Genomic DNA, 57,671 nt, shown 5'->3' with positions numbered 1-57,671 from the left:
AGGCTACGATCCGGGCTATTTGGTGAGCCGCCCCGGCACCCGGCTGCACGATTTCTTCACCCCGGAGAATGTCGAACCCGAGGTGCTCGCGCAGGACGAGGCGAACAAGGAAGTCTTCTCGCTCACGGAATATCCGGACGGGCTGACATCCACGCTGCCGGGCATGTCGAGCCTGATCACCGCTCCGGTGCTGGTGGTCGACGGCGGCCGCGACAGGTTGTCCTGCGGCGAGACGTACGCGGTATGTACCGACACCGCAACCCTTTACGCGGAGGAAGCGCCCTATTTCGCTCCTGCCGCGCGGTTGCGGACCTTCGTCCTGCCCGAGAGTGGACATTCGGTGAATCTCGCGCGGAATACCCGCGAGTACCAGATGGCGGTGCTGGATTGGATGCGCACGGTGGTCGCGCCCAAGCCGTAGCTCTGAATTCTTCAGTGCGCCAGTCGGATAGGACTGGGGTGGCGGCGTCGGGTTCGTCGCCCGATCCGGTGCGCTGTCTTCACCTCTGGGGAGAGACCGCCCGGTGTGCTGTGATGCCACGGAATTCGACGCCGCCCGCGCCGGATCCGTGATCCCCCGATGACCACGTAATTTCCCGATGGCACTGCTGAATTCGACGCGGTGCCCGGACTCGCCGCGTCGAGATCCGCGATGACGACTGGAGGCATTCAGGTGGAGCAGCCCGCAGCCCGCGGTGTGCGTCGCAGAACCGTGCTCGCTTCGGGCCTTGCCGCGGCATTCCTGGTCGGGGATACGAGCACCGACGGCCCGCGCCCGGATCCGTCCCGCCTCGCGGCGGGTGCGCCGCGCAATGCCGCGCATACGGATGTGCTCTTCATCGGTGCGCACCCGGATGACGAGACGATGAATCTGGCCACTTTCGGGCAGTGGCGCGAGGAGTTGGGGCTGAGCACCAGCATCATCACCATCACCCGCGGCGAGGGCGGTGGGAATGCGGTCGGCCCGGAGGAGGGGCCGCAACTCGGGCTGATCCGGGAGGCCGAGGAGCGCGAGGCCAATGCGGTCATGGGGATCGAGAACATCTACTACCTCGACAAACCGGATTTCTGGTACACGCTGTCCGCGCCGCTGACCGCCCGCATCTGGGATGCGCAGGACACGCTGGCCAGGGTGGTTCGACTGGTGCGCAGCGTCACCCCGGACACCATCGTGGTGATGGATCCTCGGCCGTTCAATCAGCATGGCGGCCACCAGTTCTCGGCGCGGTTGGGTATCGAGGCGTTCCGTCTGGCGGGCGATCCGCTGGCATTTCCGGACCAACTCGTCCTGGAGGGGTTGCAGCCGTGGCGGCCGCGCAGGCTGCTCGCGCAGAACTACGGATTCGACGCCGTGCTCGGACCCGCCGCCGCCGAGGCGCGGCGGATCGATCCCGGCAGCGGTCTGCCGGTGATCGGCGTGTGGTCCGGGGTGCGCTCCCGCGAACACGGCGCGACCTGGGCGCAGGTCGCCCGCGATGCCACCCGGCTCTATGTCACCCAGGGGTTCGCGGCGAAACCCGCTCGGGTGCCGACCGATTCGGGCCAGATCGGCTCGGAGTGGTTCACGGTGTTGGCCGAGGACGGGCGCTATCTGGAAGCGCCGGTGCGGCGGCAGCCGGGACTCAAACCGCTGTACGCGGAGTTCGCGGGCTGGGCCGATCGGCTCGGACTGCCGTGGTTGGCCAATGGGGCGCAGCCGGACTACCCGGCCAATCCGCGCACCGTCATCCCGGTGGTCGGCCGCGCGCCGGTGCTGGACGGCACGGAGCGGCCGGGCGAGTATCCGGGACCCGAACTGCCGCTGGCGGTCTGGCAGGGCGATGACAGGTGCACCGCGACCGCGAAGGTCTCCCGCCATGGCGACGACCTATATGTGCTGGTCAAGGTGAACGATAAACGCAAGGGCGCGGTGCTGGCCGCCGATGACGTCAAACGGCACTGGCGCACCGACTCGGTGGAGATCGCCATCGATCCGCGCGGCGATTCCGACAACACCTCCACCACGCTGAAAACCGGCATCCTGCCCTATACCGCCGCGGGCGGTCCCGCCGCCGAACGCGATGCCGACAATCGGCAGGGCGCCGCGAACGGAATCCAGGTGGCCTCGGTGGTGACCGAGCCGTATCGCGGGTACACGGTCGAGGCCAGGATCCCGCTCGGTGACCTGCCCGCGCCGGTCGATCCGGCGCGCTTCGCGATGAACATCATGGTCTACAACTCCGATACCGACGACAAGACCGGTCAGACCCGGCTGGCCTGGTCGCCGTACGGGAGCGCGCAGGCCGACCCCTATGTCTGGGGTACGGCGACGCTCGAGAATTACCACCCGTCCGGAACTCGGCAACCGACTGCTCCGGTGATACCGGGGACCGCCGCGCGCAGTGCGGATTCGCCCGCGTCGCTGGCCCAGGCGAAGCGATTGAATGTGCCGATCGCCGGCGGCCCGACGCGGCGGTGACAAGTCCCGGTGGTCGTCCGCGTCGGGTATGTGCCGTAGATCAGCGGCACGGTAGTTATGGTGCCGCGCCCTGAGCGCAACGTGCGAGGGGCGTCGACCGGCGCGGTGATACCGTTGCCCCCAATACGTATTCCGCCGATCGACAGCGAGCCACCTGCAGTGACGTCCGAAATCGAGGCGAGTGAGGGCGAATTGCGCCGCCTCGCCCCGCGCACCCGGCGCGGGGTGCGCACTCGCGACGCGCTGGTGGCGGCGGCGCGCGAGGTGTTCGAGCGGGACGGCTACCTCGGGGCGAAGATCGCCGATATCGCGAAGACCGCGGGCATGGCCTCGGGCTCGTTCTACACCTATTTCGATAGCAAAGAGGAGATCTTCGCGGCGCTCGTGGCGCAGGTGCAGGAGGAGATGCTGCATCCGCATGTTCGGGCGCGCACCGGTGTCACCGATCCGCGGGCGCTGATCGAGGCGGCCAATCGCGAATATCTGCTGTCCTACAAGCGCAATGCCCGGCTGATGGCGCTGTTCGAGCAGGTGGCCCAGATCGACGAGAAGTTCCGCGAACTGCGCGTCGAGCGCGGCAATGCTTTCACCAGGCGCAATGCCAAGATGATTCGTGCGCTTCAGGATTCGGGTCGGGCCAATGCCGAGTTGGATCCGATGATCACCGCGCACGCGCTGTCCTCGATGGTCAGCCGCATGGCGTATGTGGTGTTCGTACAGCAGCAGCGCATTCCATTCGAGAAGTTGGTGCACACGCTGACCCAGCTGTGGGCGAACGCCCTGCAACTGCCCGAGTGACTCCCCTTTTACTCGGTGCGGCAGCCTCGGTGGTGAGCCGGGGTTGCCGCACCCGATAGCGTGACGTTCAGGAACGCGCCTGTCGATAACGGCCCAATTCGGCGTGCGCGATGCTGCGCTTGTGCACCTCGTCCGGTCCGTCGGCCAGGCGCAGGGTGCGCAGATGCGCCCAGGAACTGGCCAGTGGGAAGTCATCGGTGACGCCTGCCCCGCCGTGTACCTGAATGGCCCGGTCCACGATCTTCAGCGCCATATTCGGCGCGGCGACCTTGATGGCGGCGATCTCCACCCTGGCGGCCTTGTTGCCGACGGTGTCCATCAGCCATGCCGCTTTGAGGGTCAGCAGTCGGGTCTGCTCGATCTCGATGCGAGCCTCGGCGATCCAGTCCTGGATATTGGCGCGCTCACTGAGCTTGGCCCCGAAGGTGGTTCGGGATTCGGCGCGGCGGCACATGAGTTCCAGCGCGCGCTCGGCCATGCCGATGGCACGCATGCAGTGGTGGATGCGGCCCGGTCCCAGGCGTGCCTGGCTGATGGCGAAACCCTCGCCCTCGCCCGCGAGTACATCGTTCGACGGCACGCGGACATTGTCGAAGGTGATCTCGGCGTGGCCCTCCCGGTCGGCGTAGCCGAATACGGGCAGGTTGCGCACCACGGTGACACCGGGCGCGTCGATCGGGACCACCATCATGGACTGCTGGCGGTGGCGCGGCGCGGTGGGATCGGTCTTGCCCATGACGATGAGCACCTTGCAGTTGCGGTGCAATGCGTTGGAGGCGAACCATTTCCGGCCGTTGAGAACATACTCCTCGCCATCGCGCACCATGCTCATCTCGATATTGGTGGCATCGGAGCTGGCGACGGCGGGTTCGGTCATCGCGAAGGCCGAGCGGATGGTGCCCGCGAGCAGCGGTTCGAGCCAGCGCTGCTGATGTTCGGGGGTGCCGTAGAGGGTGAGCACCTCCATATTGCCGGTGTCGGGCGCGTTGCAGTTGCACGCCTCGGGTGCGAGCAGCGGGCTGCGGCCCATGATCTCGGCCAGCGGCGCGTATTCGAGGTTGGTGAGTCCGGGACCCCACTGCCGGTGTGGGTGGAACAGATTCCACAGGCCGCGGGCGCGGGCCTCGGTCTTGAGATCCTCGAGAATCTGCGGATGGTGGTGCGGGTCGCCCGCGGCGCGCATCTGCTCGGCGTAGACGGATTCGGCCGGGTAGATGTGCTCGTCCATGAACGCCCGCAACTCGTCCTGGTATTTCCTGGCGCGGTCGGACGTCGTGAACAGATCCATCTGGTGCTCCAATCGGCGGGGGCTCGTGTGCTCCGAAGTCGAATCTAACGTCAAGTTCGAGTTTGGAAAACCCGCCCCCCGTAACCGAGTCCGTTGACGCGGAGCCTGGGGGTTGGGTATGCCTACCGTGCGGCAGGTTGGAAGCCAATTTCCATCCTGAACCAATCCCGTCGTCCGACCGCAGCGAACCGTCTGTGTATCGGATCTTTGCACGTGTGTTGCTGATTGCCCCGGATCGTCGCCCTGCCCAGAAGGTGTTCCCCCTCTCTGCGCCCGTGATTGGAGCAAGTGAAATGCCCGCGTTGCCCTCGTCGCCCGCCGATCGTCTCGCCGCGTCGCTGTCCGCCTTCCCGCTGTCGGCCGCGCAGACGGGTATCTGGAACGCACAGCACATCACGCCCGATGTGCCGCTGACGGTGGCCCACTACGTGGCAATCGACGGGCCGTTGGACGCCGCGGCGCTCGGCACCGCGATCCGATTGTGTGCTGCAGATTTGCAGAGCCTGCAATTGCTGCTGGTGGAGTCGGGCGGAACGCCGCAGCAGTCGGTGGCCGCCGATCGGCCGGTGTCGATGGTGGAGCTCGATCTGCGCGGCGAGGCGGATCCGCACGCCGCGGCGCAGCGCTGGATGCAGCGCGATGTCCTCGCACCGATGCCGCTGCTCGGCGCGCCGCTGTTCGAGACGGTGCTGCTGCGCGTGGCCGACGCCGAATACTTCTGGTACTCCAAGATGCATCACATCGCCATCGACGGCTACGGCGCGATGGTGCTGATGGCCAGGGCCGCCGAGCACTACAGCGCACTGGTAGCCGGCCGTGCGCCAGAACCCTGTGCCGCAACGGATCTGCGCCGCCTCTGCGCCGCCGACGCGGAGTATCGGTCCTCGCCCGACTACGCGGCCGATCGCGAATTCTGGCGTCCGCGCCTGTCCGCCATCGACGGCGCGTTCGGACTGAGCGAGCGGGGTGCGCCCGCGGGTGCGGATCGGCGCATCGAGTACGGGGTGCTCGCCGCGGACGCGGCGGCCGAACTCGATTCCGCCCGTACGAATCTGGGCGCGTCGCGGCCCGCGCTGTTCATCGCGGGTCTCGCGGGCTACCTGGCCGCGGTGACCGGCCGCGACGAGGTGGTGCTCAGCCTGCCCGTGACGGCGCGCACGACGGAGGAATCCCGGTCGGCCGCCGGATATGTCTCGAATGTGGTTCCGCTGCATATTCGCATCACCCCGGAGCAGACCCTTGCCGAGGTGGTCGCCGCGGTGGGCACGGAGTTGAAGCAGGCCCTGGCCCATCAGCGCTATCGGCACGAGGATATGCAGCGCGACCGGGGCGTGGAGGGCGGCGTGCGCGGCTTCTTCGGGCCGGTGGTCAATATCATGCTGTTCCACAACGAGATTCGGCTCGGCCAGTTGCGGGGGACCATACACCTGCTGTCCACCGGGCCGATCGAGGATCTGTCGATCAATATCCACAACGGCACCGGCGACGGTGCGGTGCACGTGGACTTCCTGGCCAATCCGGATCGCTACGGCGCCGACGAACTGCGCGCGCATCACCACCGCTTCCTGGAATATCTCGCCGGATTCCTTGCCGCGCGGCCGGATACCGCCATGGGGGCTTTGCCGCTGCTGCACGCCGAGGAGCGCGAGTTGGTGCTCGGCGCGTGGAGCACCAGCTCGCGCCCTGCGGCGCCCGTGCCGAATTCCACGCTCTCGGCGCGTTTCGAAGCGGTGGTGGCCCGATTTCCGCAGCGGATCGCGGTGCGCTGCCTCGGGGACGAGCTGACCTACCGGGAACTGGACGCGCGCGCGAATCGCCTGGCGCGCAGGCTGATCGGCCTGGGCGCCGGACCGGAGGCGGTGGTGGCGGTCGCCCTGCCGCGCGGTCTGGATCTGGTGGTGGCGCTGTTGGCGGTATTGAAAACGGGCGCGGCCTACCTGCCGGTGGATCCGACCTATCCGGCCGATCGCATCGAATACCTGCTGGCCGACGGACATCCGGTCTGCGCGGTGAGTTCCTCGGCCCGGCCGATCGCCATGCCGGATGGGCTGCCCGCCGTGGTCGTGGACAAACTCGAATCGGAGTCGTTCGCGGAGGAGACCGCGCCCATCGCCCCGGCCGAACTGCTGGGGCACTCGACACCCGACACCATCGCGTATGTCATCTACACCTCGGGTTCCACCGGCCAACCGAAGGGTGTGCAGATCCCGCACCGCAATGTGCTCGCGCTGTTCGCGAACGCACAGGGCGACTACGAATTCGACGAATCCGATATCTGGACGCTTTTCCACTCCTACGCTTTCGATTTCTCGGTGTGGGAGCTGTGGGGTCCGCTGCTGTACGGCGGCAAGCTCATCGTCGTCGACTACGAGACCACCCGCTCGCCCGCGCAGTTCCTGGATCTGCTGCGGCGGGAGCGAGTTACGGTGCTCAATCAGACGCCTTCGGCGTTCTATCAACTGGCGGAGGCGGAGCGGCTCGGCGCACCGGCGGGCGCGGGTCCGCGAACATCGCTGCGCTACATCACCTTCGGCGGTGAGGCGCTGGACCTGCACCGCCTCGGCGACTGGTACGCCAGGCACGCCGAGGACGCGCCGCGCCTGGTGAATATGTACGGCATCACCGAGACTACGGTGCACGTCAGCTATCGGGCGCTCGGCCGCACCGATGTCACGCGCGCCGAACCGGGCGCCCTCGGTCGCGCGCTGCCCGGTCTGCGCACCTATCTGCTGGATAGGCGCCTGCGGCCCGTGCCGATCGGCGTGCCCGGCGAAATCTATGTCGCGGGCGAGCAATTGGCCCGCGGCTATCTCGGTCGCCCCGGACTGTCGGCGGCGCGCTTCGTGGCCGATCCCTTCGGCCCGGCCGGATCCCGGCTCTACCGCGCAGGCGATCTGGCCCGGTGGACCCCCGAGGGTGCGCTCGAATATCAGGGCCGCGCCGACGATCAGGTGAAGCTGCGCGGCTTCCGCATCGAACTCGGCGAGGTGGAGTCCGCGCTGCTGGCGCAGGAGGGCGTCGGCCAGGCGGTGGCCGTGGTCCGCGAGGACGATCCCGGCAACCAACGGCTGGTCGGTTATTTGGTGGCCGAACCCGGCGTGGAACTCGACACCGAGGTGCTGCGCGCCGACCTGACGCTGCTGCTGCCCGACTACATGGTGCCCTCGGCGCTGATGGTCCTCGACGCGATTCCCTTGACCGCCAACGGAAAACTGGATCGCCGCGCCCTGCCGGTCCCGGTGGTGGCGACCAGGGCCTATCGCGCGCCGGTCACGCAGGTGCAGCGGCGGGTGGCCGAGGTGCTGGCCGAGGTGCTTCAGGTCGATCGAATCGGTTTGGACGATGGATTCTTCGCGCTGGGCGGCAATTCGCTCACCGCGACCCAGGCCGCGTCACGCCTGGGCGCCGCGCTGGACACCAAAGTGCCGGTGCGTCTGCTGCTCGAGCGGTCGACCGTCGAGGTCCTCGCCGAGGAGGTCGCCGAGTTGGTGTGCGGGACCGGAACCGCCGGACCCACCAAACGGGAACGGCCGGAACTCATTCCGCTCTCGCTGGCCCAGCAGCGACTGTGGTTCATCAACCGGTTCGACAACAGCGCGTGCACCTACAACATTCCGTTCGCGCTGTGGATCGGCGGCGATCTCGATATCGACGCGCTGCGCGGCGCGTGGTCGGATCTGGTCGAACGGCACGAGCCGCTGCGCACCATCTACCCGGACGGTCCGGACGGTCCGCACCAGGTCATCCTGCCCGCGGGCGGGGCGGAGCTGCGGGTGCGCGAACTGCCCGCCACGCGGGTGCGCAGACGGCTGCGCGAATTGGCCGGTGGCGGTTTCGATCTCACCACCGAGACGGCGCTGCGCGCGGAACTGCTGCACACCGGCCCGCACGAATACGTCCTCGCGGTGGTGATCCACCACATCGCCGCCGACGGTTGGTCGTTGGGGCCGCTGTTCACCGATCTCACGCGCGCCTATCGCGCTCGCCGCGCCGACACCGCCCCCGGCTGGCCGGAACTGACCGTCCAATACGCCGACTACAGTCTGTGGCAGCAGGATACGCCGATGGACGTGGACTTCTGGCGCACGGAGCTGTCCGGGCTGCCCGAGGAGTTGACGCTGCCCGGCGATCGTCCGCGCCCGGCGACCCAGACCCATCGCGGCGGCCGGGTACCGGTCAGCATCGATGCCGAGGTGCATCGCGCGCTGCTGGCGCTGGCGGATTCGGGCCACGCCACACTGTTCATGACGGTGCACGCGGCCTTCGCGGTGCTGCTGGCCCGGCTGGCGGGCGTCGACGATTTGGCGGTGGGCACCCCCGTGGCCGGGCGCGGCGCGCGCGAACTCGACGATCTCGTCGGCATGTTCGTGAGTACGGTCGTCTTCCGCTCGCGGGTGGTGTGGGGTGAGAGCTTCACCGAATTGCTCGCGCGGCAGCGGGAATCCGATCTGGCCGCCTTCGCGCACGCGGATGTGCCCTTCGAGCGGCTGGTGGAGGAGCTCAATCCGACCCGCTCCACGGCGCGGCACCCGCTGGTTCAGGTGGGCCTGTCCTTCCAGAACCTGGGCAGGCTGCGGGTGGAACTGCCCGGCCTCACCGTGCGGGTCGCCGAGATCGACACCGACGTGGCGCAATTCGATCTGCAACTGGTGCTCACCGACCACTACGACGCGGGCGTGCCCACCGGCATCACGGGACATCTCAACTACGCCACGGACCTGTTCGACGAGTCGACCGCCGCCGATTTCGCGGACCGCTTCGAGCGGGTGGTGGCCGCGGTGATCGCGGATCCGACGCTGCCGGTCGGCGATATCGCGCTCATCGACCCGGACGAGCGCGGTCGAATCCTCGATGGCTGGAACGCGACTCGGCATCCGGTCGTCCCGGCCACCCTGGCCTCGCTGTTCGCCGAGCAGGCGGCCGCGCTGCCCTCGGCCCTCGCGGTGGTCGATCCGGGCGTCGCCGAACTGACCTACGCGGAATTCGCCGATCGGGTCAATAGGCTGGCCCGACACCTGATCTCGCGCGGCGTCGGTCCGCAGACGCGGGTGGCGCTGGCCATGCGCCGCTCGGTGGATCTGCTGGTCGCCATGTACGCGGTGGCGGCGGCCGGTGGCGCATATGTCCCGCTGGATCCGGATCAGCCCGCCGAGCGCTTGAAATACATTCTCACCGAGGCCGATCCGGCCTGTGTGCTGACGGCGGACGAGGGCTTCACCACCGAGTGCGCTCCGGTCGTCGCGCTCGACGCGCTGGATCTGTCCCGCGTCTGCGGTGCGCCCATCGAGGACGGCGAGCGGCTGCGGCCGCTGCACCCGCAGCACATCGCGTATGTCATCTTCACTTCGGGTTCCACCGGACGCCCCAAGGGCGTCGCGGTGCCGCATCGCGCCGTGGTGAACCAATTGGCTTGGAAGCGATCAACTTTCGCGCTCGGGCCGGACGACGCGGTGCTGCTCAAGACTGCGGCAGGCTTCGACCTGTCGGTGTGGGAGTTCTGGTCGCCGCTCACCGCGGGCGCGCGACTGGTCATCGCCGCACCCGGCGGACATCGCGATCCGGCCTATCTCGTCGGCCTGATCGAGGAGTATCGGATCTCGGTGCTGCATGTGGTGCCGTCCATGCTCAGCGCCCTGGTCGGCGTCGGTGAGGGCGCGCTGCCCGCGCTGCGGTTGGTGCTGGCCATCGGCGAGGCACTGCCCGGTGCGGTGGCCCAGCGCTTCCGGCGTCGCAATCCGCGTGCGGCACTGTGGAATCTGTACGGACCCACCGAGGCGGCCGTCTCGGTGACGGCGCACCGGGTCGGCGCGGGCGACACCGAAGCGGTGTCGATCGGCAAACCGGAGTGGAACACCAGAACCTATGTGCTCGACGCCAGGTTGCGGCCGGTGCCGCCCGGTGTGGTCGGCGAGCTCTACCTCGCAGGCATCCAATTGGCCGACGGCTACTTCGGGCGGGCGGGCGGTACGGCCGAACGCTTCGTCGCCGACCCGTACGCGCGGGCGGCGGGCGAGCGGATGTATCGCACCGGCGATCTGGTGGCGTGGAATGAGCTGGGGGAGTTGGCCTATCACGGCCGCTGCGACTTCCAGGTCAAGATCCGCGGTTTCCGGATCGAGCTCGGCGAGATCGAGGCGGCGCTGCTGGCCCTGCCCGAGATCGCCGCAGCGGCCGTGCTGGCGCGCGGGGATGCCCGGCGCGGGGAGCAACTGGTCGGCTATATCGTGCCGGTATCCGGCGGCACGATCGATGACGAGTCGGTGCGCGCGCGGCTGAGTCAGGCACTGCCCGCGTACATGATCCCGGCGGCGCTGGTCGTGCTCGATCGCTTGCCGCTGACGGTCAATGGCAAGCTGAACCGGGCGGCGCTGCCCGAGCCGGTATTCGCCGCCGTCGAATTCCGTCCGCCGGTGACCAGGGCGCAGCGCGCGGTCGCGCGGATCTACGCCGAGGTGCTCGGTGTGGAGCGGGTCGGTCTGGACGACGATTTCTTCGCTCTCGGCGGGAATTCACTGGTCGCCACCAGGGTGTCGGCCCGGCTCGGGGCGGCGCTGCGCACCGAGGTGGGGGTGCGGGCGCTGTTCGAGGCGCCGACCGTGGCCGGATTGGCCGAACGGGTCGCCGAATTGATCGGGTCGGGTGGTCGTGCCCCGGTGACGGCAGGCCCGCGCCCGCACCGGCTGCCGCTCTCGGCGGCGCAGCAGCGGCTGTGGTTCCTCAACCGTTTCGACACCGACAGCGGCGCGTACAACATCCCCATCGCGCTGCGGCTCAATGGCACGCTGGATATCGAGGCGATGCGCTCGGCGGTCGCGGATGTGGTGGCGCGGCACGAGGTGCTGCGCACCGTCTACCCGGAGGACGCCGCAGGCCCGCACCAGCGGATCATCGATGCCCCCGAGGCCGTCGTCCCGTACACCAGGCTGGTGTCGAGTCCGAGTTCGATCGAATCCGATATCGCCGAATTCGCCGCGGCGGGTTTCGATTTGGCGACGCAGCTGCCGATTCGGGTGGCGCTCATGCGGGTGCGCGCCGAGGAGTACGTCCTGGCGGTGGTGCTGCATCACATCGCGGCGGACGGTTGGTCACTGGCCCCGCTCGCCGCCGGCCTCGCCGCCGCCTACACGGCGCGTCGCGATGGTCGCGCCCCCGACCTGCCGCCGCTGACGGTGCAATACGCCGATTTCGGGCTGTGGCAGCGCGAAACGCTCGGTTCCGAGGCGGATCCGGCGAGTCCGGCGGCCCGTCAGTTGGCGTACTGGCGCGACCGGCTCGATGGCGTACCGGAATGTGTCGAACTGCCCGCGGACCGGCCCCGTCCGGCCGTGGCCTCGCATCGGGGCGGGGTGGCCATCGCGGGGATCGACGCCGGGCTGCACGCCGATCTCGTCCAGGTGGCGCAGCGACACGGGGTCAGCCTGTTCATGGTGTTGCATGCGGCGCTCGCCGTCCTGGTCGGGCGGCTGGGCGGCGCCGAGGACGTGGTCATCGGCACGCCGGTCTCCGGGCGCGGCGATGCGGCGCTCGACGAGTTGATCGGCATGTTCGTCGGCACGCTCGCGCTGCGCACCAGGGTCGTCGGATCCGACTCCATCGCCGAACTGCTCGCGGCGGTGCGCGATACCGACCTCGCGGCCTTCGACAACGCCGACCTGCCGTTCGAGCGGCTGGTCGAGGTGCTCAACCCGGTCCGCTCCACCGCGCACCATCCGCTGTTCCAGGTCATGCTGTCGGTGCATCACGCGGGCGGGCGCACGCTGGAACTGCCGGGACTGACCGTGGCCGCGAGTGCCATCGAATCCGGCATCGCGCGTTGGGATCTCCAGTTCACCCTGCTCGAATCCGCCACGGCGCAGGGCGATCCGGACGGGATCGACGTGACCCTCGGCTATGCCACCGATCTGTTCGACGCGGATACCGCCGCCGGGCTGGTCGATCGCTATCTGCGACTGCTCAAAGCCATCACCGTCGAGACCGACTTGGCCGTCGGTGATCTGCCGCTGCTGGCCACGGCCGAATCGCGCGCGCTGGCACCGGTTTCCGGTCCCGCCGCACCGCGTCCGCGCACCCTGCCCGAACTGTTCGCCGCGGTGGCGGCGGCCGATCCGGGCGCGACGGCGATCCTGGCGGACGCGACCGAGGTGACCTACGGCGAACTGGATCGGCGCACCAACCGCCTGGCCCGGCTGCTCATCGAGGCCGGCGTCGGGCCGGATGACATCGTGGCCCTGTCGATTCCGCGCTCGGCGGTCGCGATCGAGGCATTGCTGGCGGTGACCAAATCCGGCGCCGCCTTCCTGCCGGTCGACCCGGCCTACCCGGATCAGCGCAAGCAGCACATGCTCGCGGACTCCGGCGCCCGCATCGGGCTGACCGCGGCAGGTTCGCGCGCCGCACTGCCCGAGGGTGTGCGTTGGCTGGTGCTCGACGATCCCACGCTGGTCGCGGCCATGGATACGCTGCCGGACGGACCGATTCGCGCGGGCGAGCGGCGACGCGCTTTGCGACTCGACGACCTCGCCTACCTGATCTACACCTCGGGTTCGACGGGTGTGCCCAAGGGCGTGGCCACCACCCATCGCGGTCTCGCGGGTTTCGCACTGACCCAGCGCGCCCGGTTCGGCATCGAATCTGGCTCGAGGACACTGCATTTCGCCTCGCCGAGCTTCGATGCCTCGGTACTGGAACTGCTGTTGGCGTGGTGTGCGGGCGCGACCATGGTGATCGCCGGTCCGGATGTCTTCGGCGGTGACGAGCTGGCCCGGCTGCTCGACGAGCGCCGGGTGACGCACGCGTTCATCACCCCGGCGGCGCTGGCCAGCGTCGACGGGGCGCGTTGGCCGCTGCCCGCGCTGCGGGCACTGGTCGTCGGCGGTGACGCGGTGGGACCGGAGCTGGTGCGCCAATGGGCGCGTGGTCGGGCCATGTTCAATGCCTACGGTCCGTCCGAGACCACCATCGCGGCAACGGTTTCCTCGGCATTGGATCCTTCGGGTCCGGTGGTGCTCGGGCGTCCGGTCGCGGGTACGGAGCTGGTGGTGCTAGACGCGCGACTGCGTCCGGTTCCGGTCGGGGTCACGGGTGAACTGTATGTCTGCGGTACGGGTTTGGCGCGCGGCTACCTGCGGCGACCCGGCCTGACCGCGCAGCGTTTCGTGGCCGGTCCGCACGGTGTGTCGGGTGCGCGCATGTACCGCACCGGCGACCTGGTCCGCTGGAATCGTTCGGGCGAACTGAGTTTCGTCGGCCGCGGCGACGATCAGGTCAAGGTGCGCGGGTTCCGCATCGAATTGGGCGAGATCACGGCGGTTGTCGCGGATTGCCCCGGTATCCGTTTCGCGCATACCGAGATTCGGCGCGATCGGGTCGATCGGGCCAGGATCGTGTCCTATGTCGTGGCAGCCGAGGCCGCCGCGCCGGATGCGCGCGAACTGCGTGCGCTGGCCGGCGAGCGGCTGCCCGCACATATGGTGCCTTCGGCGTTCGTCGTGCTGGACACGATTCCGCTGACCCCGGCGGGCAAACTGGATCGGCGCGCACTGCCGCATCCCCGCTGGGATCTGCTCGACGCGGGTCGCGACCCGCAGACGGCCACCGAGGCGCTGGTGGCCGCGCAGATCGCCGAGGTCCTCGGTCGGGATCGAGTGTGCGCCGACCACAACTTCTTCGATATCGGCGGCAATTCGCTGGCCGCCACCCAGCTGGTGGCGCGTTTGGCCGCGGTGAGCGGGCAGCAGTTGAGTGTGCGCGCCGTCTTCGATCATCCGACGGCGGAAGGTCTTGCCGCGCTGCTGGATCGAGCCGAGCCCGCGGCCGTCGTCCCCGCGCGGACGCCGCTGGTCCTGCGCCCGCGCCCCGTGCGGCTGCCGCTGTCCATGGCTCAGCAGCGATTGTGGTTCCTGAACCGCTTCGATCCGGCCTCGTCCGCCTATAATGTGCCGCTGGCGCTGCGCGCGATCGGGCAGCTCGACCACGCCGCGATGAGCGCCGCCATCGCGGATCTCGTGGCGCGCCACGAGATTCTGCGCACCGTGTACCCGGAGGATGCGGCGGGGCCGCGGCAGATCGTGCTGCCCGCCGCCGAGATCGATGTGCCACTGCCGAGAAGCGCGGTCGACCGCGCCGGGATCGAGGCCAGGATCGCGGCGACGGCGGCGCGCGGCTTCGATCTGACCACCGAATTGCCGTGGCGCGCCGAACTTCTCCGCGTCGGCGAGGCCGAGCACATCCTGGTGCTCGTGGTGCACCACATCGCCATCGACGGCTGGTCGCTGGCCCCGCTGGCGGCGGATCTGGTCGCGGCCTACGACGCGCGTCGCTGCGGTCGCGCGCCCAACCCGACGCCGCTGCCGGTTCAGTACGCGGATTACAGTCTCTGGCAGCGGGATTCGCTCGGCGCGGAATCCGATCCGGCCAGCCTCGCGGCCCAGCAGCTCGGCTACTGGACCGAGCGGTTGCGCGGCCTGCCGCAATGCCTGGCCCTGCCCACCGACCGACCCCGCCCCGCCGTGGCCACCCAGCGCGGCGATTCCGTCTTCGCCACGATCGACGCCGAACTGCACGTCCGGCTGGTGGAGGTCGCGCGCACGCATGATGTGACGGTCTTCATGGTGCTGCACGCCGCGTTGGCGATCCTGCTGGCGCGCATGGGCGGCGGCTCGGATATCGCCATCGGCACCGTGCTCGCGGGCCGGACCGACCACCGGCTCGACCGGTTGATCGGTGATTTCGTCGCCACGGTCGTGCTGCGCACCGAGGTCGCGGCCGATCGCGGCTTCGCCGATCTGCTGCGTTCGGTGCGCGATATCGATCTGGACGCCTTCGCCCACGCCGATATTCCCTTCGAGCGGTTGGTCGAGGCCCTGAATCCGGTGCGCTCCACCGCGTATCACCCGCTGATCCAGGTCAGCCTGTCGCTCAATAATTTCGCCGCCGCGGCGGCGCAGTTGCCCGAGCTGGCGATCGACCCGGTCCGCATCGCACCGCGCGCCGCGCAATTCGACCTGCAATTCGTTGCTACCGAATCACACACGGCCGCAGGTGAGCCCGACGGTATCGAGCTGTGCCTCACCTATGCCGCCGACCTGTTCGACCGGATCACCGCCGAACGGCTCGCCGAGCGTTTCGCGCAGGTCCTGCGCTGTGCCTTCGACGAACCGGACACCGCGATCGGCGAATTCGACCTCCGCACCGAGCTCGAGGCGCTGACGATGGCCCCGGCGTGGGGTGCGCGCCCCGGTCCGGTGCGCTCGCTGCCCGATCTGTTCGCCGCGGCCGCCGCCGATCCGGGCCGGCTCGCCCTGGTCTGCGACGGCGAGCGGATCGGCTACGGCGCGGTGGACGAATGGTCCAATCAGGTGGCACGCGCATTGATCTCGCGCGGACTCGGACCGGGCGATCTGGTGGCGCTGGCGATGACCCGCTCTATCGAATCGGTCGTCGGCACCCTGGCCATCGCGAAATCGGGCGCCGCCTTCCTCCCGATCGATGTGCGCCATCCGCACGAGCGGATTCGGCATATGGTGCGCGACTCGGGCGTGCGGGTCGGGGTGACCACCGGTGTCGACTTCGCCTGTCTGCCCGGCGATCTGGGAGTCGACTGGCTGCCGATCAGTGATCAGGACGCGATGTCGGCGGCGCCGATCGCCGACGCGGATCGGGTGCGGCCGCTGCTGGTCGACGACCTGGCCTATGTCATCTACACCTCCGGATCGACGGGTGTGCCCAAGGGCGTCGGGGTCGGTCATCGTGGGCTCGCGGGCTTCGCGCTCGAGCAGCGGGATCGGTTTGCTGTCGAATCCGACTCGCGCACTCTGCATTTCGCCTCACCGAGCTTCGACGCCTCGATACTGGAACTGTTGCTGGCGTGGTGTGCGGGGGCGACCATGGTGATCGCGTCGGCCGATATCTTCGGCGGCGACGAACTCGCGCGGGTGCTCGACGAGCAGCGGGTGACCCATGCCTTCCTCACCCCGGCGGCGCTGGCCAGCCTGGACCGGGCGCGCTGGCCGCTGCCCGCGCTGCGCTGCCTGGTGGTCGGCGGCGACGCGGTCGGTCCGGAATTGGTGCGGCCGTGGGCGCGCGGCCGGGTGATGTTCAATGCCTACGGTCCGTCCGAGGCGACCATCGCGCCCGCCCTGTCCGAACCGCTGGACCCGCAGCGCCCCGTGGTGCTCGGGCGGGCGATTCGCGGGGCCGGACTCGTGGTGCTCGACGAGCGGCTGCGGCCGGTCCCGACCGGTGTCGCGGGCGAATTGTATGTCTGCGGTGCGGGTCTGGCGCGCGGATACCTGCGCAGGGCCGGGCTGACCGCGGAGCGCTTCGTGGCCAATCCCTTCGGTGCGCCGGGGGCGCTGATGTATCGCACCGGTGATGTGGTGCGCTGGAACGCCCTGGGCGAGTTGGTCTTCGTCGGCCGATCCGACGACCAGATCAAGATTCGCGGCTTCCGGATCGAACTCGGTGAGATCAACGCGGTCCTCGCCGGATATCCCGGAGTCCGCTTCGCGCACACCGAGGTCCGCCCCGATCCCGTGGGCGGCGATCGGATCGTCTGCTACGTGGTCGCCGAACCGACGCCCGCCGATCCGGGGGCGTTGCGCGAATTCGCGGCCGACCGGCTGCCCGGCTATATGGTTCCGTCGGCCTTCGTGCCGCTGGAGCGCGTCCCGCTCGCGCCCAGCGGAAAGCTGGATCGGCGCGCACTGCCCGATCCGGTGTTCGCGGCGGCGGGGTACCGGGCGCCGGTCACCCGCACCCAGCGGGCGGTGGCCGAGATCTACGCCGAGGTGGTCGGCGCCACGCGGGTCGGTCTCGACGACGACTTCTTCGCACTGGGCGGGAATTCGCTCTCGGCGACCAAGGTGGTGGCGCGGGTGAATGTCGCGCTGGACACCACCCTCGGGGTGCGCACGCTGTTCGAGGCCCCGACCGTCGAGCAGTTGGCCGCGCGGATCGAACGTTCGGTCCGGGCCAGCGGGCGTCCCCGATTGGTGGCCGCCGCCCGCCCGCCGCGCGTGCCGCTCTCGCTGGCCCAGCAGCGGCTGTGGTTCCTCAATCGATTCGGCGGAGCGGCAGGCACTTACAACGTTCCGCTGGCCCTGCGACTGTCGGGCGATCTGGATGTGCGCGCGCTGCGGGAGGCCATCGCGGATGTCCTCGCGCGCCACGAGATCCTGCGCACCGTATTCCCGGAGGGGCCGGACGGGCCGTGCCAGCAGGTGCGCCCCGCCGAGCCCGTCGCGTGTGCCACCCTCGTGCGCACCGAGGAGCGATTGCAGGCCGAACTGCGCGCCTTCGCCGTGACGGAATTCGATCTCACCACCGAATTCCCCATCCGCTTCGCCCTTTTCCAGACCGCTCCGGCGGAATACACGCTCGCGGTCGTGCTGCACCACATTGCCGCCGACGGCGGCTCGCTCGCGCCGCTGGCGGGCGACCTGGCCCGCGCCTACGACGCCCGCCGCGCGGATGGGGAACCCGATTGGGCGCCGCTGCCGGTCCAGTACGCCGACTACAGCCTCTGGCAGCGCGCACTGCTCGGCGCCGACGACGACGCCGACAGTGTGCTGGCACGCCAATTGAACTACTGGACAACCGCTTTGGCCGATCTTCCGGATTGCGTCACCCTGCCGACGGATCGGCAGCGCCCGACCACGCCCTCCTACCGGGGTGGCGCGGTGTATACCCACTTCGACCGCCGTATGCATGCGGGCGTGGTGGCACTGGCCCGCAGCCACGGCACGAGCGTGTTCATGGTGCTGCACGCCGTGCTCGCGGTGCTGCTGGCCCGGCTGGGCGGCACCGAGGACGTGGTGGTCGGCACGCCCATCGACGGCCGTCTCGATCCGCAACTCGACGAGCTGATCGGCATGTTCGTCGGCACCCTGGTGCTGCGCACCGGGGTCACGCACGCCGACTCCTTCGCCGAGGTGCTCAACACCGTGCGCGAGACCGATCTGGAGGCGTTCGCGCACGCCGACATTCCCTTCGAGCGGCTGGTGGAGGTGCTCAATCCGGCCCGCTCCACCGCCCATCATCCGCTGTTCCAGGTGATGCTCTCGGTGCACAGCACCCGGCCCGCGCTGCCGGACTTCGCGGGCGTCGCGGTCGGGGCGCGCGATATCGCGGTCGATATCGCCAAATTCGACCTGCAATTCACCTTCACCGAATCCCACACGGCCACAGGTGATCCCGACGGCATCGAGCTGTGCGTCTCCTATGCCGCCGATCTGTACGACGCCGAGACCGCCGAACAGCTGTGCCAGCGTTTCAATCGGTTGCTCATCGCCATGCTCACCAATCCCGACACCGCCGCGGGCGATGCCGAATTGCTCAGCGGCTGGGAGCGTTCCGTGCTGGCACCCGCGCGCGGTATCGACTCCTCGGTCATGGCGACACTGCCCGAGTTGTACTCGGACGCGGCGGCCGACCCGGCTCGCATTGCGATCGAATTCGAGGACCGCACAGTCACTTACGGTGAACTGGAGGCCAGGTCGAACCGGGTGGCGCGGGCGCTGATCGCCCGCGGCCTGGGTCCCGGCGATATGGTGGCGCTCGGATTGGCCCGCTCGGTGGAATCGATCGTCGCGACGGTGGCGGTGGCCAAAACCGGTGCGGCCTTCGTCCCGGTGGACGCGCGCTATCCGGCCGACCGCATCGCCCACATGGTGGCCGACTCCGGAGCCAGGATCGGGCTGAGCACCGCCGCCGACGCGCGTCGGCTGCCGGAGAGCGCCGAGTGGCTGGTGCTCTCGGATCTGGAGGCGTCCGGCTCCGACGCCCTGGTCTCCGACGCGCACCGCATTCGGCCGCTGCTGCTCGACGATCTGGCCTACCTGATCTACACCTCCGGATCCACGGGCGTGCCGAAGGGTGTGGCCGTGACCCACCGGGGCCTGGCGGGTTACGCGACCGAGCAGCGGATTCGCTATGAGATCGGATCCCGTTCGCGCACACTGCATATCGCCTCACCGAGCTTCGACGCCTCGATCCACGAGCTGCTCATCGCGTGGTGCGCGGGCGCGACGATGGTGATCGCGCCGCCGGAGATCTACGGCGGCGACGAACTGGGCCGCCTGCTCCAGCAGCGGCGGGTGACCCATGCGTTCATCACCCCCGCCGCGCTGTCCACCGTTGATCCGACGCGCTGGCCGCTGCCCGCGCTGAAACGGTTTGCGGTGGGCGGTGAGGCCTACGGTATGGAGTTGGTGCGGGAGTGGGCGCCGGGTCGCGAGTTGCACAATGTCTACGGACCCACCGAGACGACGATCATCTGCCTGATCTCCGACCCGATTCCCGCGCGCGGCCCGATCGTGCTCGGCAGGCCCATTCGCGGGGTGACGGCGCAGGTGCTCGACGCGCGGCTGCGGCCGGTGCCGGTCGGCGTGGTCGGCGACCTGTACATCGGCGGTCCGGGACTGGCGCGCGGCTACCATCGCCGCCCCGGTCTCACGGCGGTGCGTTTCGTGGCCGACCCACTGGCTTCCGGATCCGGTGAGCGCATGTATCGCACCGGTGACCTGGTGCGCTGGAATGCGGCGGGCGACCTGGTGTACGTGGGTCGCTCCGATGACCAGGTCAAGGTGCGCGGTTTCCGGATCGAACTCGGCGAGATCACGGCGGTGATCGCGGGACGGGCCGGAGTTCGCTTCGCGCACACCGAAGTTCGCCGCGATCCCGGCGGACAGGATCGGATCGTCTGCTTCGTCGCACTGACCGACGATCCGCCGACCGAGGCCGCATTGCGCGACCACGCGGGGCAGCGTCTGCCCGCGCACATGGTGCCGTCGGTCTTCGTGCCGTTGGCCGCGATCCCGCTCTCACCCACCGGCAAACTGGACCGCAGGGCGCTGCCCGATCCGGAATTCGGCGCGCCCGCGGTGGGCCGCGAAGCACGCACCGCCACCGAACGGCTCATTGCCGAGGCCATGGCGGAGGTGATCGGCACCGAGGTGATCGGGGCCGAGCAGAGCTTCTTCGACCTCGGCGGCAATTCGCTCTCGGCAACCCGGCTCGTCGCCCGCCTCGCCGAGGCAGGCAAACACCGGTTGGGTGTGCGAGCGATCTTCGAACATCCCACCCCCGCACGACTGGCCGTTGTGCTCGACGATCTCGGTGCGGGCGAATCGAGCGGACCGGCGCTGATCGCGATGCCGCGCCCCGAGCGGGTGCCGCTGTCGGTGGCGCAGCGGCGAGTGTGGTTCCTCAACCGGTTCGACACCGCCTCGGGTGCGTACAACATTCCGGTGGCGCTGCGACTGCGCGGCGATCTGGATCCGAATGCGCTGCGCGCCGCGCTGCTCGATGTGGTGGCCAGGCACGAGGTGCTGCGCACGCTGTTCCCGGACAGCGGCGAGGGTCCACATCAGGTGGTGCTGCCCGCCGCCGACGTGTCGGCGCCGCTGGCCCGCATCGACTCCGATCCGAACCGGGCCGACGGCGCAATTCGCGACTTCGTCCGCGCCGGTTTCGATCTGGCGACCGAACCGCCGCTGCGGGCCGCGCTGGTCCGGCTCACCGACGCGGAGCACGTCCTGGTATTGGTGCTGCACCACATCGTGGCCGACGGCTGGTCGCTGGCGCCTTTGGCGGCGAATATGGTCACCGCCTACACGGCTCGCCGCGACGGGCGCGCCCCCGACTGGACGCCGCTGGCGGTCCAATACGCGGACTTCAGCCTTTGGCAGCGCGATGTCCTCGGCGACGAGCGCGATCCGGAGAGTCTGTCGGCCCGCCAATTGGCTTACTGGACGGCACAATTGGCGGATCTGCCGGATTGTCTGGACCTGCCCGCCGACCGACCCCGCCCCGCGGTGGCGGGTATGCGGGGCGCGACGGTCGCCACCCGGCTCGATCCCGCCTTGCACGCGCAACTGGTGGCTTTGGCGAAATCCGCCGATGTCAGCGTGTTCATGGTGCTGCACGCGGCGCTGGCGGTGCTGCTGGCCAGGTTGAGCGGCGGCAGCGATATCGCCATCGGCACGGCCGTGGCGGGTCGCGGCGCGGCGGCGCTGGACGAGCTGATCGGCATGTTCGTGGCCACACTGGTGCTGCGCACGCGGATCGACCCGCGCGCTTCGTTCGCGCGGACGCTTGCGGCCGTGCGCGAGACGGACCTGGATGCGTTCGCACACACCGACATACCTTTCGAGCGGCTGGTCGAGGTGCTCAATCCGACCCGGTCCACCGCGCATCACCCGCTGTACCAGGTAAGTCTGGCGCTGAACAATGTGACCGCGCCGGTGGTGCGAATGCCGGATCTCGAGGTGCGCGTCGAACAGGTCGATCCGGGTCTGGCCAAGTGCGACCTGCACTTCACCTTCACCGAAGCCGTTGGCCCGCAAGGTGATCCCGAGGGCATCGAGATGTCGGTGACCTACGCGACCGACCTGTTCGACGCCGCGACGGCCGAGGAGTTGGCCGGACGCTTCGAGCGGCTGCTGCGCGGGTTGCTCGCCGATCCGGCCGCACCGGTCGGCGATGCCGAAATCCTCTCCGCCGCGGAGCATGCCGCGGTGGTCCCCGCCACCGGCGGTCCGGCGGCGACACCGGCGACCCTGTCCGAACTGTTCGCTTGGGCGGCGCAAGACCCGGATCAGGTGGCGTTGCAATCGAGTTCGCGCTACCTGCGCTACGGCGAGTTGGACGCGGAATCCAATCGGCTGGCGCGGGCGCTGCTGGCCCGCGCGGTCGGTCCCGGCGCCGTGGTCGCGCTGGCACTGACCCGATCGGTGGAATCGGTGCTGGCCACCATTGCCGTCGCCAAGACCGGAGCGGCCTTCGTTCCGGTGGATGTGCGCCATCCGAGCGAGCGGATTCGGCAGATGCTGGTGGATTCCGGTGCGCGCATCGGCCTGACCACGACCGGCGATTCGTCAGCTCTCCCAGGAGATCTCGGCGTCGAATGGCTCGCCGTGGACGAGCCGATCGCGGCCAGTGGCGCCCCCATCGCCGAGGACGAGCGAACCCGGCCGATCCGCATCGATGACATCGCCTACGTCATCTACACCTCGGGATCGACCGGTGTGCCCAAGGGCGTTGCCGTCACGCACCGGGGTCTGCGCAACTGCGCCGTCGTGCAGCGCGATCGATTCGGCCTCGACACCGATTCGCGCACCTTGCTTCTCGCCTCGCCGAGCTTCGATGTCGCGGTGCTGGAACTGCTGCTCGCCTGGCCCATCGGCGCGACCATCGTCATCGCCCCCACCGACCTGTACGGCGGGGACGAGCTGGCGGAATTCCTGACGCGCCGGCGGATTACCCACGCGATCATCACTCCGGCGGCCCTGGCGACGATCGATACCGAGCGGTGGCCGCTGCCCGCGCTCGGCAACCTCGTCATCGGCGGCGAGGCCTACGACCGCGACCTGGTCGAGCCGTGGGCGCGGGGCCGCGCGGTCATCAACGGGTACGGCCCCGCCGAGGCGACCATCACCACGACCTTCTCCGCACCGCTGAGCGCGGATCGGCCGATCGCCCTCGGTGCGCCGATCGCGGGCGTCACCGCCGTGGTGCTCGACGATCGGCTCCGGCCGGTGCCGGTCGGCGTGGTCGGCGAACTGTACGTCGGCGGAATAGGTTTGGCGCGCGGCTACCATCGGCGCGCGGCGCTGACGACACAGCGTTTCCTGGCCAATCCGTTCGGTGCGCCCGGTGAGCGCATGTATCGCACCGGCGACCTGGTGCGCTGGCGGCGCGCCGGGGAGTTGGCCTTCGTCGGACGTGCCGACGATCAGGTCAAACTGCGCGGCTTCCGCATCGAACTCGGCGAGATCACCGCCGTTGTCGCGGGCTGTCCGGGAATCAGGTTCGCGCACACCGAGATTCGGCCCGATGACACGGGCGGTCCCCGGTTGGTGTGCTACGTCCTCGCCGAGGACGCGCCGGTGGATCCCCGGTTGCTGCACCAGATCGCGACGGATCGGTTGCCCGGCTACATGGTGCCGTCGGTCTTCGTGCCGTTGGATTCCATACCGCTGACACCCAACGGGAAACTGGATCGCCGCGTACTGCCCGAACCCGACTGGCAGGCGATGGCGGCGGGTCGGGCGCCGCGCACCGCCACCGAGACCATGGTGGCGGCGGTCATGGCCGAGGTGGTCGGGCGCGAGCGGGTGTGCGCCGATCACAGCTTCTTCGATCTCGGGGGCACCTCGCTCTCGGCGACCCGGTTGGTGGCGCGGATCGCCGCGGCTTCCGGGCAGCGGCTCAGTGTGCGAACGGTTTTCGAGGCGCCTACGCCCGAGGAACTGGCCGTGATATTGGACCAGGCCGCGGTGCTCGATATTTCGGAGGTTCCCGCATTGGAGGTGGGGACGCGGCCGGATCCGATCCCGCTGGCACCGGCGCAGCGGCGGTTGTGGCTGCTGAACCGATTCGACACGGGGTCGGGGGCCTACAACATTCCGATGGCATTGCGGTTGCGCGGGCCGCTCGACGTGGCGGCGCTGACCGGCGCCGTCGCGGATGTCGCGGCGCGACACGAGATTCTGCGGACCGTTTTCCCGGAGGGCGTGCAGGGGCCGCACCAGGTGGTGCTGTCCGCCGCCGAGGCAGTGCCCCGGGTATCGTTCGTCGACTGCGCGGCAGCGGAGGTCCAGGAGCGGCTGTCGGCCTTCGGCACGGCCGGATTCGATGTGCGCACCGAGACTCCGCTGCGTGCCATGGTGCTTCGGCTCGACGCCGAGGAGCACATCCTCGCCGTGGTCGCGCACCATATCGCCGCCGACGGCGGTTCCATCGCGCCGCTGGCCGCCGATCTCGCCGCGGCCTACGCGATCCGCCGCAGCGGCGCCGCGCCCGGACTCGCCGCGCTGCCCGTGCAGTACGCCGACTTCGCCCTGTGGCAGTCGCGTGTGCTCGGCGCGGCCGAGGCGGCGGACAGCCCGATCGCGCGCCAACTGGCCTACTGGACGCGCCAACTCGACGGGCTGCCCGACTGCCTCGAGCTCCCCACCGATCGGCCGCGTCCGAATGTGCCGACGTTGCGCGGCGCGACAGTGACCGCACCGATCGACGCCGACCTGCAGGCACAGGTGGGCGAGTTCGCGCGCAGGCACGGGGCGAGCGTGTTCATGGTGCTGCACGCCGCGCTCGCGGCGCTGCTGGCTCGACTGGGCAATACCGAGGACGTGGCCATCGGCACACCCGTCGACGGCCGCCCCGATGCCCGACTCGAGGCGCTGATCGGCATGTTCGTCGGCACGCTGGTGCTGCGCACCCGACTCACCGGCGACACCTCTTTCACCGACCTGCTCGATGCGGTGCGCGAGCAGGACCTCAATGCCTTCGCGCACGCCGACATCCCCTTCGAACAACTGGTGGAAACGCTCAACCCGACCCGCTCGACCGCACACCACCCGCTGTTCCAGGTGATGCTCTCGGTGCACGACGCGATGCCGACGCTGCCCCGCCTCGGCGACCTGGAGGTGACGGCAGCCGAGATCCCGTTCGAGGTCGCGAAATTCGACCTGCAATTCACCCTCACCTCGGCGCACACCGCCCACGGCGCACCCGACGGCATCGCCCTGTCGCTCACCTACGCGACGGACCTGTTCGACGCCGAATCCGCCGATCGACTGTGCCACAGGTACATTCGGCTGCTCGCCGCACTGCTCGCCGACCCGGCGGCGGCCATCGGAGCCGCCGAACTCCTCGCCCCCGAGGAGCGGGCGGCACTCGCCCCGGCCCGCGCGACCGATCCGGGCCGGACGCTGACCTTCCCCGAATTGTTCGGCACAGCGGTCGAACTCGCACCGGATCGGCCCGCGCTGTGTGTCGGGACCGCCGCCGGATCGAATGGAACGCGCGCGTCTCGCGGACTCACCTACCGCGAACTCGACCGCAGCACCAACCGGCTCGCGCGGGCACTCATCGCGCGCGGCCTCGGCCCGGAAAGCCGTGTCGCCCTGACGATTCCACGCTCCATCGAGTCGATCCAAGCGGTCCTGGCCGTTCTGAAAACCGGTGCCGCCTTCGTCCCCATCGACCCGGCCTACCCGACCCATCGCAAGGCACACATGCTGGCTGACTCCGGCGCCGATCTGGTCTTGACCGTGCTGAGCGTGCTCGAGGCGGACAGCCCCGAAAGCATGGCCGGGCTCGGCCGCGCAGCCGAGTCGGAGTCCGGGACGCAGGCCGATTCGCGGTCGCGGCCCGAACTCGATTCGCGCGTGGAGTCCAGTGCTGGGCGGGAGCGTGGCTTCGGGGCGGAGTCCGGCATCGCGCGGCTGGTCCTTGATTCGGCGGAGCTGCGCTCGGAACTCGAATCCCAGTCGGACGCACCGATTTCCGATGCGGAGCGGCGAAGCGCGCTCTCGGCGCGGCACCCGGCCTACCTGGTCTACACCTCGGGCTCGACCGGTGTCCCCAAGGGTGTGTGCGTGACGCACGCGGGCCTTGCCAACCTCGCCGACGAGCTCGCTTCGCGGGGCGGGGTCACGCCGGGGGCGCGGGTTCTGCAGTTCGCGTCACCGAGTTTCGATGCGTCGATTCTGGATCTGCTGCTCGCGCTGGGCGGGGCGGCGACGGCGGTGATCGCGGCGCCGTCGGTGTACGGCGGCGCGGAGTTGGCGGCGCTGCTGCGCGGCGAGCGGATCACCCACGCGTTCGTCACGCCTGCCGCGCTGGCGACGGTGGATCCGGTCGGTCTGCCGGATCTGCGGATGGTCATGGTCGGCGGTGATCGGTGCGGGCCGGAATTGGTGCGGCGCTGGGTCGGTGAGTCGAATGCCTCGGCGCGCACCATGTTCAATGCCTACGGGCCGTCGGAGGCCACCGTAGCGGCGACCATCGGCACGCTGCGGGCCGACGTGCCGATCACCATCGGCGCGCCGCTGGCCGGGTTCGCCGCCGTGGTGCTCGACACCCGATTGCGGGCGGTGCCGCGCGGTGTCGCGGGCGAGTTGCATCTGGCCGGGGCCGGGTTGGCGCGCGGCTATCATGGCAAGCCGGGGCTGACCGCCGAGCGGTTCGTCGCGAATCCGTTCGGCGCACCGGGTGAACGCATGTACCGCACCGGCGACCTGGTGCGGTGGACGGCGGCGGGGGAACTCGACTACCTCGGCCGCACCGACGACCAGGTGAAGATCCGCGGCTTCCGGATCGAGGTCGGGGAGGTGGACGCGGTGTTGACCGGGCTGCCCGGCATCGCCCAGTCCGCCACCATCGGCTATGAGATGCCCAATGGCAGCACGGTATTGGCGTCCTATGTGACCGCGGCGCCCGGTGTGCGACCCGATGCGGCCGACCTGCGCAGGCAGTTGGGGCACCGGCTGCCCGCGTATCTCGTGCCGCAGTCGATCGTGCCGCTGACGATGTTGCCGTTGCTGCCGTCGGGCAAGCTCGACCGGGCCGCACTGCCCGAACCGGAGTTGACCTCGGCGGCGGTGTATCGCGCGCCGGGGTCGCCGATCGAGGAGATGCTGTGCGCGGTCTTCGCCGAGGTGCTGACGTGCGAGACCGTCGGCGCCGACGACAACTTCTTCGAGCTCGGCGGCAATTCGCTGCTGGCGACCAGGGTGGTCGCGGCCATCAGGGCGCGGTGTGGCATCGAGGTGCCGATGCAGGCGATCTTCCTCGATCCGACCCCGGCGGGTATCGCCGAGCGGGTCGGATCCGAGGGCGCGACACCGCGTGTGGATGTCGCGGCCGCCCTCGAGCCGGTGCTGCCGTTGCGTGCGGGCGGTGCGGACGCGCCGCTGTTCTGCGTGCACTCGGCCAGCGGTGTGTCCTGGAGTTACGCGGGTCTGCTGCCGCACCTCGGCTCGGACCGCCCGGTTTACGGTCTGCAATTGCCGCACCTCAGCGGCGCGGGCGCGGGACTGGATTCGGTGGCCGAGTTGGCGGAGCGCTATATCGCCGAGATGCGGCAGATCCAGCCGACGGGGCCGTATCACCTGCTCGGCTGGTCGCTGGGCGGCTCGATCGCGCAGGAGATGGCGGTGCGGCTGACCGAAGCGGGTGAGCGGGTGGCCCTGTTGGCGCTGCTGGACACCCGCATCCTGGCCGATGAGCCCGATTCGGCGGAACCCGGTCCGGGTGAACTGCTTTCGGCTCTGCTCGACGATCCGAACCTGGCGGATGCGGATATCGACGCGGCGCGCGCCGCGCAGTTGCTCGCCGAGCGCCCCGGTCCGTTCGGGGTGCTCACGGCCGAACAGGTGGAGCGGCTGTACTTCGGATATCTGGCGGGCACCCGGATGGGTGCACGCTTTCGACCGCGCCGCTATTCAGGTGAGCTGCTGTATTTCACGGCGGCGGCCGATGACCCGCGCGCCGCGCAACGTCCGCTCCCGCCCGGCGGCGCCGCGGCATGGCGACCCCACATCGGTGGCGAGATCCACGAGTATCCGATCGACTGCACCCACGCCGATATGGGCCTGCCCGCCGCCTACGAGCAGCTCGGCCCGATCCTGCGCAGGCACCTCGACGCCGCAGGCCCGGTGGCGTGCGCGTCCGGCGCCGCGAAACAAGCTCTGGCATAGGCGAACACCCCGGCCGATCCCCGACAAAGTTGAAATAGGAGGCAATTCGCATGAACAACCCGTTCGACAAGCCCGACGGCCGGTTCAAGGTGCTCATCAATTCCGAAGGGCAGCATTCGCTGTGGCCGGACTTCGCCGAGGTGCCCGACGGCTGGCAGATCGTCCATGCGGGCGATCAACAGCAGTGCCTGGACTATGTCGAACGGTCGTGGACCGATATGCGGCCCGCGTCACTTGTCGAGGCGGTGGCGGCCCAGCAGCGCCGCAACGACTCCGACCACTGAATCACGGCCGGTCCCCGGAGATTCCGGGGACCGGTTCGGCGGACCCGTTCCTACGAGACGCGTCGGGAGGCGAGATGGTGAGAATACGCGATGTCCACAGTCTGGCAGCGGCGTTCGTCCTGAACGCTCTACCCGAGGACGAATGCGCCGAATTCGAGGCGCATCTCGCCCACTGCCCGCTGTGCGGCGACGAGGTCGACGGCATGTGGGCGGCCGTGGCCCACCTGATCCAGGCCCTCGCCCGCGACCCCGACCCCGCGATCAGAGCCCGCCTGGTGTCGCGGCTGGCCGATAGGGCCTGAAACCTACTGTCGGGCAACCCCTTCAGCGGGGTTGGCTAGGGAAGTGCGCCCCGCGCGCTCCGGATCGAGTTTGGCCGCCAGCCCATCCAGAATGCAGCTCAACCCGAAGTCGAAAGCCATCGCGCGTGCCGCGTGCGGATCCATCTCGACCGCGGCCTGGTGGTCGGCGATGAGGTCGGGGTAGTCGGCGGCGAGCCGGGTGATCGTCGCGGTCGCGCTCTGCTGGTCGTACTCCTTGCCGTCGAGCGCCTTTCGGAAGGCGATCTCCGGAATGACCTGCCCGAGTACGAAACCGAGGATGGTCGAACTGGCGAAGTACATATCCTGCCCGGTGAATCCGGCGCCCGCGAAGGTGTCGCGCAACCGACTGGTGAGCCGCCAGGCATTGGGTCCGACGCTGGGGAGCGTGCCGATGAGCGCGGCGGCCCACGGATGTGCGTGCAGGGTTTGGCGCAGGCTGTAGGCGAAGGCGGTGGCGATCTGCTGCCAACCTGCCGCGTCCGATTCGGGAAGGTCGAGTTCGGACCAGAATTCGTCGAGGGCCAACTCGAGCAGTTCGTCCTTGTTGGGTACGTACCAGTAGATGCTGGTCGCGCCCGCACCGAGGGCCGCGCCGAGTTTGCGCATGCTGAGCGCCTCTAGTCCGTCGCGGTCCAGCAGGGTGACGGCGGCGGCGACGATCTGGTCGCGGTCGAGTCCGGTTGCTCTCGGGCGGCGGGGCTCGCGGCTCCAGACCGAGGTGAACACCTCGGTCCGCGAATTATTCTCTCGCACGTTCACCGAGTCTATCGTACGCTGTGCGAATGAAATCGAACACTGTACGAGAACAGTCGAACGCTGTACGAGATCCGCGCCGCTGGTGGATTCTCGTGGTGCTCTGCCTGGCGCTACTGGTGCTGATGATCGACGGCACCGTGCTCAACCTCGCCATACCGTCGCTCATTCGGGAATTGGGTGCCACGCCCTCGGATATTCAATGGATCCTCGATGCGTATGTGCTGGTCTTCGCCGGTTTGGTGCTCACGGCGGGCAGCCTGTCGGACCGCTTCGGACGCAGACGCACCCTCGTCATCGGATTGGCGGTCTTCGGCGTCGCCTCCCTCGGCGCGGTCCTGGCCACCGAGTCGTGGCAGGTGATCGGGGCGCGCGCGGCCATGGGCATCGGCGGCTCGCTGATCATGCCCTCGACGCTGTCCATCCTGATGACCACCTTCGCCGAGGACGAACGGCGCAAGGCGATGGCGGCCTGGTCGAGTTCGATGATGGTCGGCGTCGTCCTCGGACCGACGCTGGGCGGCTTTCTGCTGCAGAACTTTTGGTGGGGATCGGTATTCCTGATGAATATCCCGGTGGCCGCGCTGGCCATCGCCGCCGCAGTGCTGCTCATGGGCGAGAGCGTCGGCGAACAGCGGCCGCTCGACCCGATCGGTGTGACGCTGTCCATCCTCACACTGGCCTCGACGGTGTACGTGATCATCGAGCGGGAGTGGAATCCGATCATGATCGCGCTCGCGGTAGCCGCGGCCGTGGCCTTCGTGGTGTGGGAACTGCGCACCCAGCATCCGATGCTCCCGCTGGCCATCTTCGGCAAGCGGGATTTCACCGGCACCTGTGTCACGCTGCTGATCATGGTGTTCGGCATGGGCGCGGTCATGCTCATGCTCACCCAGTACCTGCAATTCGTGCTGGGCTACGGACCGATGAAAGCCGGTCTGGCACTGCTGCCTTGGGCGCTGGCCGCCACCCTGTGCAACGGCCTCGGCGCGGCGCTGGGCAAGCGGGTCAGCAACAAGGCGCTCATCGTCTCCGGACTGCTCATCACCGCGGGCGCCTTCGCGATCCTGGCCTTGGGCAGCGGATACGGCGCGGTGCTCGCGACCATGGTCGTCATGGGTATCGGCGGCGGATTGGCAGGGCCTGCGGCCTATGCCTCGATCATGAGCGCCATCCCGCTCGAACACGCGGGCGTCGGCTCGGCCATGAACGACACCATCCAGCAGGTGGGCACGGCACTGAGCATCGCGGTCCTCGGCAGCGTGCTCGCCGGAGTGTTCACCACGAACATGCCCGACGACGCACCCGCCGCCGCGCGCGAATCCATCGGCGCGGCCTTCCAATTCGGTCTCGTCGAGCAGGCGAAGACGGCCTTCTCCTCGGCGCTCTCCGCCGGGGCGTGGATCGGAGCCGGTATGACACTGCTGGCCGCGCTGGTCGGATCGGTGTTGCTGCGCACCCGAACTACCGCGCCGCAGGCCGAGCCGGAGGACACCGAGGTTCGGGTATAGCAGTCGGCCTGCGCGGGTCTGCGACAGACCGGTTGTAGCGGCGGTCAACGCCCGCCGAGGCCCGACATCGCGATCCCGCGCAGGAATGCCTTCTGCGCCAGGGCATAGGTGAGGATGAGCGGCAGCAGGATGAGGATCGATGCCGCCATGAGAACCGGCCAGCGACCGACGTACTGGCCCTGCATCCAGACCAGCCCGAGGGTGACGGTGGAGATGTCCCTGCGCTGAATCATGATGAGCGGCCACAGGAAATCGTTCCAGACATTCACCCAGGTGAGCACCGCGAGCACCATGGCGGCCGGGCGCACGTGCGGCAACAGGACGCGCCAATAGATCTGCCACGGCGAGCAGCCGTCGAGGATGGCGGCCTCCTCCAATTCCACCGGGAGGGTGCGGAAGAACTGCCGCATGAGGTAGGTGCCGAAGGCGCTGCCGAACAGTCCGGGCACGATCATGGCCCACGGGGTGTCGGTCCAGCCGAAGGTGCGCATCAGGATGAACTGCGGTATGACGGTGACGGTCAGCGGCACCATGAGCGTGGCCAGGTAGGCCACGAACAGCGCCTCGCGCCCGGCGAAGCGCAGCCGGGCGAAGGCATAGCCCGCCAGCGAGCAGAAGAAGACCTGCCCGATGGTCACACATCCGGCGTACACCACGGTATTGAGGAACATCCGCCCGAAGGGCATGAGGTGGAAGACATTTCCGTAGTTGGCCCAGCGCGGCCGCGCGGGCAGCAGCGTCGGCGTGCTCATCTCGGTATCGCGTTTGAGCGAACCCGAAAGCGCCCACAGGATCGGGAACAGTGTGCACCAGGCCATGGCGATGAGCACGGCATACAGTGCCACGCCGCGCACGACGGCGCGCCTGCCGAGTCGTTGGCCGCGAGCCGACATCAGTCCTCCACCGCGTTCCGACGGGCGAACCAGAGCTGAATCATGGTGAGCGCCAGGAGAATCAAGAAGACGACCCAGGCGATGGCCGAGGCGTATCCGGCATCGCCGTAGGCGAAGGCATTCTGGAAGATCATGATGCCGAAGACGTAGGTTCCCGTCTCCGGCCCGCCATAGCCGGTGAGCACGAAGACCTGATCGAATGCCTGGGCCGCGTTGATGACCGAGACGACCGCCACGAAGGACAGCGCGCCGCGGATCAGCGGCAAGGTGATCGAGCGGAATCGCTGGAATTCACCGGCGCCGTCGATCTTCGCCGCCTCGTACAGATTCTCCGGGACGCCCTGCATGGCGGCCAGCAGGACGACCGTGGCGAACGGCACGCTCTTCCAAGTGCTCACCAGGCACAGCGATACCATCGCCCAGTTCGGGTCGACCAGCCACGGCACCGGTCCGAGTCCGAGCCGGCCGAGCATGATGTTCAACAAACCGTTGTTGGTATCGAAGACCAGATGCCACACCACGGCCATCACCACGCCGGAGACGGCGAGCGGCAGGAACATAATGGTGCGGAAAATGCCGATGCCCTTCAATTTTCGACTCAGCGCGGCGGCGGCAGCGAGACTGAGCAGCACCGTCGGAATCACCGTGCCGAGGGCGAAGACGACGGTATTGCGCAGCGCGATGGTGAACAGCGGATCGGCGGTGAACAGTCTGCGGAAGTTCGCCAATCCGATGTATTGGGCGGGTCCGAACATATCCCAGCGCTGGAAGCTCAGATAGAGCGAGAAACCCAGCGGGAACACCATGAACACCACGACCGCCAGCAGATTCGGCGCGATGAACCAGCGGCCCGCGCGGGCCTGTCGGATTGCCAGCCCGGAGCGGTTTCGCGCTGCGGGGTGATCCGCCTGCGGCGCAGTTTTCCTGGTGAGCAGCATCATTGGTTGCGCAGCACCTCATCGGCATCGGGGGCGAGCCTATCGCGCAGCGTCGTGGCGGCGGCGCTACCGCGCAGCACCGGACCGAAACTGCGACCCATGAGCGCGTCGACGCGCGCCCACGCGCCGGTGACCGGCAGCGGATTGGCATGCGCGGCACCCGAGGTGAGGATGTCGAGGTTGCGCACCCTGGTGTGTGCCTCGGTGAATCCCGCCGAGCGCACGGCCGAATGGAGCACCGGGACGAACAAGCCGGATTCGGCGATGACCGCCTGCCCCTCGGGGCCCGCCGCGAACTTCAGGAATTCCCAAGCCTGATCGCGGCGCGGGCTGTCGGCGGCGATGGCCAGACCGGTGGTGCCGATATTCGAGCGTCCGCCTTGGCCTTTCGGTCCGCCGGGCAGCGCGGTGACATCGAAGTCGAGATCCTCGGCGCCGGAGAAGGAACTCCAGCGCCAGTGCCCACCCATGGCGAGGGCCGCCTTGCCCTGCGCGAACAGGTCCATGGTGGAGAAGGATTGCAGTTCGGCCGGGGTGGGGGCGACCCCGTGCCTGTTGGACAGGTCCGCGTAGAACTGCACGCCCTCGATGAAGGCGTCGTCGGCGAAATTGGCGCGGGTCGGATTATTGTGCGGCACCGCCCATTCGACCCCGTTGTTGAGGCCGAACAAGCCCGCCGAGTAGTGCGGCACCCAGGTGTCGACGAAACCCCACTGGCGCACCCGGCCGGAACGGTCGCGGGTGGTCAGGGCGCGGGCGGTATCGAGGAATTCGGCGAAGCCCCAACCGGATTTCCAGTTGGCGGGTGGTGTGCGACCGGCCGCCGCGAGGATCTTCCGGTTGTAGAACAGGAAATTTCCCGACCACTGCTCGGGCAGCGCGTACTGACCGCCCTTGAAGGCGAAGGTGTCGTACAGCGCCGGAATGCTGTCCGCGTGCAACCGCTTCGCGAATTCCGGGTCGCGGTCGAGCATTCCGTTCAGGTCGAGCAGTACGCCGCGCTCGGCCAGTGCGGCGTAGGTCAACTCCCAGGCCATCAGCACGTCGGGACATTTGCCGCCCGCGCAGAAGGTGAACATCTGCTGCATGGGGTCCGGACCGGAAAGTACGGTGCGCACCTTGATCTCCGGATGTCGCCGCGCGAATTCCGCGATGACCCGCATTCTCCCCTCGGCCTCCTCCGGATTGGCCTGGAAGAAAAAGGTCAGCGCGTCGTCGTCGGCGCCGCACCCGCCGAGCGCGGGAGCGAGCAGCGACGCACCCACCACACCTGCTGTGCGCAAAAACGCACGTCGCTCGAGTTTCATTGTGTGCTGAATCCTAGGGTGCGACATGATCGTTGGCGGGGGAACGCGCTACGCGATTCGGGTATTCACCAGCCCTCGTGGTGCGCGATACCGGGCATCGGTGGTAGCGCACCGATCTCGGCCAACCACAGGGCAAAGCGATAGAGCAGATCCATCGACGACTCCGGCGCGATCCGCGGGCGCTGCGGCCCGGTTCATGTGACGCCATGCAATGTACCGTCAAACAACGGCTCAATCAATAGGTCACTGACTGCGGTCCGGTAGTGTTTCCCCAGGTCGATCTGCCCCTGGAAGTTGCACTTTCTGAAAAATTGCAGTTTGTGTTAAATTTCGGGCATGGCTGAGGTGAAGCAGGGACTGCGCGAGCAGAAGAAGATGCAGACCCGAATCGCGCTGTCGATGGCCGCCCGACGGCTCGCCGCCGAACGCGGACTCGACGCGACGCACACCGACGACATCGCGAAGGCGGTGGGGGTCTCCCCGCGCACCTTCTTCAACTACTACGACACCAAGCTGGACGCGGTGGTCGGTGCCACCGGCGACATCGGAACCCCCTCGATCCGTGCGGAATTCGTCGCGGGCGGCCCGACCGGCGATCTGGTCGAGGATCTGATCCAGCTCTATACCTTCGGCCTCGAGCCCGATGCCGAAGTGCGCGAGTCCGTCCTGCTCGTGGCTCGCCTGATCCAATCCGAACCGAGGGTGCTGGCCGCATTCTTCGCCGAGGGCATGCGCCGCGAGGCCTCGCTCGGCGAACTGCTCACCGCCCGCATGGGCGCCGCGGCTACGCCGCAACTGATCGGGGTCGCCTCGGGCATCATGACCGCGCTCACCACGCGCGCGTCCTATGCGCTCGCCGCCGATCCCGACGCCTCGCTCACCGCCACCGTTCGCGATCACTGCCGGACGGCCGCGCAGCTGTTCGGACGGTCCGCCGTAAGAAAAGGAGAGACCCCATGACCCCGACGGCCACCTCGCCGCCGACCCCGATAGTCCTTACCCAGAAACGCATTCGGCTGATCTTCACCGCGCTCATCGCGGGCATGTTCCTGGCCAGCCTCGACCAGATGATCGTCGGCACCGCCATGCCGACCATCGTCGGCGAACTCGGCGGCGTGGAGAATATGGCTTGGACCACCACCGCCTACCTGCTGGCCACCACCATCGTCATGCCGATCTACGGCAAATTCGGCGACCTGTTCGGCCGCAGGTGGCTATTCCTTTTCGCCATCGGCATTTTCACCCTGGCCTCCGTGGGTGCGGCGGCCTCGTCGAGCTTCTGGGAATTCGTGGTGTTCCGCGGCCTGCAGGGTGTGGGCGGCGGCGGCCTGATGATCATGGCGCAGGCCATCATCGCCGATGTCGTGCCCGCCAAGGATCGCGGCAAGTACATGGGCCCGATGGGCGCGATCTTCGGTATCACCTCGGTGGCCGGCCCGCTGCTCGGCGGTTTCTTCGCCGACCATCTCTCGTGGCGCTGGTGCTTCTGGATCAATGTCCCCATCGGTCTGGCCGCATTGCTGATCGCCTTCCGGCAGTTGAGCATTCCCAGCCATCGGCCCAAGACCAGGCCCGACTATCTCGGTGTCGTCCTGATGTCGGCGGCGACCTCGCTGATCATCCTGATCACCGACTGGGGCGGCAAGCGCTACGAATGGGGTTCGCCGACAATACTTTCGATGATCGCGGCACTGGTCGTGGCGGTCGGCGCGTTCATCGCGGTGGAGGCGAGGGCCGAGGAGCCGATGCTGCCGCTGTGGCTGTTCCGCAACCAGACCTTCGTGCTGACCTCGGCCATCGGCATGGTGGTCGGCCTGGTGATGTTCGCCTCGCTCGCCTTCATCCCGACCTACCTGCAGATGGCGACCGGTGCATCGGCCTCGGTCTCGGGTCTGCTGCTGATCCCGATGATGGTCGGCATGATGGCCACCCTCATGGGCTCGATGACGGCCATCACGAAATCCGGCAAATATCGGATCTATCCACCGATCGGCGCGGTGATCATCACCCTGGGCATGCTGTGGCTGACCCGCATCGACACCCACACCACCATGTGGGAGGTCTCGGCGATGCTGTTCGTCATGGGCGCCGGAATCGGTCTGATCATGCAGATCATCGTGCTCGTGGTGCAGAACGCGGTCACACCCGATCAGATCGGCACCGCGACCAGCGCCAACAACTACTTCCGCGAGATGGGCGGGGTGATCGGTGTGGCGATCTTCGGATCCATCTTCACCAACCGGCTCACCGAAGGTCTCACCGATGCGTTCCGCACCCATATCGGCGAGGTCATGCAGGCCGGGTTGCGACCGGATGGGCTGGTCCCCTCGGTCGTCAAACATCTGCCCACCGATCTGCACGATGCCATTGTCGGTGCGTATGTGAACGCGCTGGTGCCGGGATTCTGGTACCTGCTGCCCGGTGCGGTGGTGATATTCCTGCTGGCGCTGTTCATTCCGCAGTTGACGCTCTCCGACCAGGCCGGGATGGTCGCTCGCGGCGAGGCGGTGCTGGAGGAGTCGGTGACCCCGGACCAGCCCGATGTCACCGATGATCTGGATCCGAACCCGGACCTGATCAAACAGGGTTGATACCGATGCTGGGCTCGAAAGTTGTTCGAGCCCAGCATTTTCGGCTTCCGAACAGTGGTTGTCGAGTAATTCGATTGCGCCCGATGCCACGTGCCGTCGAGTATCGGCACGTGGACATGGTGTACGCGTGGCGGGGCGAACTCGCCGATACCGAACTGGTCGAGCTGACTCGCGCGCACGGGGGCGCGTCGGAACCGGGCCGGTGGGATCGGATCCGCGGGCACAGCCTCGGCTGGGTCACCGCGCGCCCGCCGGACGGCGCGCTGATCGGGTTCGCGAATGTGGCCTGGGACGGCGGCGACCACGCCTTCCTCCTCGATCCCAAGGTGCGGCCCGATCAGCAGCGGCACGGTCTGGGCACCGAACTGGTGCGCCGTGCGGCCGATGGGGCGCGCGCGGCCGGATGCACCTGGCTGCATGTTGATTTCGAGCCGCACCTGCGGGGCTTCTATCTGGAGTCCTGCGGATTCCGTGCCACCGATGCCGGACTGATCGCGCTCGGGTAGGTCAGGAGCACATCGCGGCGTCGAAGACCTTGTGGCCGAGTTCGGCCTGCTCCGCCGAATCCTCGAGTTTATTGAAGGTGACGGTGACGGCGCGACCGTCGGTCGTGATGGCGCTCTGGGTCCAGAAGCCGGGGATTCCGCCGCCGTGGCCCCACGCGGTCTTCCCGCACGGGAAGGAGAAGCGGCCGATACCGAGACCGTAAGTGATATCCGACATTTTGTTCAGCGATCGCGGATCGCGTCGCATCTCGTCGAGTTGGGCGGGAGCGACCACCTTCCCGGCCAACAGGGCGGTGAAGAATCGGTTGAGGTCGGCGCCCGAGGCGACCATGGCGCCCGCCGCGCCACCGACGGACGGGTCCAGGTCGGTCACGTCCACGAGCTTGCCGTCGATGGTCTGGTAGCCGCGTGGATGCGGGCCGCGGATCTCGATCTCACCCGCGAGCGGGAAGTACGTGGCCGACAGACCCAGCGGCGCGAGGATGCGCCGGTCGATCTCGGTCGCCACCGAATCGCCGGTGACGCGCTCGATCACCATGCCCGCGAGCAGGAAGTTGGTATTGGAGTACTCGGCGCCGGTATTCGGCGCGAAGTGCGGGGGTTTGGTCATCATGGTGCGGCGCACCATCTCCTCGGCCTGCTGCGGGCGGCGCGCCAGGGCGTTGGCGTCCAGGTCGTACTCGGGGAATTCGAGATAGTCGGCCAGACCGCTGGTGTGTCCGAGCAGGCTCCGCACCATGATCCTGTTGCCGTCATTGCCGTTGCCTTCGACCACGCCGGGCAGATAGCGCGCCACCGGCGCGTCGAGTTCGACCTTGCCCTCGCCGACCAGTTGCAGGAGGACCGATGTCACATAGGTTTTGGTGTTGCTGCCGATGCGCACTCTCGCGTCATCGGGGAAGGGCGCGCCGGTGCCGACATCGCCCGCGCCCCCGGTGGCGGTCCAGTCGTGTCCGCCCTCGGTGATCACCACCTGGACGCCGGGCATACCTCCGCGCACTGCGGCCTCCATCGCCGCGCGCAGGGCGCTGCGGTCCTTTTCGGCCGCGGGTTCGGGTGTCTCGGGTTTCGTGCCACAAGCGGCGACGAAGCCGAATACCACAGCCAGCGCGGCGGTTCGGCGCAGTATGGGGCGAAAGCGGTTCTTGCGCAAGGTGGCCATCTCCAAGTTTGGGAACAGTCGTCGATATTCACAATACGGACATATTTAGCGGGGGGTTCGCGGCCGGCTCGGCCTGTCGGCCGGCCGCGGTAGCGGCGTACGTCTACCGGGCCGTGGTCGGTGTGCTGCGGGAGTTGCCGCTCGCCGCCGTCATCGCCGCTTCGCTGTTGACCGCTCGGGCCATCGGATACCGTGCGCGGCAGGGTGGCATGAATTCGCGCAGCAGAATGGCGCCCCGCAGAAGAATGAAACACTGCCGTGCCCCAATTGGTTCGATCGTTCTCTGGATTGGTTGCGGGTGCGCGGATTTCTGGATTGGTAGGCAACACGGGCTTTTGGGACGAAACAGGCCGAATTCATTGGGGACCGGTCGGTTCCGGCTCGACACGCAATTCTTTCGAAAAAATAGCGGGCCGGATTCCCTTCGGCGCGGTGATAATTCGTTGGTATGACTATCTCCATCATCATGTCGCCGCCCGCCGGTGCGTTCACCGCGAACGAGGGGGCGCTCACCGCGCGGGTTTCGGCGGGGTCGACGGTGTGCGCGGTATCCACCCGCCTGGGCGATCCCCGGCTGCTCGCGGGCGCGCTGGCCGACGCGGGGGCGGACCGGATCGTGCTGGGAGCGGAGCAGATCGATGTCGCCTGGTCGGATCGAACCGCCCACCTGCGTCGCGACGCGGACGGCGTCTGGTCGGCCGACTTCGCCGGTATTACCGACGAAAAGTGCTGTGTGGACACGGTTCTGGCCATCGACCGGGCCTACGGACTGCGGGTCCAGCAGGAGGTGTTGCGCCGCCTGCGCGGTCGCGTCCCCGCCGCCGGGATGACACTCGTGTCCGAGACCACCAATACCGACGCGTCGGTGACGATGGTGCTCGAGGTGCGCCATGGATGAGCCCGCGCGCATCACGGTGGTCGTCGGCGCGGACGGACAAATCCACGCGGAGACGCACAACCTGGTCGGCCCGCAATGCCTGAACTACCTGTCCATTCTGGAGGATTTGCTCGACGGTGCGACCTCGGAGCCCGCCGTGCCGTGAGGGTGTTGGACAAATATCGAAACCGGAGAGGTGTACTCCGGATCGGGGGTAGGCTCGCTGATGTCGACAGGCCAGGGGGGTACCCAACATTTCGACGCGAGGCGGATTCGATGAGTGAAGACAGCTCGGTAACGCAGTTCGATCCGACGGATATGGATTTCGAGTCGGCATATCAGGGCAAAGCCGAGGTCAATGGCGTGGCGCTGCCCACCGTGCCGTGGGATATCGGCAAACCGCAGCCGGAGTTGGTGCAGTTCGTCGAGCAGGGCGGCGTCTCGGGTGCGGTGCTCGATATCGGTTGCGGCCCTGGTGATACCGCGATCTACCTGGCCGGGCTCGGCTACCGGGTGGTGGGGCTGGACGCCGCGCCAACGGCCATCGAGCAGGCGCGGGAGCGGGCGGCGCGGCAGGGGGTGAATGTGGAGTTCGTGGTCGCCGATGCCACCGATCTCGCCGAGTACACCGGCCGATTCGACACCGTGGTCAGCAGTGCGCTCTACCACTGCTTGAATGCCGAAGCCAGGCGCGGGTACGCGGCCGCGATCGGCCGGGCCACCAAATCCGGCGGCAGACTGTTCCAGACCTGCTTCCAGAAGAACGAGCACAGCGATATCTACGCGCCGTTCGCCATCGAGGAGGCCGAATTGCGGGAGGTCTTCGACGCGGACTGGTCGATCGAGGTGCTGCGGCCGGGTCTGGTCTCGGCGCGCCCGCTGCCGCTGGAGGCGGCCGGGGCCTTCGGCGACCGGGGCATGGTGCTGCAGGAAGGTTTGGACGGATTGATGCGGCTGCCGGTCTGGACGCTGTGGGCCGTTCGCAAGTAATGCGATGACACGGTCGGCGGTGCGCTCGGTGCTGGTGCGCCGCCGGCCAACGGTACCTACCGCGATGAATTCTCCGGCGGCGCGCCGTCACAACAGGTGATACATCAAGGGCACCACCAAGGAGTCACCCCATGCGCAAGCTAACCTCGGGTCTGTTCATCTCGCTCGACGGCGTTACCGAGAACCCGCAGGACTGGCACTTCCCGTACTTCAGCGACGAGATGGGCGCGGCCGTGGACGCCCAGCTGGGCGCCGCCGACACCCTGCTGCTCGGCCACACCACCTAGGACAGCCTCGCGGGCGCGTGGCCAGAGCGCGAGCTCGCGGGCGAGGCCGACGCCGCCATGGCGAAGAAGATCGGCGACGCACGCAAATACGTGGTCTCGCATCAGAACCTCGAATTCACCTGGCGCAATTCCGAACTGCTGCGCGGTGAGCTGATCGAGGCGGTCGCGGAGCTGAAGAGTCGGACCGGCGGCGATATCGCCGTCAGCGGATCGGTCTCGGTGGTGCGGCAATTGCTCGCGGCCGGACTCATCGACGAACTGCACCTGCTGGTGCATCCGGTCGTACTCAACAAGGGCGATCGGTTGTTCGGCGCCGGGGAGCGGATCCCGCTGCGGTTGCTCTCGGCGACCGCCTTCGAATCCGGTGTGGTGCACCTGGTTTACGGACCCGACGCGACTCCGCCCTCGGGTGGCTACGCGCAGGCCCGCGAGCACCTGCCGCAGTAGTCAGGCGAGCGCGGCGGCCACGATGCCACCGGTGACGCGCTGCGCTGAATAGTGTGCGGCACTGTGCAGTTTCGCGCCATTGTCGACAGGTTGCTCTGTGCGCGAGGCGATTTCGGAGCCGGGTCGGCGCGCGCGACCAGTACGCGGCTTTCTTGCCCGCACCTGCGTCGGGTCTTCGGGCATCGCCATCCGGAGGTGCTCAATATTCGCGACCAATACGACGGCCGGGCAGGGGATCCGGAACTCGCCCGCCGATTGCTGAAGCCTCTCGCACCGCAGTGCCGTGCGATTCTCGGGCGCGAGCACAATACGACCATGTGGGCCTTGGCCGATTCTGCGGATGGGACCGCGCGCTGCGGCGCTGCCGCGACGGTCACCGAGCCGTATCGCCGCGCTGCTCGAACTGCGTACGGAGGTCTCCGGCGCGGAGCAGCCGGCCACCATCACGGGCCGGTTGGCGTCGGCCCGGCTGTATGCCGAGGTGGGCGGTATTCGGAAGCGGTCGCGGTGGGTACGGTGCTGTCGGGGACCTGGGCGCGCGTCTATGGGCCGCATGATCCGGCGACCATTGCCGCGACGGCCGAACCTGCCCGGTGGTCGGCGAATTCGACCGATTGATCGGCGGGTCGCGACCCACCGGATCGCATTCGGTGGTATTCCGTATTTGCCCCGCGATTGCCAATTGCGGGCATTGTCGCGGCAGCGAGGCCGTGCCCATCGTGGGCATTGCCGCCGTGCCCAACGGGAAAGGCGATCCGTGAGACTCAGATGGACGGAGAGTGCGGCCGCGACGGCGCACCGATCCGGGCGGCTATTGCATACCTTCCGTGCCCATACATTGCGTGCGACCCTCACCCTACCGATCGTCCTATCCCCCGCCGTCGCGGGCTGCGCCGCGAACGCCGCCCATCCGGCCGCGAATTCGCCTGCCGCGACCAGCAATTCGACTACATCCACCGATCCCGAACTCGGCACCCGGATACCGCTGGGCGATACCGGCAGGGTGGTGATTCCCGCCGACGCCGTCATGGATATCAAAGCGCCCGCCGCACTGGCGGGCGCGGGCCTGCGCTGCACCGTGGTGGACGCGGCGGGTCGGAATCAGGATCTGCGCTCCGCGAAGCGCTCGGAGACGATTCGCGGCGAGGAGTGGGTCACACTGTGGACCTTCTCCGCCGCCCCGAATACCGAACTCACCGTCGGATGCAAGGATCCGACCGCACACGCACCCGCCGACGCCGCGATCCGCGTCCTGCCCAGGGGAACCGCACCGCGCTGAGCCAAGGCAATGGGCCGAATCAGGCGGCCCGAGAGGATGATTGGCGAAACAGCGCCGCCGCGATCGGCTCGGTGGTGAGCAGTTTGGCGAGACGATTGCGCAACCGAATATGCGAGCGTGCCGCCGGAACCAGCAGCGCGCCCGAAACTCGGGTGGCGCGTTGGCGTTTGGTGACAATCGGCCGCATGGCCGCCTCGTAGCGCGCGAAGGCGACGCGATGGTCGGCGGTGGCCGCGAGTTCGATGGCCAGTCGGTGCGCGCCTTCCAGAGCGAGGGTCGCGCCCGCGCCCGAGAGCAGGGTCGCGCAGTAGCCCGCATCGCCGACCAGCGCCACTCGCCCGCTGGTCCAGTGCGGGATACGGATCTGGCTGACCGCGTCGAGATAGAATCCCGCGCTCGCCGCGGCCGCGTCGACCAGTTCGCGAACGTGCCAGCCATCGCTGTCGAGATAGCGGCGCAGCAGCGCTATCTGGGCCTCCCGATCGTGATGGTCGAAGTCGAGTGCCAGGGGTTCGCGGAAGAAGAATATGGCGGTCGCGTCCTGATGTGCCGCCGATCGATACACGCCCGCCGCCCGGCCCGGCTCGTTGTAGAGGGTGACCGCGCCCGGTGCGGTGAAATCCGGCTCGACCTCGCCGACGGCGAAGTAGTAGCCGAGGTGGTGGGTGGCCTCGGCCTCCGGGATGACCGCGAGATTCCTGACCCGCGAATGCAATCCGTCCGCGCCGACCACCAGGTCGTACATCTCTTCGCGGCCGCTGCCGAAGGTGACCGCCACGCCGTCGGGCTGCTGGGTGAGTGAATTGACGGTGTCGTCGTAGCGGTATTCGACATCGCCGGTGGCGGCGTGCAGGGCCTCGGACAGGTCGCCGCGCCGGATCTCCAGATCGCCGGGAGCATTAAAGGAACTGGTCGGTATGGTGGCCGCGATGTCGCCCGCCGCGTCGACGAAAACCAGGTCACGAATATCGGTGGCTCGGGCGCGCAGGGTGGGCAGAATCCCCATTCGTTCGGCGATGCCGATCGATGCGCCGCGCAGATCTACGCCATTGCCGCCGGGGCGGGGTGCGGGGGCGCGCTCGACCACGGTGGGCCGCAGACCATTGCGTTGCAGCCAGTAGGCGAGGGCGGGTCCGGCGATACTGGCGCCGGAGATGAGAACGTTGCGGGAGTTGGGCACATCAGGCTCCTGGTAATCAGCCGGCCGGTTCCTGACCGATGGTCAGTATCCACGGTAGGTTGCTTACCGTCGGTCAGTCAACGACTAGAATTCGGGACGTGACGGAGGCGGGCACCCGCGAGCGAATACTGACCGTGGCACTGCACCTGTTCGGCGCCCACGGCTACCACCGCACCTCGGTGCGGGCCATCGCCGAACAACTCGGCATTACCAAAGCCGGTGTGCTGTACCACTATCCGAGCAAATACGACATCCTCGCCGGACTCGCCGAACCGCTGCTGGTCGCCATGGAGGCCACCGTCGCCGCGGCCGCCGCCGCACCGCCCGCCGTGGCGCGCCGCACCGTGATCGAAGGTCTCCTCGACACCTACCTGACCCACCGCTACCTGCTGCGTCTCGTGCTGAACGACCTGTCCATGGCGGGTCCCGGCGCGATTTTCGAGCGTTTCCGCGATGCCATGCTCGCGGCCAACCACCTTGTCGCCGGACCGGACCCGACCTTCGCCGAGCAGGTGCGCGCGGCGCAGATCATCGGGGCCATGGGCGATCCGATCGTCCTGTACCCGGACGCGCCCACGGCGGAGCTGCGCGAACAGGTGCTCTCGGGTATCGAATCGCTCTGTGGCGCAGCGTCATCCGAGCGAACCGTGCGGCGCGGTCGACCGCCCGCCATGTCGCCGGAGTTGGTGGCGGCGGCACGGCGCATGAGCGAACGGGATGGGAGCGGCGTCGCGGAGATCGCGCGCGAACTCGGGGTGTCCCGCGCCACCCTGTATCGCTATCTCAAAGAGAAAAGATTATGAGACGTCTTTTTTGAGACGCTTACTCCGCGTACGCGGTGCGGGCCGCCTCGACCTCGTCCATATGCTCCTCGGCCCAGCCCTTGATGGCCTGCATGACCGGCAGCAGTGACTGCCCGAGCGGCGTGAGTTCGTAGTCGACGCGCTGCGGCACCGTGGGCCACACCGTCCGGGTGATCAATCCGTCGCGTTCCAGATTGCGCAGCGTCTGGGTGAGCATCTTCTGGCTGACGCCTGCCAGTCGATGTTGCAGGTCGCGATAGCGCTGCGGTCCATCGGCGAGCGCGTTGACCGTCAGGCTCACCCACTTATCGGAGATCCGGTCCAGCAGTTTGCGCGTCGGGCATTCGGCGATATAGGCGTCGTAGACCATCGCGCGTTCGGCTCGCAGTTGCGCGGCGGTTCGGGTGGCCATTGTTACCTCCGGGTCTGGTGGGCACTCTGAAGTGCCTACTTCCTTAAAGAGAGTAGCGCCCCGAAAGTTATTCGCATGAGCAAGCGAGAGACAATGCGAGCAGTAGTGGTGCGAGGCTATGGCGAACCGGAGGTGCTGCGGGTCGTCGAGGTGGAGATCCCGGAGCCGGGTTGGGGACAGGTCCGGATCCAGGTGGCGGCGGCGACCGTCAACCCGGTCGATCTGGTGACCCGTTCCGGTGTCTTGGTCGAGGCCGGGTTGATGGCCCCGCGTGAGAGCACCGGTATCGGATGGGATGTCGCGGGTGCGATCGAGAAGCTCGGCCCCGGAGTCGACGGATTCACCGTGGGGCAGCAGGTGATCGGCCTGCGCGACCTGTTGGATTCCGCGCTGGGAACCTACGCCGAGTACGTGGTGCTCGACGCCACCTCCGTGGCCGCGGCCCCGACCGGCGTATCGGCTGTCGAGGCGGCCACCCTGCCGCTGAACGGTCTCACCGCCGCCCAGGCACTCGACCTGCTCGAGCTGTCCGAGGGCGACACCCTCCTGGTGACCGGCGCGACCGGCGCGGTCGGCGGCTTCGCCGTCGAAATCGCGGCGCAGCGCGGCATTCGAGTGCTCGCCCAGGGGTCCGACGCGGAGTTCCTGCGTTCCGTCGGCGCGGAATGGGTGCTCGAGCGCGACGCGGATCTTTCGGCGGAGGCGCGTCGACGGGTTCCCGGTGGCGTGGATGCCGCACTGGATACAGCGGGTCTGAGCAACCGCGCACTCGCTGCGATCCGGAACCGAGGTCGCTTCGTCACCGTGGTCGGCGGTGCGGTCCCGGTCCCGCTGCGCGGTATCACCGTGCACCAAGAGTGGATCCACGCCGACGGGAGGGCCCTGGCCCGCCTCGCGGAGCAGAAGCTCACCTTCCGCGTCGCCGAGACATTGCCGCTGGAAGCCGCCGCCGAAGCACATACCCGACTCGCCGCAGGCGGTCTTTCGGGTCGGCTCGTTCTGACTCTGTGAACTGTGGCGGCTCGCCGAGACAATCGGACGACTCGGCGGGCCGCACGCAGGTGATCAATCGCCGTCGATCAGGTGCTTCGGTGCGGCCTGCCGCCAGGAGTCCCGGACAATATCGGTCAACTCGCCGCGGTCCTCCAGGGCCGCCAGGCGAACCCGCACCCAAGCCTGGGTCGCCTCGTGGGGTGCGACCCAGAACTTCTCGGGTTCGGCGCGGACCAGTTCGTCGCGTTCGAGCACGGGGCAGCGCACGGCTATGGAGGTCTCCTCCTCGGGCAGGGTGAGGAAGAGTTTGCGGGCGACGCGGAAGATAGGCATGCCCCAGGCGAATTCCTCGGTGGTCTCCGGCAGGGACATGGCTACTTCGCGAACATCGTCGCCGGTCGTGCTCATGGCACGAAATTGTTCCAGCCGTGACCGACAGTGTCGGTGCCGGTGGGTAGCCTGCGGGATATGACAGGGCCGGGCGGATATCGCGAGCGGCCGTCGCGATACGACCGCGCGGTGGTGTGGACCCGCGCGGTCGGTCGCGGCCAATCGCGGCCGGTGCTGCCGGACGGTTGTCTGGATCTGATCTGGTGCTCGGGTCGCCTGTTCGTCGCGGGGCCGGACACCACCGCGCACCGGCCCATGATCGCACCGGGCACCGAGCTCGCGGGGATCCGCTTCTATCCGGGCACCGCACCCGCTCTGCTCGGCCTCCCGGCCCACGAATTACGGGACCGCAGAGTGGAATTGGCCGATATCTGGCCTGCTGTCCTCGCCCGTCGGCTCACCGGGCAGGTCGACGACGCGGCCGATCACGCTGCGGCACTGGAGGATCTCGTCCTGTCCCGCGCCGTGGATCTCGCACCGCCCGATCCGCGCCTGGCCCACATCGTCACCGCCCTGGCCGCCGGGTGGACCATCGCCGCGACGGCCGCGTCGGTCGAGCTGAATCCGCGTCTGCTGCACCGCCGTTCCCTCGCAGCGTTCGGCTACGGCCCCAAGACGCTGGCGCGCGTGCTGCGGCTGCAACGCGCGGTCGCCGCCGCCCGATCCGGTGTCCCCCTTGCCGACACGGCCGCGCGGACCGGCTACGCGGACCAGGCCCACATGTCTCGCGAGGTGCGCGAGCTGACGGGAATGCCGTTGAGGGAGCTACTGATACGCGGATAGCCGCCGGATGCGCGGTTTCCCGTGACCCTGTCTCGAAGTCCCGTGGAGGTGCCGGATGAGACTTCGCGACCGGGCCTAGGGATTCAGCGCCGCGAACAGATCGATCCCATTGCCGTCCGGGTCGCGCACCGTCGCATAGCGCTGCCCCCAGAACGCATCCCACGGCGCGAGTTCCCCCGCATAGCCCGCTTCGGTGAGTTCGGCGTACACCTTGTCCACCTCGGCGGGGTCGCCGCAGCGAAATGCCAAGCCGATGCGCCCGGCCGAGGTGGGCCGCTGCCAACCCGGGTGGAAGGCGCGAATCGTCTCCTCGCTGTCGAACGCGAGCCGCAGACCGCCGCGCAACTCGGCCTCCACATGCGGCTCGCTCTCGGCGCCCGCCGGGAAACTCAGTCCGAGCCGACGGTAGAAGGCGAGGCTGGCGGCCATATCGGAGACAACTAGTTCGACGACATCGAGTTCTGGGGTCATATCCCCACGGTAAGCGGTGCGCGAGCGCCCGGTCTTGAACGAATCGGACCGAATCAGCGTGTGGGCGTCGGCACCAGTTCGGCGATGAGGTTCTCCACCAGGATGCGCAGCCGATCCCGAATCGGCCGTATCCCTTCGAGCCCGTATCCGGCCGGATCGGGCAGATCCCAATGCCGATAGCTGATGCCGGGAAAGTACGGGCACCCATCGCCGGGTCCCATGGTGACCACCACATCCGAGACGCCCACCGCCTCATCGGTGAGCGCTTTGGGCCGATGCGCGCAGATATCGATCCCGAGTTCGGCCATGGCCGCCACGGCGCTCGGGTTGATGGTCGCCGCGGGCGCGCTACCCGCTGTACGAACCTCGATGCGGGTGCCCGCCAGCGCGGTCAATAGTCCGGCGGCCATGGGGGATCGGCTCGCGTCGTGCACGCAGACGAACAGCACGCTCGGTGTGTGGGCCATGCAACGCCTTTCGCCGAAGAACCTGCCGGGCCGTATCCCGGTCGCGCCCAAACGCTGTCGTAGCGTAAGGGATACGGATTCGGGCGGCGTGAGCGACGGGACCGGAGGAGGTAGCGCAGCGTGACCACGGAGGGACCCGCGAGCGCCGCGAATTGGACACGGCGGCGTGAGCGACGGGACCGGAGGAGGTAGCGCAGCGTGACCACGGAGGGACCCGCGAGCGCCGCGAATCAAACACCGCGGCGTGAGCGATGGGACCGGAGGACCGATCTGCGCGGGCGGACTGTTTACAGCGCGCCCAGGACCCGATCGACGTAGGCGTTGCTGAAGCGGCCCTTGGGATCCAGGCGGCGGCGCACCTCGGTGAACCGATCCCAGTGCGGGTAGCGCTCCCGCAGTGTCTCGGCGGTCTGGAAGTGGCGCTTCCCCCAGTGCGGTCGGCCCTGGTGCTTGTCGAAAATCGCTTCGCAGGCGCGGAAGTACGGTTCGTAGTTCATGCCCTGGTACTGGTGCACCGCGATGTAGCAGGTGTCGCGTTCGCCCGCCGGGGAAAGGAACGCGTCGTCGGGGGCCACCCACCGCACCTCGATGGGCATCGGGGTCGCGAATCGTGCGGCCAGGTCCTTGATTTCGCGGATCGCCTGCGCGGAATGCGCTCGGGGGATGGCGTATTCCATCTCGGTGAAGCGAATCAGTCTGGGCGAGGCGAAGACTCGATACGAGCGGTCCACCTGTCTGCGATAGCTGCCCGCGTAGGCCGCGCCGCGATGGATGAGCGGCACCAGGCTCGGCGCGCGACGGCCGAGTCGACACATGGCGTCGAAAGCGTAGTTGGACATGAGGATATCGGCGAACCAGTCCACCGCCTTGGCCCTCGGCTGCTCGGGAAGCTCGACGCGGTTGTTGCGCTTGGTCATGGCCAGCGGGCTGTGCGCGAACATGTAGAACTCGAAGTGTTCATTGCCGTCGACATAGGAGTCCAGGTCGGCGAGAATCTCCGCCACCGGGATCGGACGTTCGATACCTTCGAGTACGAACGACGGTGTCAGTTGCAACGTCACCTCGGTGATGATGCCCAGTGCGCCGATGCCGACCCTGGCCGCGCGCCACCCGTCGGGGTCGGTGCGGGCATTCAATTCCACCTTCTTGCCGTCGGCGCGCATCAGTTCGATGGAATGCAGTGCGGCGGAGAGGTTTTGCAGGCCCGCGCCGGTGCCGTGGGTGCCGGTCGCGGTGGCTCCGGCGATGGTCTGCACATCGATGTCGCCGAGGTTGGGGAAGGCGAGTCCGTGCGGGTGCATGGCATTGCTGAGGGCATTGAGGGTGCTGCCCGCCTGCACCCGGACCAAACCGGTGGCGCGGTCGATATCGAGCACGCGGTTCATGGCCGACAGGTCGAGCAGGACGCCGTCGGTGAGGACGGCGTCGGTGAACGAATGTCCGGCCCCGGCCACCCGGACCGTTTGGTCGGCGCTCGCGGCCTGGTCGAGGATCTCGGCGATCTCCTCGGCGGTGCGCGGAGCGGCCACGGTCGCGGGCGCGCAGTGTTGATCGCCTGCCCAGTTCACCCAGTTGGTCATGTGTCCAACTCTAGGGCGACGCTGTGACCTGCGCTACCAATCGCGCGCAAGAATCTGAAATTGGGAAGTTTTGCTTGGTTGTGGGCCTACTGGGTCGCGGGTTGTGGCTGCCCGTCCTGAATCGGCCAGCGCCTGCGCGCCTCGCAGGTCGAAGTCTTGGCCTGGTCCACCTCGGCGGGGGTGAGCGGGGCGACCGTGAGCGGCCTGCGCGGCGTGCTGTCGCTGCGCACGCCATTGAGGGCGATGGCCACATAGCGCTCCCACGCATCGGGCCGCACGCCGGAGGCGAAATCGGCGAAGCTCGCGATCATGTGGATCAGCGAGAAGAAATCCCCGCCCTCGATGCCGGGGGCCAGCACGCCCGCCTCCCTGGCGCGAGCGACGATGGCCAGGGTGGTCGGCTTGATCCTGTTGTCGAGGACCTGCTTGAACCGGTCCATCTCCTGCTTGAGTTCGAGCATGACCGAGCCGAAGCCGCGATTGGGGGCCAGATGGCGGCAGGCGTACTCGAAGAACTCCACCACGCCCAACCAGGGGTCGGGATTGTGCAGGGCCGCCTCCGACGCCTCGGCGAAATCGAGCAGATTCTGCTCGAAGACCTCGGCCACCAGCGCCTTCTTATTGGCGAAGCGGCGGTAGACCGTTCCCACGCCGACACCGGCCTTCTCGGCCACGTCATCGAGGGTGATCTCGAGTCCGCGTTCGGCGAAGAGTTGGCGCGCCGCGGCGATGATGCGCTGCTGGTTTCGTGCGGCGTCGGCGCGCAGGCGGCGGGGTGGGGGAACGGTCGTGGCGGGATTCACACGGCCATGTTAACAACTATCGGGATTAAGTGGAGGCAGAACCTCCGTTATCGTGATAGCTTCTTCCGGTAAGCGGAGAAGGTAACTCCGGATCAAAGCTCGAGACATAGGGGACATATGACTACCACGATAGACCGTGGGGCAAAAGCCCCCGAGCTCTCCGCGGGCCGCCGCGGATCGCACGCAATGCGCTGGTGGGTGCTCGCCGTTCTCGGCGTGGCACAACTCATGGTCGTCCTGGACGCGACCGTCGTGAATATCGCACTCCCCGCAGCGCAGCGGGATCTCGGGTTCAGCGATGCCTCCCGGCAGTGGGTGGTCACCGGATACGCCCTCGCCTTCGGCAGCCTGCTGCTGCTCGGCGGCCGCCTCAGCGACCTGTTCGGCCGCCGCACCACCTTCATCGTGGGTCTGATCGGCTTCGCCGCCACCTCCGCCATCGGCGGCGCGGCCACCAGCTTCGAGATGCTGGTCGCGGCCCGTGTCGGCCAGGGCATCTTCGGCGCGCTGCTGGCCCCCGCCGCACTGTCGCTGCTCACCGTCACCTTCACCGAACCCGGTGAACGCGCCAAAGCCTTCGGCATCTTCGGTGCGGTCGCAGGCGCGGGCGGCGCGATCGGTCTGCTGCTCGGCGGCGCGCTCACCGAATGGGCCAACTGGCGCTGGGTGATGTTCGTCAACCTGGTCTTCGCGGCCGTCGCGCTGGTCGGCGCGATCCTGCTGCTGGCCAAGCACACCGCCGACCAGCGGCCCAAGCTGGACCTGCCCGGCACCGTGGTGGTCACCGCCGCGCTGTTCGGCATCGTCTACGGCTTCTCCCGTGCCGACTCGCACGGCTGGACCGATGCGCTCACCCTGACCTTCCTGATCGGCGGCGCGGTCCTGCTCGCGGCGTTCGTGGCGATCGAGGCGAAGGTCGCCCATCCGCTGCTGCCGCTGCGGATCGTGCTCGACCGGATGCGCGGCGCGTCCTACCTGACCGTGTTCGTCATGGGCATCGGGATGTTCGCGATCTTCCTGTTCCTCACCTACTACATGCAGTTGACCATGGGGTACTCGCCGATCCGCACCGGCGTGGCCTTCCTGCCCATGGTGGCGGCGATGGTGCTGTCCTCGACCACCGTCCCCTCGCTGCTGCTGCCGAAGCTTGGGCCGAAGATCGTGGTCAGCGGCGGCTTCCTGATCGCGGCGGCCGGTATGGCCTGGCTGACCCGCATCGGCCTGACCACCGGATACGCCACCCACATCCTGCCCGCCCTGATCCTGCTCGGCCTCGGACTCGGTGGTGCGATGTCCACCGCCTTCCAGGGTGCGACCTCGGGCGTGCAGCACGAGGACGCGGGTGTCGCCTCGGCGACGATCAACACCAGCCAGCAGGTGGGTGGTTCGATCGGCACGGCGCTGCTGAGCACCATCGCCTCCTCGGCGGCGGCCAACTACCTGTCCGGTCGCGTGCCGGATCGGATGACCGTGGCCCAGTCCATGATCGAGAGCTACACCACCAGCTTCTGGTGGGCCACCGGGATTTTCGTGGTGGGCGCGGTGATCATGGCGGTGCTGATGCCGAATTCGGTGCCGGTGCCTTCCGAGGGCGAGCCGGTGCTCGCGCACTGACGCACGGGTGAACAAGGCTGCGCCCGAGACGGATTTTCCGTCTCGGGCGCAGTGCTGTTCGCGACGGTCGCGGGCACCGGCACACCGGCGCACCGCGATCCGGGCGAGTCGACGGTCGATGATCCCCTCGCGTGCCGTCCCGGCCGGAACGGACCGAGCGGTGTGCCGATACGATGACCGATGGCCCGCGTCGCGCCGACTCCGGATGCGCACGGTGCGGGCATACGATTGGCAACGATCGTCGGCGCGGCAGATCCGGCGGCGGGCAGGAGGTTGGGGGATATGGTCCGCAAGTCCGCGACACCTGCCGAACCAGCGGTCCTGTTGGTGATTTCGCTCGGCGGTGGACTCGGCGCCCTGCTGCGCTACGCCATCGGTGTGTGGTGGCCCGCGCAACCTCGCAGCATCCCGTGGTCCACCCTCGTGATAAATGTGTTGGGATGCTTCGCGATCGGAATACTGATGGTTCTGATCACGGAGGTATGGGTAGCCCACCGGTTCCTCCGCCCCTTCCTCGGTGTCGGGGTGCTCGGCGGCTTTACGACGTTTTCCACCTACGCCCTGGAGGTTCGTAGACTCTTCGAATCGGGTGCCGCGCTCGAGGCGCTCGGCTATCTCGGGGGTTCGGTGGTGACGGGGTTGGCGGCCGTCGTGCTCGGAATGAGCATGGCGCGGTGGGCGACCGGTACGGCACGGCGGAAATGACGGCGCGACGGAAGGGGGTCAGGCGATGGGTGCGACACCGGTCGGCGAATGGCAGTCGGCGGCCCGACTGACCGTACTGCTGGACGAGGACGACAAGTGGCAGCACAGGCCGCTCTACCACGAAATCGTGACCAGGGCCAGGGATTACGGCCTGGCCGGGGCCAGTGTGTGGCGCGGCGTGGAGGGCTACGGTTCCTCCTCGCGCATCCACACCAGCCGCATCCTCGACCTGGCCGACCATCTCCCGGTCATGGTGATGGTCGTCGACGAGACCGCCAGGCTGCGCGCCTTCGTCACCGACAATGCCGACCTGTTCGCGGCGGTGAATGTCGCACTCTCCCCGGTCGAGGTATGGCTCGGGGCGGTCAGATGACGGTGGCGCTGGTGCTCGTCGGCGGCATGCTCGGCGCGCCGATCCGATACCTGCTCGATCGTGCCGTGCTCGCGCGCACCCGATCGATGCTGCCGCTGGGGACGTTGACCGTTAACATTGTCGGTTCGGCGTTGCTCGGCGGATTGATCGGCGCACACGCGGACAGCAGACTGCTCGCACTCCTGGGCACCGGCTTCTGCGGTGCGCTGACCACGTTCAGCACCTTCGGCTACGAGACCGTTCGGCTGATCGCCGAGCAGGCGTACCGATACGCCGTCGGCAATGTGGTTGTCAGCGTTGCCGCCAGCCTGGCCGCGGTGTACGCCGCCGCGTCCGTGACCGAATGGTTGGGGACATGATCCTGATGACGAGCAGGGCGCAACCGATAAGGCAGGGAGACGCGAGCATGGCCCACGATCGAGCCGGGCGTCCCGCGCGACCCACCGACCTCGAGGATGTCGCGCACCTGGTGACGGCATACTACAGCCGGGTGCCCGACCCGACCGATCCGGCGCAGGCCGTGGCCTTCGGCACCTCGGGTCATCGCGGATCCAGCCTGGACTGCGCGTTCAACGAGGCGCACATCCTGGCCATCACCCAGGCCATCGTGGAATACCGCGCCACCAGAGGCATCGACGGCCCGGTCTACCTGGCGCGCGATACGCACGCGCTCTCGGAGCCCGCGTGGACCACGGCCCTGGAGGTGTTGGCCGCCAACGACATCACCGCCGTCATCGACGCGCGCGGCCGCTACACGCCCACGCCCGCGCTGAGTCACGCCGTGCTGCGCCACAATCGGGGCGGCACCCGCCATCAGGCCGACGGAATCGTCGTCACCCCGTCGCACAATCCGCCGCGCGACGGCGGCTTCAAATACAATCCGCCGCACGGCGGCCCGGCCGACACCGTGGCCACCGATGTGATCGCCGCCCGCGCCAACGAACTGCTGCGCAACGGTCTCGATGGCGTCAAACGCACCACACTGCACGAGGCGATGACCCATCACGTGCAGCGCTACGACTACCTCGACCACTACATCGCCGACCTGCCGAATGTCTTGAACCTGGACGCGATTCGCGGTGCGGGCATCCGGCTCGGCGCGGACCCGATGGGCGGCGCGAGCGTCGACTACTGGGAGGAGATCGGCCAGCGCCACGACCTCGAACTCGAGGTGGTCAACCCGTTCGTGGACCCCACCTGGCGGTTCATGACCCTCGACGGCGACGGCAAGATCCGGATGGACCCGTCCTCGCGCTACGCCATGGCCTCGCTGGTGGCCATCAAGGACGACTACGACATCTCCACCGGCAACGACGCGGACGCGGACCGGCACGGCATCGTCACCCCGGATGGCGGGCTGATGAATCCGAACCATTTCCTGGCTGTCGCCATCGAATACCTGGTGGCCAACCGGATGGGCTGGGACGCGCTGACCAAGATCGGCAAGACGGTGGTCACCTCCGCCATGATCGACCGGGTGGTCGGGGTCCTCGGACGCGATGTGCACGAGGTGCCGGTCGGTTTCAAGTGGTTCGTGCCCGGATTGTTCAGCGGCAGTCTGGCATTCGGTGGCGAGGAGAGCGCGGGCGCCTCCTTCCTGCGCATGGACGGCACCGTGTGGACCACCGACAAGGACGGCATCCTGCTGGCGCTGCTCGCCGCCGAGATCGCGGCCGTCACCGGGCAGAGTCCCTCGGCGCGCTATGTGGAACTCGAACGCCGCTACGGCAGTCCCGCCTACGCGCGCATCGACGCCCCGGCGACGGCGGAACAGAAAGACCTGCTGGCGCGGTTGACACCGGACATGATCGGTACCCCCGAAATCGCCGGTGAACCGGTGACGGCCGTGCTCACTCGGGCGCGCGGCAACGGTGCGCCGCTGGGCGGACTGAAGGTCACCACCGAGAACGCGTGGTTCGCGGCCCGGCCCTCCGGCACCGAGGACAAATACAAGATCTATGCCGAATCGTTCCACGGCGCCGACCATCTGGCCAAGGTGCAGGCGGCCGCGGCGGAAATGGTGGGGCAGGCGCTGACCGGTGCGCGCCAGTAGAACCTCGGCCCTGCCCGGCGAGATCTGGGTGCTGGTCGGGGCCGCCTTCATCGTCGCCATCGGATTCGGGCTCGTCTCACCGGTGCTGCCGCAATACGCGCGCAGTTTCGGGGTGGGGGTCGCCGCCGCATCGGCCATCGTCTCGGCGTTCGCGCTGATGCGGTTGGTGTTCGCTCCCGTGAGCGGGCGGCTGGTGCAGCGGTTGGGGGAGCGGTGGGTCTACCTCGGTGGGCTGCTCATCGTGGCACTGTCCACCGGGGCCAGCGCATTGGCGCAAAGTTATTGGCAGCTACTGGTTTTACGGTCGGCGGGCGGCATCGGGTCGACCATGTTCACCGTATCCTCACTGGCACTGGTGATTCGGCTCTCACCGCAGCAGCAAAGGGGGCGGGTCTCCGGGCTGTGGTCGTCGAGCTTCCTGATCGGGTCGATCAGCGGGCCGCTCGTCGGTGGGGCGCTGGCCGGGCTCGGGTTGCGCGCGCCGTTCGCCATCTACGCGGTGGCGCTGCTCATCGCGGCCGCCGTTGTCTATGTGAGCCTGCGGAATTCGACGCTCGCCGCACCCGAATCGGGCGCCGAGATGCGACTGATCAGCTTCACCGATGGCTTGGCGCTCCCCGAGTACCGGGCCGTGCTGCTGTCCAACTTCGCCAACGGGGTCGCCATCTTCGGGGTGCGCATGGCGCTGGTGCCGCTACTCGTGGTGGAGGTGCTCGGGCAGTCGCCCGGTATGGCGGGGATCGCCCTGACCGTCTTCGCGGCCGGGAATGTGGCGGTGTTGTTCACGGCGGGGCGCCTCTCGGATCGCTACGGGCGCAAACCATTCCTCATCATCGGATCGCTGATCTGCGCGGCGGGCACCGCCGGTATGGGGTTCGCAACCGAACTGTGGCTGCTGCTGGCCACCTCCTTCGTCTCGGGTGTCGGCGCGGGCATGTTCACCCCCACCCAGCAGGCCGCGGTCGCCGACATCATCGGGCCGCGCGCCCGAGGTGGACCGCTGCTCGCGGGTTTTCAGATGTCGGCCGACTTCGGGACCGTCCTCGGACCCGTCCTGATCGGATTCGTCGCGCAGAAGTCCTCGTACGGACTGGCTTTGGGCCTGACCGGCGGTTTGCTGGCCCTCGCCGCGCTGGTGTGGATCGCGGCGCCCGAACCGCTGCGTCGGCGGGCGGCAAGCGATGAGGTGGTGGACCGCTAGGGCTTCGGTCCGATCGCGATCGGCTGACTTCAGGTCCGGCGACCGGTAATCTCTGCGCCGTAGGGCTGTCCGCGCCGGCCTTCGAACCATTGCGCAGCAGTCGGGTGCATCTCGCTGCTGCTGTCGAAACCCTTGTGGTTCAGCCATGTTCGGAGAGGCAACCAAGCGATGAGAACATTCGGGCCGCGACGGCCGTCGGCGGCGAACACGGCGTCGGACCGGATCGGCCGCTGGCATCTTTCGGCTCTGCGGGTGCCGCCGGAGCCCGGAGCCGACACGGAGATCCTCGCCGAGATCCGACAGTGGCGCGCGCGCGTCATCTTCGATCACGGCAGGCGGCCCGAGTTCCGCACCGCGGACGGCAGGCATCTCGACGACGAGGAATTGGATTACGGCGCTTGGCATTTCCTGGCCCGCGCCGATGCGGACGGTCCCGTGCTCGGCTACGTTCGGCTGGCGACACCGCTGACGCCCTCGGCCTTCCACTCCCGCGAACACCTCGGCGACACCGCCTATGAGCGATTCCTCGACAGCCAAGGAGTCGACGGGACGGTGGTTTTCGAGCACAGCCGGGTTCTGGTGGAGCACAGCGCACGCAACCTCGGACTGGGTACGGTGCTGAGCGCGGCGGCGATCGGGGCCGCCTACCATCTCGGTGCGCGCCTCATGGTCGGCACCTCCGGCACCGAGGACGACCAGGACAAGTTCCACGCTCGCTTCGGGTTCCGGGAGGTGCACGGGACGCGCCGCTACATTCCCCGCTACACCGGTGAGGTAGTGCTCCTGGTGCATCGCCCCGGCGAGTCCAGCGAATACTCCGGACTGATCGCCGAGATGCGTGACCGCTTCCCCGAACTGGCCGCGCAACGCCCGGAATCGACACTGCCGCACCAGATCCCGCCTGGTTTGCGGAGCTCGGCAGCCCCTGATCGCGAGACCTGGCAGCCGGTTCTATTGGATATGCGGCGATCCGACGACGTGGCGGCGCTGCTCGACCTGCTCGATTCGGGCCGGGTGCGCGAGGCGCACGATACGATCACCGCTCAACTCGCCGACCTCATCGGCTGCCGCGATCCCGAACATCGCTGCGGCGGTGCGGAACTCGAAGCTCGGATCGCCGACCACACAGCGGGCACACCGCTGTGGCGCTACGGCACCTGGGTCTGGTATCCGTGGTCGGGCCGATTGGTCCACGTACTGCCCCGCACCGAATTCCGTCTGGTGCGCACCGACCGCAATCGCGACAAGATCGAGCGCTCGCGACAGCGCGAATTACTCTGCGGCCGAATCGGTATCGTGGGACTGTCGGTGGGCAGCAGCGCGGCACTGACCCTGGCGCTCGAAGGTGTCGGCGGCGCGTTCCGGCTCGCCGACCACGACGAACTCGCCCTCACCAACCTCAACCGTTTACGGTGCGGAGTGCACGAGTTGGGTGTGCCCAAAGCGGTGGCGTGCGCGCGCCAGATGTTCGAGATCGACCCCTATTTGGATATCGAGATCTTCCCCGCGGGGATCGATGACACGAATATGGATACCTTCCTGGCCGGACCGACCGGCCGCCTCGATGTACTGATCGAGGAGTGCGACAGTCTGCCGATCAAACTCGCCGTTCGCGAACACGCTCGCGCACACCGAATTCCGGTACTGATGGACACCAGCGACCGC

General features: G+C 68.2%; 40 protein-coding genes (2 of these 40 running past the window's edge). 26 read left to right on the top strand and 14 right to left on the bottom strand.

Annotated features, from left to right (window positions below):
• From D5S18_RS17825 to D5S18_RS17815, 3 genes are all read left to right on the top strand, one after another.
• Positions 1 to 421, top strand: partial view of an alpha/beta hydrolase gene (locus tag D5S18_RS17825; protein WP_239003831.1) — the 3' portion only. Its footprint begins 602 nt before the window's first position; only the last 421 of its 1,023 coding nucleotides appear in the window; its start codon lies beyond the left edge, outside the window; it ends in the stop codon at positions 419 to 421.
• Positions 422 to 652: 231 nt separating this feature from the next.
• Entirely contained in the window at positions 653 to 2,458 is a 1,806-nt protein-coding gene (locus tag D5S18_RS17820; protein WP_120042087.1) for a sugar-binding protein, read from the top strand.
• A gap of 159 nt (positions 2,459 to 2,617) precedes the next feature.
• A complete protein-coding gene (locus D5S18_RS17815; protein WP_239003830.1) occupies positions 2,618 to 3,256 on the top strand; it encodes a TetR/AcrR family transcriptional regulator in 639 nt (212 codons plus the stop codon).
• Between the two features lie 67 nt (positions 3,257 to 3,323).
• Here the strand turns inward: D5S18_RS17815 and D5S18_RS17810 are convergent, their stop codons facing one another.
• A complete protein-coding gene (locus tag D5S18_RS17810) occupies positions 3,324 to 4,544 on the bottom strand; it encodes an acyl-CoA dehydrogenase family protein (protein ID WP_120042085.1) in 1,221 nt (406 codons plus the stop codon).
• A gap of 293 nt (positions 4,545 to 4,837) precedes the next feature.
• On the opposite strand from D5S18_RS17810, the gene D5S18_RS17805 reads away from it, so the two are divergent.
• The 3 genes from D5S18_RS17805 to D5S18_RS17795 all read left to right on the top strand — a co-directional run bounded on the left by D5S18_RS17805 (position 4,838) and on the right by D5S18_RS17795 (position 28,616).
• Entirely contained in the window at positions 4,838 to 28,030 is a 23,193-nt protein-coding gene (locus D5S18_RS17805) for a non-ribosomal peptide synthase/polyketide synthase (RefSeq protein WP_120042084.1), read from the top strand.
• A gap of 50 nt (positions 28,031 to 28,080) precedes the next feature.
• The gene (locus D5S18_RS17800) at positions 28,081 to 28,314 is read left to right on the top strand and encodes an MbtH family protein (RefSeq protein WP_120042083.1); all 234 of its coding nucleotides are present in this window, start codon (positions 28,081 to 28,083) and stop codon (positions 28,312 to 28,314) included.
• 74 nt (positions 28,315 to 28,388) lie between these two features.
• A complete protein-coding gene (locus D5S18_RS17795) occupies positions 28,389 to 28,616 on the top strand; it encodes a zf-HC2 domain-containing protein (protein ID WP_120042082.1) in 228 nt (75 codons plus the stop codon).
• A 3-nt stretch (positions 28,617 to 28,619) separates the two neighbouring features.
• On the opposite strand, the gene D5S18_RS17790 is transcribed toward D5S18_RS17795, so the two are convergent.
• On the bottom strand, positions 28,620 to 29,396 hold the full coding sequence (locus D5S18_RS17790) for a TetR/AcrR family transcriptional regulator C-terminal domain-containing protein (RefSeq protein WP_239003829.1): 777 nt from the start codon (positions 29,394 to 29,396) through the stop codon (positions 28,620 to 28,622).
• A gap of 23 nt (positions 29,397 to 29,419) precedes the next feature.
• Here D5S18_RS17790 and D5S18_RS17785 point away from each other — a divergent pair, with 23 nt between their 5' ends.
• The gene (locus D5S18_RS17785) at positions 29,420 to 30,901 is read left to right on the top strand and encodes an MFS transporter (protein WP_120042081.1); all 1,482 of its coding nucleotides are present in this window, start codon (positions 29,420 to 29,422) and stop codon (positions 30,899 to 30,901) included.
• A 44-nt stretch (positions 30,902 to 30,945) separates the two neighbouring features.
• On the opposite strand, the gene D5S18_RS17780 is transcribed toward D5S18_RS17785, so the two are convergent.
• The 3 genes from D5S18_RS17780 to D5S18_RS17770 are packed head-to-tail and all read right to left on the bottom strand — an operon-like array spanning position 30,946 to position 34,039.
• Positions 30,946 to 31,794 carry a carbohydrate ABC transporter permease gene (locus D5S18_RS17780; protein WP_120042080.1) on the bottom strand — a complete coding sequence of 283 codons (849 nt, stop codon included), beginning with the start codon at positions 31,792 to 31,794 and terminating at the stop codon, positions 30,946 to 30,948.
• On the bottom strand, positions 31,794 to 32,735 hold the full coding sequence (locus D5S18_RS17775) for a carbohydrate ABC transporter permease (RefSeq protein ID WP_239003828.1): 942 nt from the start codon (positions 32,733 to 32,735) through the stop codon (positions 31,794 to 31,796). Before D5S18_RS17775 ends, D5S18_RS17780 begins: the two co-directional genes overlap by 1 nt.
• Entirely contained in the window at positions 32,732 to 34,039 is a 1,308-nt protein-coding gene (locus tag D5S18_RS17770) for an ABC transporter substrate-binding protein (protein WP_120042079.1), read from the bottom strand. Before D5S18_RS17770 ends, D5S18_RS17775 begins: the two co-directional genes overlap by 4 nt.
• Before the next feature lie 336 nt (positions 34,040 to 34,375).
• On the opposite strand from D5S18_RS17770, the gene D5S18_RS17765 reads away from it, so the two are divergent.
• The 3 genes from D5S18_RS17765 (at position 34,376) to D5S18_RS17755 (ending at position 37,136) form a co-directional block, all read left to right on the top strand.
• Positions 34,376 to 34,999: a TetR/AcrR family transcriptional regulator gene (locus D5S18_RS17765; protein WP_120042078.1), complete on the top strand. Its 624-nt coding sequence runs from the start codon at positions 34,376 to 34,378 to the stop codon at positions 34,997 to 34,999.
• A complete protein-coding gene (locus D5S18_RS17760) occupies positions 34,996 to 36,630 on the top strand; it encodes an MDR family MFS transporter (protein WP_120042077.1) in 1,635 nt (544 codons plus the stop codon). The genes D5S18_RS17765 and D5S18_RS17760 overlap by 4 nt, the downstream gene beginning before the upstream one ends.
• A gap of 83 nt (positions 36,631 to 36,713) precedes the next feature.
• Positions 36,714 to 37,136: a GNAT family N-acetyltransferase gene (locus D5S18_RS17755; RefSeq protein ID WP_239003827.1), complete on the top strand. Its 423-nt coding sequence runs from the start codon at positions 36,714 to 36,716 to the stop codon at positions 37,134 to 37,136.
• 1 nt (position 37,137) lies between these two features.
• On the opposite strand, the gene D5S18_RS17750 is transcribed toward D5S18_RS17755, so the two are convergent.
• On the bottom strand, positions 37,138 to 38,298 hold the full coding sequence (locus D5S18_RS17750; protein WP_120042076.1) for a serine hydrolase domain-containing protein: 1,161 nt from the start codon (positions 38,296 to 38,298) through the stop codon (positions 37,138 to 37,140).
• A 448-nt stretch (positions 38,299 to 38,746) separates the two neighbouring features.
• Here D5S18_RS17750 and D5S18_RS17745 point away from each other — a divergent pair, with 448 nt between their 5' ends.
• The 5 genes from D5S18_RS17745 to D5S18_RS35760 all read left to right on the top strand — a co-directional run bounded on the left by D5S18_RS17745 (position 38,747) and on the right by D5S18_RS35760 (position 40,899).
• Positions 38,747 to 39,196 carry a hypothetical protein gene (locus tag D5S18_RS17745; protein WP_120042075.1) on the top strand — a complete coding sequence of 150 codons (450 nt, stop codon included), beginning with the start codon at positions 38,747 to 38,749 and terminating at the stop codon, positions 39,194 to 39,196.
• Positions 39,189 to 39,341, top strand: coding sequence for a DUF2997 domain-containing protein (locus D5S18_RS17740; RefSeq protein ID WP_120042074.1), 153 nt, complete (start codon positions 39,189 to 39,191; stop codon positions 39,339 to 39,341). The genes D5S18_RS17745 and D5S18_RS17740 overlap by 8 nt, the downstream gene beginning before the upstream one ends.
• A 110-nt stretch (positions 39,342 to 39,451) precedes the next feature.
• Positions 39,452 to 40,165, top strand: a complete 714-nt coding sequence (locus D5S18_RS17735) for a class I SAM-dependent methyltransferase (protein WP_120042073.1) — start codon at positions 39,452 to 39,454, stop codon at positions 40,163 to 40,165.
• A 131-nt stretch (positions 40,166 to 40,296) separates the two neighbouring features.
• A complete protein-coding gene (locus tag D5S18_RS35765) occupies positions 40,297 to 40,452 on the top strand; it encodes a dihydrofolate reductase family protein (protein WP_239003826.1) in 156 nt (51 codons plus the stop codon).
• A gap of 57 nt (positions 40,453 to 40,509) precedes the next feature.
• Entirely contained in the window at positions 40,510 to 40,899 is a 390-nt protein-coding gene (locus D5S18_RS35760; protein ID WP_239003825.1) for a dihydrofolate reductase family protein, read from the top strand.
• Here D5S18_RS35760 and D5S18_RS17725 read toward each other — a convergent pair whose 3' ends face one another.
• Positions 40,900 to 41,205 carry a hypothetical protein gene (locus D5S18_RS17725; RefSeq protein ID WP_120042072.1) on the bottom strand — a complete coding sequence of 102 codons (306 nt, stop codon included), beginning with the start codon at positions 41,203 to 41,205 and terminating at the stop codon, positions 40,900 to 40,902.
• 451 nt (positions 41,206 to 41,656) lie between these two features.
• Here D5S18_RS17725 and D5S18_RS17720 point away from each other — a divergent pair, with 451 nt between their 5' ends.
• Positions 41,657 to 42,178: a hypothetical protein gene (locus D5S18_RS17720; protein WP_147403987.1), complete on the top strand. Its 522-nt coding sequence runs from the start codon at positions 41,657 to 41,659 to the stop codon at positions 42,176 to 42,178.
• A 19-nt stretch (positions 42,179 to 42,197) separates the two neighbouring features.
• Here D5S18_RS17720 and D5S18_RS17715 read toward each other — a convergent pair whose 3' ends face one another.
• Positions 42,198 to 43,358, bottom strand: coding sequence for an FAD-dependent monooxygenase (locus tag D5S18_RS17715; protein WP_120042070.1), 1,161 nt, complete (start codon positions 43,356 to 43,358; stop codon positions 42,198 to 42,200).
• A 98-nt stretch (positions 43,359 to 43,456) separates the two neighbouring features.
• Here D5S18_RS17715 and D5S18_RS17710 point away from each other — a divergent pair, with 98 nt between their 5' ends.
• Positions 43,457 to 44,161 carry a TetR family transcriptional regulator gene (locus D5S18_RS17710; protein ID WP_120042069.1) on the top strand — a complete coding sequence of 235 codons (705 nt, stop codon included), beginning with the start codon at positions 43,457 to 43,459 and terminating at the stop codon, positions 44,159 to 44,161.
• Positions 44,162 to 44,180: 19 nt separating this feature from the next.
• Here the strand turns inward: D5S18_RS17710 and D5S18_RS17705 are convergent, their stop codons facing one another.
• Positions 44,181 to 44,573, bottom strand: coding sequence for a winged helix-turn-helix transcriptional regulator (locus tag D5S18_RS17705; protein WP_120042068.1), 393 nt, complete (start codon positions 44,571 to 44,573; stop codon positions 44,181 to 44,183).
• Between the two features lie 75 nt (positions 44,574 to 44,648).
• Between D5S18_RS17705 and D5S18_RS17700 the strand changes: the two genes are divergently transcribed.
• Positions 44,649 to 45,584, top strand: coding sequence for an NADP-dependent oxidoreductase (locus tag D5S18_RS17700; protein WP_239003824.1), 936 nt, complete (start codon positions 44,649 to 44,651; stop codon positions 45,582 to 45,584).
• Positions 45,585 to 45,638: 54 nt separating this feature from the next.
• Here the strand turns inward: D5S18_RS17700 and D5S18_RS17695 are convergent, their stop codons facing one another.
• A complete protein-coding gene (locus D5S18_RS17695) occupies positions 45,639 to 45,974 on the bottom strand; it encodes an MmcQ/YjbR family DNA-binding protein (RefSeq protein ID WP_120042066.1) in 336 nt (111 codons plus the stop codon).
• Positions 45,975 to 46,034: 60 nt separating this feature from the next.
• On the opposite strand from D5S18_RS17695, the gene D5S18_RS17690 reads away from it, so the two are divergent.
• Positions 46,035 to 46,739, top strand: a complete 705-nt coding sequence (locus D5S18_RS17690; protein WP_120042232.1) for a helix-turn-helix transcriptional regulator — start codon at positions 46,035 to 46,037, stop codon at positions 46,737 to 46,739.
• A 75-nt stretch (positions 46,740 to 46,814) separates the two neighbouring features.
• Here D5S18_RS17690 and D5S18_RS17685 read toward each other — a convergent pair whose 3' ends face one another.
• The 4 genes from D5S18_RS17685 to D5S18_RS17670 all read right to left on the bottom strand — a co-directional run bounded on the left by D5S18_RS17685 (position 46,815) and on the right by D5S18_RS17670 (position 50,060).
• On the bottom strand, positions 46,815 to 47,210 hold the full coding sequence (locus D5S18_RS17685; RefSeq protein WP_120042065.1) for a VOC family protein: 396 nt from the start codon (positions 47,208 to 47,210) through the stop codon (positions 46,815 to 46,817).
• A gap of 53 nt (positions 47,211 to 47,263) precedes the next feature.
• Entirely contained in the window at positions 47,264 to 47,677 is a 414-nt protein-coding gene (locus D5S18_RS17680; protein ID WP_120042064.1) for an arsenate reductase ArsC, read from the bottom strand.
• A gap of 287 nt (positions 47,678 to 47,964) precedes the next feature.
• Complete coding sequence (locus D5S18_RS17675) at positions 47,965 to 49,257, bottom strand: D-arabinono-1,4-lactone oxidase (RefSeq protein ID WP_120042063.1); 1,293 nt, start codon at positions 49,255 to 49,257, stop codon at positions 47,965 to 47,967.
• Positions 49,258 to 49,343: 86 nt separating this feature from the next.
• Positions 49,344 to 50,060 (bottom strand): TetR/AcrR family transcriptional regulator, encoded by a 717-nt coding sequence (locus D5S18_RS17670; RefSeq protein ID WP_120042062.1) that lies wholly within the window; start codon positions 50,058 to 50,060, stop codon positions 49,344 to 49,346.
• A gap of 117 nt (positions 50,061 to 50,177) precedes the next feature.
• Here D5S18_RS17670 and D5S18_RS17665 point away from each other — a divergent pair, with 117 nt between their 5' ends.
• From D5S18_RS17665 to D5S18_RS17635, 7 genes are all read left to right on the top strand, one after another.
• The gene (locus D5S18_RS17665) at positions 50,178 to 51,674 is read left to right on the top strand and encodes an MFS transporter (RefSeq protein ID WP_120042061.1); all 1,497 of its coding nucleotides are present in this window, start codon (positions 50,178 to 50,180) and stop codon (positions 51,672 to 51,674) included.
• 180 nt (positions 51,675 to 51,854) lie between these two features.
• Positions 51,855 to 52,379: a fluoride efflux transporter CrcB gene (crcB, locus tag D5S18_RS17660; protein ID WP_239003823.1), complete on the top strand. Its 525-nt coding sequence runs from the start codon at positions 51,855 to 51,857 to the stop codon at positions 52,377 to 52,379.
• A 25-nt stretch (positions 52,380 to 52,404) separates the two neighbouring features.
• Positions 52,405 to 52,752, top strand: a complete 348-nt coding sequence (locus D5S18_RS17655) for a DUF190 domain-containing protein (protein ID WP_120042060.1) — start codon at positions 52,405 to 52,407, stop codon at positions 52,750 to 52,752.
• Positions 52,731 to 53,111 (top strand): fluoride efflux transporter CrcB, encoded by a 381-nt coding sequence (crcB, locus tag D5S18_RS17650; protein ID WP_345789771.1) that lies wholly within the window; start codon positions 52,731 to 52,733, stop codon positions 53,109 to 53,111. Before D5S18_RS17655 ends, crcB (D5S18_RS17650) begins: the two co-directional genes overlap by 22 nt.
• 47 nt (positions 53,112 to 53,158) lie before the next feature.
• Positions 53,159 to 54,805 (top strand): phosphoglucomutase (alpha-D-glucose-1,6-bisphosphate-dependent), encoded by a 1,647-nt coding sequence (pgm, locus tag D5S18_RS17645; protein WP_120042058.1) that lies wholly within the window; start codon positions 53,159 to 53,161, stop codon positions 54,803 to 54,805.
• Complete coding sequence (locus tag D5S18_RS17640) at positions 54,792 to 56,006, top strand: MFS transporter (RefSeq protein ID WP_120042057.1); 1,215 nt, start codon at positions 54,792 to 54,794, stop codon at positions 56,004 to 56,006. Before pgm ends, D5S18_RS17640 begins: the two co-directional genes overlap by 14 nt.
• Positions 56,007 to 56,174: 168 nt before the next feature.
• On the top strand, positions 56,175 to 57,671 hold the 5' portion of the coding sequence (locus tag D5S18_RS17635) for a ThiF family adenylyltransferase (protein WP_120042056.1). 354 nt of this gene lie beyond the right edge of the window; the window shows 1,497 of its 1,851 coding nt (coding positions 1-1,497); its start codon is at positions 56,175 to 56,177; its stop codon lies beyond the right edge, outside the window.

This window comes from Nocardia panacis (assembly GCF_003598715.1).
In the GTDB taxonomy this organism is placed as follows: domain Bacteria; phylum Actinomycetota; class Actinomycetes; order Mycobacteriales; family Mycobacteriaceae; genus Nocardia; species Nocardia panacis.
Note: the sequence above shows the minus strand (reverse complement) of the source record. Positions and strands in the feature narration are given on the sequence as shown.

Excerpts from the sequence above, each read along its gene's own strand:
- D5S18_RS17820 (WP_120042087.1), top strand. The coding sequence starts at position 653 with ATGACGACTGGAGGCATTCAGGTGGAGCAGCCCGCAGCCCGCGGTGTG.
- D5S18_RS17810 (WP_120042085.1), bottom strand. The coding sequence starts at position 4,544 with ATGGATCTGTTCACGACGTCCGACCGCGCCAGGAAATACCAGGACGAG.
- D5S18_RS17805 (WP_120042084.1), top strand. The coding sequence starts at position 4,838 with ATGCCCGCGTTGCCCTCGTCGCCCGCCGATCGTCTCGCCGCGTCGCTG.
- D5S18_RS17800 (WP_120042083.1), top strand. The coding sequence starts at position 28,081 with ATGAACAACCCGTTCGACAAGCCCGACGGCCGGTTCAAGGTGCTCATC.
- D5S18_RS17795 (WP_120042082.1), top strand. The coding sequence starts at position 28,389 with ATGGTGAGAATACGCGATGTCCACAGTCTGGCAGCGGCGTTCGTCCTG.
- D5S18_RS17785 (WP_120042081.1), top strand. The coding sequence starts at position 29,420 with ATGAAATCGAACACTGTACGAGAACAGTCGAACGCTGTACGAGATCCG.
- D5S18_RS17780 (WP_120042080.1), bottom strand. The coding sequence starts at position 31,794 with ATGTCGGCTCGCGGCCAACGACTCGGCAGGCGCGCCGTCGTGCGCGGC.
- D5S18_RS17775 (WP_239003828.1), bottom strand. The coding sequence starts at position 32,735 with ATGATGCTGCTCACCAGGAAAACTGCGCCGCAGGCGGATCACCCCGCA.
- D5S18_RS17770 (WP_120042079.1), bottom strand. The coding sequence starts at position 34,039 with ATGAAACTCGAGCGACGTGCGTTTTTGCGCACAGCAGGTGTGGTGGGT.
- D5S18_RS17765 (WP_120042078.1), top strand. The coding sequence starts at position 34,376 with ATGGCTGAGGTGAAGCAGGGACTGCGCGAGCAGAAGAAGATGCAGACC.
- D5S18_RS17760 (WP_120042077.1), top strand. The coding sequence starts at position 34,996 with ATGACCCCGACGGCCACCTCGCCGCCGACCCCGATAGTCCTTACCCAG.
- D5S18_RS17755 (WP_239003827.1), top strand. The coding sequence starts at position 36,714 with ATGCCACGTGCCGTCGAGTATCGGCACGTGGACATGGTGTACGCGTGG.
- D5S18_RS17750 (WP_120042076.1), bottom strand. The coding sequence starts at position 38,298 with ATGGCCACCTTGCGCAAGAACCGCTTTCGCCCCATACTGCGCCGAACC.
- D5S18_RS17745 (WP_120042075.1), top strand. The coding sequence starts at position 38,747 with ATGACTATCTCCATCATCATGTCGCCGCCCGCCGGTGCGTTCACCGCG.
- D5S18_RS17740 (WP_120042074.1), top strand. The coding sequence starts at position 39,189 with ATGGATGAGCCCGCGCGCATCACGGTGGTCGTCGGCGCGGACGGACAA.
- D5S18_RS17735 (WP_120042073.1), top strand. The coding sequence starts at position 39,452 with ATGAGTGAAGACAGCTCGGTAACGCAGTTCGATCCGACGGATATGGAT.
- D5S18_RS35765 (WP_239003826.1), top strand. The coding sequence starts at position 40,297 with ATGCGCAAGCTAACCTCGGGTCTGTTCATCTCGCTCGACGGCGTTACC.
- D5S18_RS35760 (WP_239003825.1), top strand. The coding sequence starts at position 40,510 with ATGGCGAAGAAGATCGGCGACGCACGCAAATACGTGGTCTCGCATCAG.
- D5S18_RS17705 (WP_120042068.1), bottom strand. The coding sequence starts at position 44,573 with ATGGCCACCCGAACCGCCGCGCAACTGCGAGCCGAACGCGCGATGGTC.
- D5S18_RS17700 (WP_239003824.1), top strand. The coding sequence starts at position 44,649 with ATGAGCAAGCGAGAGACAATGCGAGCAGTAGTGGTGCGAGGCTATGGC.
- D5S18_RS17695 (WP_120042066.1), bottom strand. The coding sequence starts at position 45,974 with ATGAGCACGACCGGCGACGATGTTCGCGAAGTAGCCATGTCCCTGCCG.
- D5S18_RS17690 (WP_120042232.1), top strand. The coding sequence starts at position 46,035 with ATGACAGGGCCGGGCGGATATCGCGAGCGGCCGTCGCGATACGACCGC.
- D5S18_RS17685 (WP_120042065.1), bottom strand. The coding sequence starts at position 47,210 with ATGACCCCAGAACTCGATGTCGTCGAACTAGTTGTCTCCGATATGGCC.
- D5S18_RS17680 (WP_120042064.1), bottom strand. The coding sequence starts at position 47,677 with ATGGCCCACACACCGAGCGTGCTGTTCGTCTGCGTGCACGACGCGAGC.
- D5S18_RS17675 (WP_120042063.1), bottom strand. The coding sequence starts at position 49,257 with ATGACCAACTGGGTGAACTGGGCAGGCGATCAACACTGCGCGCCCGCG.
- D5S18_RS17665 (WP_120042061.1), top strand. The coding sequence starts at position 50,178 with ATGACTACCACGATAGACCGTGGGGCAAAAGCCCCCGAGCTCTCCGCG.
- crcB (WP_239003823.1), top strand. The coding sequence starts at position 51,855 with ATGGCCCGCGTCGCGCCGACTCCGGATGCGCACGGTGCGGGCATACGA.
- D5S18_RS17655 (WP_120042060.1), top strand. The coding sequence starts at position 52,405 with ATGGGTGCGACACCGGTCGGCGAATGGCAGTCGGCGGCCCGACTGACC.
- crcB (WP_345789771.1), top strand. The coding sequence starts at position 52,731 with ATGGCTCGGGGCGGTCAGATGACGGTGGCGCTGGTGCTCGTCGGCGGC.
- pgm (WP_120042058.1), top strand. The coding sequence starts at position 53,159 with ATGGCCCACGATCGAGCCGGGCGTCCCGCGCGACCCACCGACCTCGAG.